The sequence below is a fragment of the Saccharicrinis sp. 156 genome (assembly GCF_050589685.1).
GTDB lineage: Bacteria > Bacteroidota > Bacteroidia > Bacteroidales > Marinilabiliaceae > Saccharicrinis.
On the sequence record NZ_JBNGOS010000047.1, the window covers coordinates 1 to 44,443 of the forward strand.

A 44,443-nucleotide genomic window follows, 5' to 3' on the forward strand; every position below is an offset into this window, starting at 1 on the left:
AGTGGGAGAGTAGGTCGCCGCCCATCTTTGACAAGAGGACAGTTTTCGAAAGAGGACTGTCCTTTTTGCGTTAATCGTGTTTTTTCCAGGAACACCAAGGCGATGTCAGGACCCCAGACCCCGAGGGATGAAGGGGGATCACGCACAAAGTTTGGGTCTGTTAAAAAATATTGTTTATTTAGCTGTTAAATAGAAACAGGAAAATAAATTGAAAGAAGGACTATCACAGGAGCTACTAGCTCTATTTCTCCCAGAAGGTATACTAGATTATTTCGAAATAGTATCGTACGAAAAGAGTTCAAGTGGCAAAAAGATCTGCGATTCAAAAGCTGGTCCGTTCACCGAATGAAAAAGATATCATCCCCGAGGAGTACAAAAATATATCCCAGTAAAGCCTGTCGTTTCAAAGAAGGCAGGTGCCTTAATGAGTATCAATTGACAAATAATTTGGGTGAAAAAATTATTTTGTAATTAACATTACAGAGCTTTTCTTTCCTTTTTCATAGCTATTTTCCGGAGGTGTGATATCAAAAAATGTAACATCACCCGCAATATTAGAACGCTGAGCACCTTTCAACCGGTACTTGCCGGTAATTCCAAAAGAAAGTATTTTCAGCTGTTGCGTGGGGTCTACCGCTTCTATTGTCCATCCATCATTGTATTTATTCAAACATAATAAACAAGGGGACTTTATAATTAGCTTTTGCTGATTTCCAATTTCGACTTCGCAGGGCTCAAAAGCGCTTATGGCAAGTGTTTTACCTTGATTAAAGCTTAGAGCGTGAACTTCGTTTTTATGAGCTATATTCGCACCCAATCGATTCTTAATAACTTCTTTAACCTCCTTTGCAGAAATCCCCACAACACAAACATACCCATATTTTCCATTATTTGGTTTCTCGCCATGATTCACTTCGAGATCAAAAATATCTTTAGAAATCAAACTATCGGTATGCCATGTCAGTATCCTTTTCCAGGTGCCGGATTGTACGTCCTGTCTGACATTTAATTGTTGATCACATAAGCTCACGTAAGCTATGCTATCGTGCCATACAGATGTGATTCTGCCTTTATTTTTAGAAACTACAACATCACCATTTTTATAGCATTGATTAATGGTAGTTACCACATCAAAGTTTCGGTTGGTACTAATGGCTGATCCTAAGGCATAAACCTTGTTGCCAATAAAAAAATAGGATTTATTCGCCTGTAGGCTATCTCGGCGGTATTTGAAAGCAGTGATGCCCACATCCTTACTTTTTAAACCTCCGGCAAAATAAGATCCGTTTTTATATCCCGACCAAGTTAAAACAGGGAGTTTGGCTGTATCCTGCACTGTAGTGGTTCCGGGTAGTTTTTTCCAATTCCACACGGGATAAATTTCATGGTATTCATCACCCCGGCGATAGATAAGGTTGGTCCCATCACCTAAATAATATCCCAGTTGATTTTCGCCATTGCCGGCTTCGGCTCCGATTATTCGTTGTGACGACATCCGGACCGCAGAAAAAAACGAACCTGTTCGATACAGACTGTAATCAGAATTTCGAAAATGAATGTACTCTCTGGGAGCAGCGTATGGATTGTCTTGGGTGTCAAATTTGTTAAATACTTTCTCCAGTTTTTTGTAAATTTCATACTTGGCCATTGGGCCACGATACTTTTTGCCGTTTACCATCTCGGGAAAAATCTGGCGTCCCGTTGCTAAAGTCTCGTATTTTCCTTTGTATACCACTTTTTGCTGGCCTTCGAACATTAGTTTTCGCATCAGGTCCACTTTTTCCGAAGAAAAAGCAATGTCCGTATTGTTGAAAATGAACATCCACTTAATCATATCTTCTGCAAAATGCAATCCATAGTTTCCAAACTGAGGTTGAGGGCCGTGTTGATGAAATGAATAGTCAGGCTGAATACCCTCTTGATAGGGCTTTGAAAGAACCAGAACGGACTTAATGGTATCGGCTGCGGCGGTTACCAAACTGTCGTTACCACGCACTAATTCACGCATTAAAACATTTCCACTAAGCCATATCTTATTTTGTCCCGTCATGCGGATTTTAGATTTATCCATTACTTCTAACGATTTGGTCATTGTGGAATCAGGAATGATAGATTCGCAAATGATGAGCGTTGGTCCAATGTTTTGGGGGACACCTATTTCCTGTTGCCACCAGTTGTGGCTATAAAAATGGTTGTAACTCCAATAGTTTAATCCGCCAACAATTGATTCAGCTATTTCATCCAATTTGTAATACTTACTGTTTGTATTTTCATATGCTGTGGCCAGCGTAATCAGTCGATTCAGATGTTCTCGTGGCTTCCAGTTGCTTCTGCGGTGCATATTATAATCAATATCGCTAAAAGAAAAATCATTATTCATACTTTCAAGTACGTTTTGTACCTCTATGTCGCTAACCGACTCAAGCAAATAAAAATCTCTTAAATTTTGTTTCAGTTTAACCCAATTGCCTGCATAAATAAGTTGACTGGAGAAAATTAATGCGATAATTAAAACATGCTTAAGAATTCTCATGAGGGATAATCGTTTCTGTTGTTTTAAGTTGTCTATGTTCAACATTTCTGTATTATTTAATTACTGGCGGAGTGATATGAATATACGTTGACGGTTTTGTTGATGAAAGTTTGGTGTTTGATTGCGATTTTCAACCGAACCGTTACCTAGTTCGAACGGACGGCAAACATTCATGTATTGGCGTTTATCCGCCATTACAATATACAAATTGATGGCAATAGTTTTAATCCTTCGTCTCTAATCTTAGTGATAATTCAGTAAGTTCATTAATTATTAGTGTTGGTTCAATTCCCCAGGGGTCAAAGATTGAGTCTTTAGTCCGTCGAATCCAAGCTGAATACATTCCAAATGAAACTGCTCCAATCACATCAAAAGGATTGCTTGATATTAACCATGAATTCGTTTTTGTGGAACTTGTTTCCTTATTGAAATGCGCATATACCAAAGGATTGGGCTTAAAGGACTGCACGTTTTCAACACTTACAATACCATCAAATAAGTCAACAATCCGGGCAGTTGTTAACAATTTTCGCACTGCCTTTTCACTTCCATTCGAAAATGCAAATAATCGATGTCCGGATTCTTTTAGATTTTTCAATGCAGCCTTTACATCAGGAAAGGCGGGTAAGATGGTATACTCATCCATTAAAGCTTCTTTCTGTTTTTTATTCAGATCAATCCCGTACATCTGGCAGCAGTATTCCAATGAATCCTTGGTGCATATTGAAAAGTCAGTGTATTTATCCATTAATCCGCGTCTAAAAGAATATTCTAACTGTTTATTTCTCCAGTCATCCATAAAGGGTTTTGCATGCGCTCCAATCATGCTTTTTAAAGAGTCATAAACTCCAGATGTATTTATTAATGTACCGTAAACATCGAATGCCAAGGTGTATTTCATGCTATATAATTTGTTGTTTAGATTATCCTCAAAAGGATTTTGACTTTGTCAAATGTAATTGAATCAAGAATCCCGATGTAAGCTTCGCCATAACGCTAATGTTTATGCCAGATGGTTGGATGGTTTATCTAACAAAAAACAATTTTCTATTTGTTTTATTAAGCGTTTAGTCCAAATATAGAAGAAATTAACCCAACGCCGACTAATAATAGTCTTAGATAATCAAATTTGACCCATTTATTAACCAGTTATTTCAATTAGATTGGATCAAATCATTCATTGGTACATAAACCATAATTGTGAATAAAAATGCAATTATATTTACAAGAGTGCATGTGAGAATCAGTAACCTTGTTGTTTTACTTTCTCTCCAAACCGATAGTAGTGCCCATTAGTTTACTATGAAAACGCTTACCATAAATGGAAGAAAATATGCCTTAGGAGTAGTTTATCAGTAAAAATCCCTATAGTTTGAGATGTTACCAATTTCACCGTATTTCTAATTTGGCACATTAGCCACTACGTCAAAACGATGCCGTGCTCAAAAGAAACAAAAAAGGATTATCCCTGCCCAAATTAATACTTTTGAAGTACCTTAAATAATGATGTATTTAACTGTTACCTAAGTTTTATTTGTTCATTAATGACACAGGTTTTTACAATCAAAGTATCAGGCATACACCATTTTAAATTGAGCTTACTAAGGATACACTTATCATGGATGGAGGAAAATATACTTTAGGTGTCGTATTCCAATAAGTAAGCGTTTAGAGATGTACCCGATATATAACAAAATATAATGGCACCTTTATATCATATATTTGCGCTTGGGATTGCATTTGTTGCTCCAAAAAAACCAATTTCACCGTATTAATTGTCTAGCAATTTCATCAGCACACTTTCAAGTTTAATTATATCGGCACTAAAGCTTCTGATACCTTGGGCAAGTTTCTCGGTGGCCATAGCATCCTCATTCAGCATCCACCTAAATCTTTTTTCATCTATATCTATCCTTTTAATCTCCTTTCGTCGAGCGGCAGAAGCAGACAGTTTTTTATCTATTTTTTTCGATGAATTTTCAAGTTCGCCAAGTAAAGCAGGTGAAATCGTTAAAAGGTCGCAACCTGCCAGTTCCAATATCTCTCCCGTATTTCGGAAGCTGGCACCCATTATTTCCGTGTCATATCCAAACTTTTTGTAATAGTTGTAGATTTCAGTAACGGAATGCACCCCGGGATCATCTATGGGATCGATATGGTCTACGCCCCGTTCTTTTTTGTGCCAATCACAAATACGACCAACGAAGGGCGATATAAGCTGAACCCCTGCTTCGGCGCAAGCTATGGCCTGAGCCAGGTTAAACAATAGGGTGAGATTGCCGTGTATTCCCTCTTTTTCCAACACTTTGGCAGCCTTTATGCCTTCCCACGTCGAGGCAATTTTAACAAGTATTTTACTGCGGTCGATACCTGCATTTTCATACAGGGTGATGATTTCCCGAGCTTTAGATATGATGCCGTTTGTGTCAAAGCTTAGCCTTGCATCCACTTCCGTGGAAACCCTGCCCGGAACTATTTTTAATATTTCCAGTCCAAAGTTCACCGCCACTTTATCTAGGGCAAACCCAAGTTGCATTTCAATAATATCCGTTTTTGTTTTGGCATATTCCAATGCATCAAGTATTAAAGGCTTGTATTGGGGAATAAGTGCAGCCCTTAAAATAAGCGAAGGGTTTGTTGTTGCGTCAATGGGTTTAAAAGATTTCATGGATTCAAAATCTCCCGTATCGGCAACAACTTTTGTAAACTGTTTTAATTGATCCAGCGTGTTCATAAAAAACCTTTAGTCTTACTATAAATTTAAGAATTATAAAGGCATATTTCCATGTTTTTTTGCAGGATTTGTTTCGCTTTTGTTCTGTGTCATATCTAAGGCTTGAATCACCTTTATTCTGGTTTCACGTGGCATAATTATTTCATCGAGATACCCTAATTCGGCTGCCCTGTATGGATTGGCGAAGTTGTCTCTGTAATCGTCGACTCTTTTAACACGTTCTTGCGGATCCTCGTTCCTAAAAATAATATTAACGGCTCCCTCGGGTCCCATAACGGCTATTTCGGCAGTGGGGTAGGCCAGGTTGATATCGGCCATTAAATGTTTGCTGGCCATCACATCGTATGCGCCACCATATGCTTTTCGTGTGATTACGGTTATTTTCGGCACAGAAGCCTCAGCATACGCATAAAGCAACTTGGCACCATGTTTGATAATACCCCCATATTCCTGGGTAGTTCCTGGCAAAAATCCGGGAACATCAACAAAGGTCACCAAAGGAATATTAAACGAATCGCAGAACCTGACAAACCGTGCTGCCTTAATGCTTGAATTGATATCCAATACGCCAGCCAAAAATGCGGGTTGATTGGCCACTATTCCAACCGAACGGCCGTTGAACCTGGCAAATCCTGTAATCATATTTTTGGCATATTGCGGCATCACCTCCAGAAAGTGCTTGTTGTCAACAACGGTACGAATTAAATCCAGCATATTGTAGGGCTTGTTCGGATCTGCGGGAACCAATTCCTGAAGGGACTCATCTTTACGGTCTATTTTATCACCTGTAGGGATGATGGGCGTTTCTTCCATGTTGTTAGACGGCAGAAAACTAAGTAGTTCCCGTATCATCATAAGCGTATGTTCGTCATTATCGCCTAAAAAATGAGCCACGCCGCTTTTAGAGTTGTGTGTAACCGCTCCTCCAAGTTCCTCCTTGCTGACCTCTTCGTGCGTAACGGTTTTAATTACTTCGGGCCCTGTAACAAACATATAGCTGCTGTCTTGCACCATGAATATAAAGTCGGTTAAAGCCGGGGAGTACACAGCCCCACCGGCACATGGTCCCATGATAGCTGAAATTTGCGGAATAACACCAGACGCTTTTACGTTCAAATAGAATATGTCGCCATAACCTGCCAGGCTTTGAACGCCCTCTTGAATGCGTGCACCGCCGGAATCGTTCAGTCCAATTACTGGGGCGCCCATTTTAAGTGCAAGCTTATGTACTTTTATTATTTTACTGGCATTGGTTATACTCAATGAGCCTCCAAAAACAGTGAAATCCTGTGCAAAAACATAAACCAAACGTCCATCGACTTTGCCATATCCCGTTACCACTCCATCGCCCGGTATAACTTGTTTCTGCATATCGAAATTATGGCAGGAATGGGTGATCATCTTATCCAACTCAACAAAGGTGTTGGGGTCAAGAAAAAGGTTAATCCTTTCCCTCGCCGACAGCTTGCCTGCACTATGTTGTTTGTCAATTCGTTTTTGTCCTCCACCAATCTCTGCTTCCTTATTTTTGTCCTCGTAAATTTTATACTTTTCGTTTAATGATTGCATATGATTAACTTAAAGGTTTTTTAATAGATTTGAATTAAGGGGGATATCATTTTGTGTGCGGATCAATTTCGACCAGGGGCACACCGCCGTCAATGGTATCCCCTTCGGAAACATGGATTTTTGATACGATGCCCGAAATGGGTGCTTTGTATTCGCTTTCCATTTTCATGGCAGAAACGATAAGGGCCGTTTGGCCTTCTTCAATAAGATCACCTTCTTCAACGAGAATTTTTACGATTCTTCCCGGCATAGGGGATTCAATGATCTGATCGTTACTTTTGAGACCATTGGACTGGCTTGTTTTATAACGGGTAACTGGATCGATAACATCCACAGAAAAATGGTCGGTTCGCGTATTTACTTTATATTGGTTTGGATTGTCTCCTTCAATCATTTCCAGGTTAACGGATTGACCTTTGTATAATACGGAATATACGGATGATTCGACTTGCATCACATCTAAATGATATTCTTTGCCATCTATTTTAACATGATAAGCACTGCCATTTTGTTGAAGTACTTCTATCTTTGCTTTTCTATCGTTTATTTTTAGTTCTAAAGGCATGATACATTTATTTTAATTTTAAATAGCTGAATGGAACTCCAGAAAAATACTATCATGTTAATTTGCGAATTAATTATCTGCTCCGGCCATGCCGGTTAAAATCTTAACATATTCCTTTTCTTTCCAAATTCCTTCCAGGGCGAACGTTTGTTAGTAACGTTATCCTGAACCTTTGTTTGTTGTTTCTTCATAAAATCCAGATAGGTTACAAACATGGCAATGTCCTGGCACTCCAGTTCGCAAGGCTCGTCAATCTCAAGATATTCTTCGTTTTTTTCGATAAAATGCGTATTGTATTTTCCGTTTTTAAAATCAGGTGTGTCCATGATTTTCTCCAGAAACGGGATAGAGGTCTTTACCCCGGTTATCTTATATTCATACAATGCTCTTTTCATTCTGTCTATGGCTTCTTTCCTGGTTTTTGCCCAAATAATCAATTTTGATATCATGGGGTCATAGTAGATTGGAATTTCGTAACCCTTGTACACATATCCGTCTGTTCTGACTCCCAGGCCATGAGGTTCACTTATGTGCTTGATCAAACCGGGATTGGGCATGAAATTATTTTGCGGATCTTCGGCATAAATCCGGCATTCGATGGAATGGCCGTGCATGATAAGATCATTTTGTTGATAGCTCAAAGTTTTGCCGTCGGCAATGTTTATTTGTTCCTTAACGATATCTATGCCGGTAACCCTTTCAGTAATCGGGTGCTCAACTTGCAGGCGGGTGTTCATCTCCAGAAAGTAGAAATTGTGCTTGTCATCTACCAAAAACTCGATGGTGCCGGCGCCTATATAATTAACCGATTGTGCAGCTTTAATGGCATATTGTCCCATAGTTTCCCTCAGTTCAGGGGTCATATGGGGCGATGGGGTTTCCTCTACTACTTTTTGATGGCGCCGTTGGACGGAGCACTCCCGTTCGAAAAGGTGAATCGTGTTGCCATGTTGATCAGCCAATATCTGGAATTCGATGTGATGCGGTGACTCGATGTATTTCTCGATATAAACAGTGTCGTCGCCAAAGGCCGATAAGGCTTCCGATTTTGCCATGTTGTAGGATGAATCCAGGTCGGCTTTATTTTTAACCAGCCTCATACCTTTTCCCCCACCCCCTGCAGAAGCTTTTATCATTAGCGGATATCCTATTTCGTTGGCAACGGAATGAAGTTCCTCCATTGAACCGAGCGATTTTTTTGTTCCCGGTACAACCGGAACACCGGAACTCTCCATCAACTTTCGGGCAGTAACCTTATCGCCCATGGCAGATATGGCGTCGGGGTTTGGGCCAATGAACAAAATGTCGTTTTCCACAATTTTTCTGGCAAATTCGGCATTCTCGGATAAAAAACCGTAGCCGGGATGAATAGCATCTACCTGAGCTTTTAATGCTACATGTATAATGGTATCCATTTTTAAGTAACTCTCGTTTGATGGAGAAGGACCAATACAGTAGGCCTCATCTGCATATCGTACATGCATGGATGTTCGGTCAGCTTCGGAGAAAACTGCCACAGATAAGATTCCCATTTCGCGACAGGAACGCATGATGCGCACCGCTATTTCGCCTCTGTTTGCAACAAGGATTTTTTTTATCATCAATTTTCACTTAACAACTGCATAAGATATGAACTTATTTCGAGAATTAAATACTTGTGTGTCTTTTATTTATTTGGGGATGATTAAAAAAAACAGCTTTAATGGGTTGTGTAGAAGTATTCTAAATAACTAACAGTAAAGCGAAAAAACATACTTTTTTATCCGAATTATTATAATTTTGACCATAGGAAAGAAAATAATAATAGATAAAAAATAGGATTATGTTGAAAAAACCGGTAGAAGATATTTTGGTAAGACAAATCGAAAGGGAGGCGTACTCGTCTAATTTATATTTGTCAATGGCCTCATGGGCTGAAACAAACGGATTTGGTGGAGTTTCGGAATGGATGTATGCCCAGGCCGAAGAAGAAAAGATTCACCTATTAAAATTTATGAAATACGTTAACGAAAGAGGTGGGAAAGCTGTAATTCCTGCAGTAGAACAACCACCTGCAGAATTTGCCAATGTGGAGGAGATTTTTGAGCAGACCTTAGGACATGAGCGGTTTGTGAGCGAAAGCATTAACGAAATTGTTGGCGTTTGTTTGGATGAAAAAGATTTTACGACACACAACTGGATACAATGGTTTGTAAACGAGCAAATTGAGGAGGAAGCTTCTGTTACGAATATCATCGATAAACTGAAGTTGTTAAACGGACAGAATCTTTATTTATTTGATCGCGACGTGGTGGGCATGAGAGGTGCTATACCTGGAAGTCAGCAGTAGTTCAGTCTACGTTCAGTATTTGGTAGCCCATAGTCCGGTCAAAAGTCAATAGTAACTATTTTTAATTACCGTAACTATTGTTTTATGATCATTGGTTTATGCTAATAAGGGCGTAAGGCGAAGAATAGATAGTTTCTTGGATGTATTGAAACGTAAGCTAACAAATAAAACAAAAGGCCGGAAGGGAGTTATTCTTTTCCGGCGTTTTTGTTCATTGTAATGTAAAAACCACTAATTTTGGGCGCATGAGAAAGATTATCAATCCGTTTGTAAATAGCAAACAGCACGATTATAAGTGTTTTGGTTGCTCTCCCCTAAATAATATTGGGTTACAATTAGAGTTTTGGGAAGATGGGGAAGAGGTGGTATGTAAGTGGATTCCCGGGAAACAGTTTGAGGGTTATAGGAATGTGGTGCATGGCGGAATTCAAGCTACCCTGCACGATGAAGTGGCCAGTTGGGCAGTGTATACGCAATGCAAGACTGCAGGTGTAACTTCCAACCTGAATGTACGATACAAGAATCCGCTTATGATAAAGGATGATGAAATTACCATACGAGCCCGAGTTGAAAGCGTGAACCGACGATTGGCTGTTTTTGAAACAACTATTGAGGATAGTCAGGGTAAGGTTTGTTCCATAGGGAAAGTAACCTATTTTCTTTTTCCTAAGGATATAGCCAAAGACAAATATCAATATCCCGGTGAGAATGCTTTTTACGAATAATCTATTATGAGTCTTAAAAAACGGCTAAAACAAAATATTCCCCAAGGTTTTATCCCTTCTCTGGTGTATTTGGGCAAGTGGATTTTGCTTTGTGGAATAGTGGGTTTGCTGGCAGGTTCTGCTTCGGCCATTTTTTTAATTGCATTGGAATGGGCTACCAACTTGCGTGAAAGTAATTTCTGGATTATTGCTTTTTTACCATTGGGAGGATTGGTAATTGGTCTGGTTTACCATTATTTCGGACAATCGGTGGTAAAAGGAAACAACCAGATATTGGAAGAGTTTCATAGTCCTAAAAAAATTATTCCGTTAAAGATGGCGCCCCTTGTATTATTGAGTACCGTGGTAACCCACCTTTTCGGAGGTTCAGCAGGGCGGGAGGGGACGGCCATACAAATGGGAGGTGCCATTGCCGACCAGTTTACAAAGATTTTTAAATTAAAGCCCGAGAATAGGAAAATATTATTGGTGACCGGAGTAAGTGCAGGTTTTGCATCTATTTTTGGAACACCATTGGCGGGAGCCGTATTTGCCCTTGAAGTATTTGTGGTGGGCAGGATGCGTTACGATGCCATTATCCCCAGTTTTTTAGCTGCCGTGTTTGCTAATGAGGCAGCCCATCTATGGCCTATTCATCATACATATTACGAAATTCCTTTTGTCCCTGATTTATGGGCGCCACAATTGTTGTGGGCTCTGTTGGCTGGCGTGAGTTTTGGTTTGGCCGGAATGCTTTTTTCCAATGCGACACATTATTGGGGAGCCTTCTTTAAAAAGATATTGAAGTACCCTCCTTTAAGACCAGTCGCAGGTGGCGTTGTTATTGCAGTTGCGGTATGGTTAATTGGCTCAACACGATGGATAGGTTTAGGTGTGCCTGTCATTTTGGAATCCTTTGAACAGCAGTTGCCATTTACCGATTTTCTACTCAAAATTTTGTTTACCTCATTTACTTTAGGAGCCGGATTTAAAGGTGGGGAAGTTACTCCGCTCTTTTTTACTGGCGCTACCTTAGGGAGCGCGCTTTCGTTGTTTATCCCTTTGCCGGTTGCTCTTTTGGCAGGAATGGGTTTTGTAGCGGTGTTTTCCGGTGCTACTAACACTCCTATTGCCTGTACTTTAATGGGAATTGAGTTGTTTGGTTCTGAGGCAGGTGTGTTTATTGGGATAGCATGTGCCACGGCTTATTTGTTTTCGGGACATACAGGCATTTATGGAGAGCAGGTTATTGGGAGTCCTAAAAACTTCTTGTTTGGTTCGCACAAAGGAAAGAAATTGAATCAATTGTAAAGTAAAAGCAGTAATTGTATGGGTATCAATTACTGCTTTGGGACAATATATTGCATTATATAGGAATTGAGCTTTGTATTTTGAGAACCAAATAATAAAGCAGGTTATTTTAATGCTAAAATTTGTTCTGCACATACAAAGGCATCAATGTTGGTCATCCAACTTTCTATAGCAAGCTCCGGTTCGTTTTCATCGATGATGAAAGCATATTCATTTGTCATCCAGTATTCTAGTGCCAACCCGGTTTCAATTTCAACCTCAAAAGCATCAACGTCCATCATCCATTCTTCAAGGGCTAACGCTGGTTCGCTTAATTCTGACCTATAAGCTTCCATATTTGTCATCCACAATTCAACTGTAAGTTCGGGTTCCATTGTTTCGGGAATATAAGTATTCACATCAGTCATCCAGGATTCTATAGCTAAGGCAGGTGCCTTATTATCGTTTTCTACAAAAGTTTCGAGATTTAACATCCAACCTTCAACTTCTAATGTTTCTTCAAAATCGTTTTCGTATAATGAGCTGATTAGGTATTCAAAATTGGAAGTGATCACAGGTTTAACTGGCATAGGTTCCATTCTTGATAATCCGGATGCCCATACAGTGGTTGACAAAACCATAAAAGAAAGTGCAAGAGCAAAAGTGTTTCTGATTCGGGTTTCTACATTTAAAGTTCTCATGGTGCTTATATTTTTAGTTTTTTTAAATCACGTTTTGAGTTATTTCAATAGGTGTGCCAATGTTTGTATATTACATTCAATCAGAGTTATAAAATAGATATTGTACATACTGGAATGACCTTAAGTTGTACGGCTTTGAAACAACAGGGTGTACGAAATTGAACACAAAAGAATTTGGTTCAAACAGAATCTTTATAAAATTAGGTTATCACACCGGCAGAGTCTAATATAGCTTGTTGCCTAGCAAGATATAGATTAAAGCCTATTAATTAAAGCGATTCTGTTTAATAATAGTAACTTATTCATTAAACTTTGTTCAAGTGTTTTATGATCTCAAAACATTAATCATGGACAAACGAAGGGTTCATTTCCACCATAAGTGTTTTAGCGAAGATTACATAGTGTTTTAAGGCTGTCCGATGTGGGTTTGATTAACAACCGTTTAGTTTGCCGGATTCTACATTAGAACTTCGTTATGAACATGGGAAGGGCAATAAAACGAGGCATTGCATCGTTCCGGTGAGATAAAGTGAAGTGACGAAGTGCCTTGTTTAGAGGTAGTTTCAGTGTTTAATGGATTTTATAATTCATACTTACGGATTTAAACCACATTATACAATTCGGAATACATATATATCGTGTGAATGCTGTGAATAAAATAATACAAAAATCATTATTCGGTTTCATCATATTGGCAATTGGAAAATAACTGGATATTGCATCAGAAATAGAAATATGTGGTGGAAATGGTGTTTAAAAGTAAATTCCCTGACAGTTTGATGAAGGGTGCTGATAGTTTGCTTATTATGGTTACATTTATAGGTGACGATTTGAGTGAGTGATCCGGCTCTGTTCCGCGTGACAAATACTGGGTCTGAAATTGGTAACAGAAAAAAATTATTAAGTAAAGTGTGGTTTATATAATGAAGTAAGAATTGACGTATAAAATCCGAAAACAAAGACTCAAGTAAACAGATGTAGAGAGCTGAAAGATAACTTTTTATGAACCTGTTAATTCCATTGAAGTAAACTTGCAAATTCTATCGGATATAAATAAAATTAAGGATAGAATAAGATAAATACATTTGAAAGTTAAAATTATAATGAGATGAAAAATATTTTGTTATTTATAGTTTTGATTATACCAGTTTGGCTGAATGCTCAAGGAACTGATACAACTCTCACCAAGAAAGTTCATTATTTAGAAATACAATTAGATTCTTTACAGAGAACTATTGTTGCAATGGACAAGGAAATGCAGGACATAAAACAAAGTATCTTTGATGGGAATTCAGGTATTGACCGGGTATTAGCTGTTATTGGAGTAAAAGATGTTGAATCCGCGAGCTTCGAAACACGTTCCCGTTACAAAAGAATAGATGACCTTTTAAAGGTAATAGAACAGCGCCCCGGACAGTTGATGTTTAATGGAAACATAACAGCAATCAACCAATTTTCCTTAGATAAAAAGGTGAAAGAATCATATGGAACAGGGTCATTTGATATTTTTGTAACCACATTTATCAGAAAAGGAGCCTTGTTATTTGTTGATTTGGAGGCTGTTGGTGGAAATGGGCCTGATGTTTTATATCCAACATTCTCTGGTTTAAATGGTGATGCAGGCTCTACTCAATCTCCGGATAGTATCGACCGACTAAATGTATTGGAAGTGTGGGGGGAATTTACCCTGTTTAAAGAAATCATCACGGTTACCATTGGCAAAATTGATATTACTAATTATTTTGACATTAATGCCTCTGCTAATGATGAAACGATGCAATTTATTACGGGCTCTTTTATCAACAATTCATCGTTTGCTGTACCGTCAAATTCACCAGGAATTCGTTTAAGAACAACCATTTTAAATCGATATCGTATTCAGTTTGGCTTATCAAGTCGGGACAATGCAGGAGATAAGCTTTTTCATGATTTATACAAGATTGCAAGTCTTGGGTGGACATTTGCACCGGGGACCGGATTTGAGTCCAATATACGCATGTATGGTTATCAGGTACCCGGCACCGACGAAGATTGTGGTTTTGGCGTAAGCTTTGACAAAGTGTTTTATGATAAGTATAATATTTTTGGGCGTTATGGATTAAATCAAGATTCTCTGGCAAATGATTGGGGTGTAAAATCATCATGGAGTGCTGGATTCAGGTTTGTGCAAACTTTAAAAAAGCAACCATTGGCGGTAGGTATTGCGTATGGAGAAAATTATCCAGCCGAAAAGACACTGCAAAATGAAAAGTTAACCGAGCTTTATATTAGACTGCAATTGAATAATTGGGTTAGCATATCGCCGCATTTTCAGTACGTATGGAACCGTCACGGAACAAATAATGAATTAAATGTTCTCGGGTTTCGAACAAATTTTAACTTCTAATATTACGAGTAGTAATAAAGTAGCAATATGGACAGACTGTCGTTGGCGGTACTTGTATTTTCCCTCACCCACAGCATAAGAAAATTGATAGTGAATAAATAGGAATCTGAATTAGAATATGCTAAATTTATTTGGCGAAATTACACGCAGGGATAGGTTTAATGCTTAAAATATGAAAAAAAGATCTTTTATTTTAGGTTTGCTTGCATTGGTGGTATGCAGTTTTATTTATATGATGAGTAGTTTGCCCTCAGAAACTTCTACTTTATTTTCCGGTTCCGGAAATTGTGTCTTATGCCATTCCGGTTCAGATGGGGTATTGATAAATTCTGTTGGGAGAGATGTTTCTCCAATATATCATTGGCAGTCGAGTATGATGGGCAATTCAGCTAAAGACCCTTATTGGCTGGCAAAAGTGAGTTCTGAGGTTGAAGAAAATCCGCATTTAAAAGAGATGATAGAGGACAAATGTGCTACTTGTCATGCACCTATGGGTAGAACGGAAGCCATTTATAATGGGCAAACGTATTATAGTCTTATTGAAGTTTTGTCAGACCCTTTAAGTCAGGATGGGGTGAGTTGTACGCTTTGTCATCAAATCGAACCTGATAATTTATCTTCCGAAGAAAGCTTTTCTGGTAATTTTATTGTTGAGCCTTTAAAAAATATTTTTGGCCCTTATGAAAACCCATTTACCGTATCGATGGTAAATATTGCAGGGTATACACCTGTGCATGGGGTACATATTGAGTCTTCGGCACTGTGTGCCACATGTCATACACTGTTTACTCCATACGTTGACCAAGATGGTAATGTGGCGGGCTATTTTCCAGAGCAAATGCCGTATTACGAATGGTTGAACAGTACTTATCCGGAACAAGGTTTGTCCTGTCAGAAATGCCATATGCCACGTGTAGATGAAGATTTTACAATTTCCTCCTTGCCTCCAAATTTGCAAAACAAACGCAATCCGGTTTTTGAACATCATTTTGTAGGCGGCAATACAGTAGTTAATTCAATGCTGAAAAATAACTATGCTGAGCTGGGAATAAACAGCGCAGTTCCGAATCTCGATACCACCGCTTATTATGCCCTGAAGAACTTGAAGGAAAACACCGTCGAACTTAATGCCAATGCTGCTTCTGTCGATAATATGGTGTCGGTAAATATAGAATTGAGGAATAAAACAGGGCATAAATTACCTACCGGATTTCCGAGCAGACGCATGTGGATTCATTTTATAGCAAAGGATAATCAAGGAGAGATTATTTTTGAATCGGGTAAATATGATAGTCAGGGTAATATTCTTACGCAAGCAGGTTTTGAAGAGCATCATGATACAATTTCCAACGAAGATAATGTTCAGGTTTACGAAGCAGTTTTAGGAAATGCCCAGGATGAAGTTACAACTGTTTTACTGGAGTCTTCACAGTATTTAAAAGACAACAGAATACCGCCTGTTGGATTCAATACAGATCAACCATACTACAACCTTATTGCCATTACGGGTAAGGCTAATGATGATGTCAATTTTAATAAAAGTGAAGATGGGGTTGAAGGTTCCGGTTATGATCGAATTACGTACCTGTTTCCTTTTTCCGGAAGTACGTTAAACTTTAGCATAGAAGTATGTTATCAAAGTATCAAGCCCAATTTTGTAAGTCATTTATCTGAGTCCACAACCGATGAGTCAAATCGTTTCAACCGAATGTTTAATGATGATAATTTGCCAAAAGTAGAAGTTATTTCGTTTTTAGAAGAACAGGTATTGTTTACCAGTATTAAAAATATTGAATCATTAGCGTGGGAGATTTATCCAAACCCTTCAAATGACGAGGTGTTTTTAAATGGAAAATTCGATTGGCCAGTAAGTTATTTCATATACGCATTAAACGGAAAACTTATTTCGAGCGGAAAAATTGATCATCCATTAATTTCTTTTCAAAATCTAATGAATGGTACATATATCTTAAAACTAGAATCAGGACAACTTAAAAAATCTTTCAAAATGGTTTGTTATTAACGGTGAAACGGACTTGAGATAAGATTCGATCAAAAGTTGTATTGGACCGTAGGTTCATTTGAATTAGAATCTTCTATGGGAGAAGCAGCTCGAGAAGCTAAATCAGAACGAAAAGTTAGAAGTGGTATTCAGTAATAAATTATTACTAAGAGCATATCGATTTGTACCTTGATTATAAACTACTTCATCCAAAGTCAAACAGCATGTTGACGAATACTTACACCGTAAATGAAGGTTTGACATAAATAGTATTTCTAACCGCCCAATTCAATCTGTTAAACCCGGATTATGCATTAGAGCTTCGTCGTGAACATTGAAAGTGCAATAAAACAAGGCTTTACTGAAACGAGGCATCACTTGTCCCGATTACTTTCGGGAGCATCGTTATGGTGAGTTGAAAGTGAAGCAGCGGAGTGTCTTGTTTTGAAACAATTTCAATGTGTAATAGATTTTCTAATGCATATTGCGGGTTAAAGTCTTCCGCATATAGTTGTGACAACTATTTTAAAGCATATGTCTGTTCAAAAATTACAAACGTGTTTACATCTGTCATCCATGGTTCTAACGCCAGTTCAGGTTCATCTTCCCCTGCTATAAAAGCTTGTACGTCGGTCATCCATTCTTCAAGTGATAAAGTTGGTTCGTTTAATTCTGGTAAAAATGATTCCATGTCGGTCATCCAGGCTTCCAGTGCAAGTTCAGGCTCTGTTGTCTCAGGAACAAATGCTTCCACATCAGTCATCCAGGCTTCTAATGCTAAGGCAGGTTCCTCGGTTTTCTCTTCCACATAAGTATCTGTATTTAACATCCATTCTTCAATATTTAAGGTTTCTTCAACATTGTTTTCGTTTAATGAATGGATTAAATATTCAAAGTTATAAGATACTACTGGTTCAATGGGCATAGGCTCCATTTTTTCATATTCTGCAGCGAATGCTGTAGTTGATAAAACTATTATGGAAAGAACAAGGGCAAATGTGTTTCTGATTCGGGTATTTAAATTTAAAGTTCTCATGACCTTTATTTTTTAAGTTAATGTTTTAATCACACTTTGGATAAATCAATAGGTGTGCCAGGGTTTGTAAAATCAATATAATGAAGGTGTTGTGTTGGGTGGGTGGAATTTTGGGTTAATGGATAATTGTATAGCTTTGACACAAAGTAATGTACGGAAACGAACAGTGGGGTAGCTCGTGGTTATTTGTTATTGGCTCTTTAAAAAATAATTATCTTTAAGCGTTTTTTAGCTTTTAAACCAGATAGTATGTATAGAATCTCTTTTTTGTTAATAGCACTTGCTGTAATTTGTTCGTGCAGCACACAGCCAGTAAATACAAAAGTTCTGATGTATATCGGAACCACAAATAACGATTCTTTAAAAGGAATTGAGTATTGTTTTTTCGATACGGTTTCGGGAGTGATTTCGCAACCTCAGTTGGCTGATAGTATATTGAACCCTAATTTTTTGGAAGTAGATTCAGAAAACGGATTTTTATATGCGGTAGGTCAAAGGGCAGATAAAACCTCAGTGGTAAGATCTTATAAAGTGGATCAAACTTCGGGACAGGTGGCACGGCATTCAGAGGCTGTACTAAATGGCAAAGGACCTTGCTACGTGGCATTAAGTAAAACTTCAAACGAGTTGATGCTGGCATTTTACGGTTCCGGGGAAGTAAGTGCTTATAAAATAAACAATGATGAATTGGTTTATTCCGAAAGACTGAGCCAGTTAAACCGGATTCAACATTACGGCAGTGGACCTTACGAAAACCGACAGAAAGGGCCCCATGCTCATTCGATTGATGTTGACCCAAACAGCGATTTTATTTATGCAGCCGATTTGGGAGCGGATAAATTGATGGTGTATAGAATGGAAGCCAATGGCTTGGCGACAGTGGATTCCGTGATAGGCAAAATCGGCGCGGGACCACGTCATTTCGACTTTTCACCTGATGGAAAAATGCTGGCTGTACTCAACGAGCTGAATTGTTCGGTGACCACTTTTGCCAAGGATTCAAAGGGAATTTATAAAAGGGAACTGCAAACTGTAACTTTATTGCCGGATACGTTTTCCGGTTTTGCCAAGGCAGCAGACATTCATTTTTCGCCCGATGGCAAGTTTTTATATGCTTCAAACAGAGGATTTGACTGTATCGGCATCTTTAAAGTAAACGATATGAATATTGAATTTGTGGAGTTTGTGACCGAAGGTATCCTATGGCCCAGGAATTTCGCTATCGATCCAAGTGGTAATTACCTGTTGGTAGCCAATCGCGATTTAAATCATATATCGGTATATAAAAGAAACCAAATGACAGGGAAGTTAACTATGTTGCCCGACGTTGCTAACGTTGAACGTCCTATCTGCATTAAATTCTATAAGTAATAAGCCAAAATATTTATCGGCTTTAAGTTTCTTATCTCATTTTGTAATGAAACAGTTTTTTAAGTTTATTGGAATTTTAATTTTAGCAATGGTTTTAGTTGTTTTAGGTGTGTTGGCATATTTGCACTTTGGCAGCAGTGCCCACCGTTCTCCATTGTCCATAATCCCCGATGACGCCGTACTCATTGCAGAAACCGGGAACATTTCGGGGTTAATGGTGGAAGTTACAAATTCCGATTATTGGAACACGATTATAAAAGGAGAATTGTTTCAGGAATTTAAGGAAGGATTGCAGTCGTTCAACACGGCCATTGAAGAAAATACATTGTTAACAAAGGTATTAAACCATCAGAAGGTGTCTGTTTCGATGCATCAGCTATCCGCTTATAAAAGTGACTTTATGGTAGTGATGGATGTGAAAAAATATGGTAACCTGATTCCGAGAATAGCCTCTGTGTTAAAAATGCCTGTGCAAATCAATGTAGTTGACAGTCTAAACCTGTATTCTATTGTGGTAGAAGATTTACAGGAAACAGTGCATGTGGCAGCCATTGATAATTTACTGATAGGGAGCCTTTCCTATCAGTTGGTTGAAAAGACCATTAAAGGAAGATTTGACAGTCCGCTGGATAATTCAATTAAAAAAAACCCGATTACACCTGTTTTTGAAAAAAGACAGCTAAACGTTTATGCAGACATAGGTAAAGTGATGGGCATGTTTGCCAAAGGAGCGGATAATTCATATTTAAGGGGTATCGATTTCTCCGTATTGGGTGGAGATGTGGCTCAATCGTCGCTTATACTGGATGGCTTTACGTGCTATGATGATTCAATCGCATCTTTATTTAACACATTGGCATCGGCAGGTACAGGCGCCCGGAAAGCGGATAAGGTTATCCCTTCGGGAGCTGTGTTTTACACTAATTTTAAAGTAAATGATTTTACATCGTTTTATGATGATTTTTTGTTGCAATATTCCGATCTGGATCCAAACGGGTATTCAAGCTATATGAGCGGGGTTAAGTTGACCGAGTCGTTTTTAGGCATTGATTTAAAAGAGGATGTGTTTGCGTGGATGGATGGTGAAATAGCCATGGCCAAGTTACGCCCGTCGAACAATGCCCGCGAACTGGATTTTGTGATCGCGCTCGGATCGGATGATGTGGAACAGGCACAAGAAAAACTCGATGATATTTCGAAACGTATAAAACATAGGACGGCGGTTCGATTTAAGCAGAAGGAATATAGAAATCATAACATTAACTACTTAAATGTGAGTGGTTTTTTCAGGATGATATTGGGTGATTTTTTTAGGAACAGAGAAAAACCATATTATACTATTGTTGACGATTATGTAGTTTTTAGTAATTCCTCAGATAGGTTGATGGAACTGATCGATAGTTATCTTGTGGGAAACACGCTTCATCGCAATAGTTCGTTTGCAAAGTTTAATGAGCAACTGGAGTTGTATAGTTGCTTAACAGGCTATGTAAATATGCATCGATTGTATGAGCATCTATACTACTATTCGAATAAAGAAGAACGGCAAGAACTTAAAAAATACAAGGAGCTGATGCAGAATATTGGTTTGGTGGGAATGCAGATGTTTCCCGAAAACAAGCAGATGCGAACCCAACTGATTGCAAAACAAGATACCAGCGAGAAGTTTAATTTGGCACTGGAGCAATTGAACCTGTCGGCAGAAGAACTTGTTTTGGAGGAGTTTGATAGTCTTCAGTTTAAAATTGGTTTAGGGGATGAGTTTGCGGATTATAATGGGCATTTGTCGTATTTTATTACCCACCCGGAACGTGTTCAGGATAGTATTTTGATGTATGAAGGACAACTGGATGAAGGCATATTGGACGGCATCTGGAAAACCTATTATATGTCGGGAAATATTAAATCGGCTGTTAATTACAACGATGGGTTAGTGGATGGAACAGCTATTTTTTATTACAACAATGATAAGCATATCATCCGGGCCGAAATACAGTTAGACGATGACATAATGGATGGAACGTACAAAGAATTTTATGCGGATGGCAACATCAAAGCGAGTTTGGAATTTAGAGATGGGCAGCGATGGGGCGATGCTGTTTATTATTATCAGAATGGAGCGGTAAAGATTAACGGCCATTTTAGAAAGAACAGCAGGACGGGTAGCTGGAAATTTTATTCAAGGACAGGTGAATTATTAAAAAAGGAGAATTGGTAATGAGGGAAGACAGTATATTATTAAATGGGTTGTTTTTGCTGTTTGGGTTGGTGTTATTTGTAGCGGCGCTTATCAATTGGAAATATTTTTTCGGTCTGCGCAAGGCACAAATGTTGGTAAATGCCATTGGACTGCCGGCAACCAGGATTATTTATGCCATCTTGGGCTTATTCTTTTCGTTGGTTGGCGCAGACTTGCTTATGGGATGGGGTATTTTTAATTTTTAGAGTGTTTTTCAGTTCTTGATGTAATCGGCTTTGTTTTTATAAGGCACGGTAAAAAAGAATGTAGAGCCAACTCCCGGTTCCGATTCAAGCCACATTTTGCCACCCAGCGTTTCAATAATTCCTTTGCAAATAGGAAGTCCCAGTCCGGTACCTTCTTTAACCTGGTGTTCACCTTCAATTTTAACAAAGCGCTGAAATACCTTGGACTGATCTTCTTTTGAAATGCCAATACCTTTATCTTTTACATAGCAAAGCACTGTGTCATTGTTAATCCAGTATCCTGCAGTAACTTCACCCTGCTTAGTGAATTTTAGCGAGTTGTTGATTAAATTAATGAACACTTGTTTTAAGCGAAGGGGGTCACTTTGTATATGCAGAGGTTTGGTTTGCCCGTAGTAAAATACAACAGGAATATGATTTTTGGAAAGATTATCAAGCTTATATGTATTCTGGATTTCAGTTAGTAGTTCGTTTAAGTTAAAAGGTAATATAGAGTGTTTTAGCTGGTTTGATTCAATCATGGAAAAATCAAGCACGTTTTCAATGATACCTAGCAAATAACTGCCGTTCTGACTAATGGTATTCAGGTATTCTTTTTGTTCCAGGTCATTTTTATATAAATCGTTTATTACTAATTCCGAAAACCCCATGATTGAATTGAGTGGTGTTCGGATTTCGTGACTCATATTCGCCAAAAACAGGGTTTTGAGCTTATCCGCTTCTTCAGCCTTGGATTTGGCTTCGCCTAGTTTTTCAATCTTATCTTCGAGCTGATGCTGTAAATCTATCTGATGGTTAATGGTTGATTCCAACCCTCTTACCAGTATGGCCAAGGGTATGGATGACATAGAACTCACCGCCATAACGTTAAAGGAATTGGTGAGCCAGGGTAAAACTTTATAATCGGCAATCGTAAGATAACCAAACAAGTTGAGGTGCAGGCCTAAAGCGATGGATGTGATAAATAGAAATATTATAATCAGACTGTTTATGGCCCCTCTCAATCCTAACAACAAAGCACTAATTACCGAAAACTCAATAATATAGGGGAAACCGGCCTCCACCTGTCCCAGTATAAGAGTAAGTCCTATACCCAGGATTAAAACAATTCCAATAGTACAATAAAAACGATATACAAGAGAAATGCGCTTTGAGAATACAATGTAAAGGACAGAGCCGTATGCAAATGTGTTCAATCCTGCAATAATATATACGTGTTCGGTAATGGATAGGTACATGCCGAGCGCGTAGGGAATAATACCAAAAAAGCCCATTATAAGCAGTATTATTTTGAATACTTGTTCGCGCCAGGAATCACTACCAACGGGATGTGATTTAATACCTTGATCAATGATCTTTTGTAGCCAATAGTTCATGTTGTAAATTAGGTTGATGCGGAAAGGTAATAATAATTGAACGAAATCTTTGGAATAATCGTCATATTTATTTAAAGTATTGGCATACCCTAATTTCACGCCTATTGATTATGGCAATAGAATTAATCCGTGGATGAAGGAAATGATCTTTGCCTCCAAACAGTAATTTTGCGTCCTATTACGCTGGATTACGTAAAAGGATTTCAGCTATAACCAGTATTGCATAAGTACATTCCGGACAAAGAAACTTTCTGAAGGCCAGATAGGGAATCTATTTAATTTTAACCGGACACCAAGGATAAGAAAGATAAACTATTTACTTATGCTTGCTTTCGGCATTAAAGCTATCCTCGACAAGCCATTTCTTATAAAAATCAGGATTTTTAAACAGTTTAACCATAAACTCTTCAATGGTGAGCTCCTCCATTTTTCGTCCCTTGCCTTTTAAAAATCCCACAAAACCTTCATTCATATACTTTCCTGCTTTTAACAGAAAATCGAACAACTCAGGGAAAATATCCTTGTTACCGGGATTATCATATTTTTTTTTGCAAGAAACTTTGCTGGCCGATAAATAGATACGGCAGGCCATGGGTCTTACCGGATAGATAGAACAAGCTCCATCGGATAAAAATGCACATGGATGAATGATGTTTTGCTTTTTCTCTTCAGGAAGATTTTTGGTTTTTTTAAGTTTTTTTTCGGCGTTATTGCGGAAGGTTTCTAGTTGTTTCCGGTCAGATGTTTGGATTATGTATTCGTATATAAGTAAGGCTTCCTGGGTAGTCATATATACGGGCTGGTGGCAGCACCAGTTACAGCCTTTTTCGCAAGCAATGGGCTTGTGCTGCTGGTGGGTTCGCATAGCAAACGATTGGGTGAGCTGGCTGATGGCATTGTACTGACTTTGCATACCCTTGAATAAAGGTGTTAAGTTATCAAAGTCCGTAACTTCCCTGGCGGCAATAGTGTATCCGTCTTTATAAAATGTGAGGTTTCTTTCTTTATCGTTGAATTGTGGCTCGTTATTTTTATCCGTCATCTCGCACCAAATGTGTTTGTGAATTTTGAGGCAAGGTACGTTTTTTTGAAGAAATGATAAGGTATAACATCAAAACACCATTAATTGCGTTATCAGGAAAACATTTTGTAGTTTTTTGCGTACAATTGTAGTTTTAAAACCTCTAACGCACCTAATAAATATGATGAGATACCATTCACTTTTATCGACAGAAGATGCAGATTGGGGGGAGCGACAGGTAATTCGGTTTAGATGGATATTGGTGAGTGCCATTCTTGTTTTGATCGGATACATCTTTCTTTCCGGAGAAGTGGAGCGAGGACTAATTTCTCTTAGTTTGGCGGTCGTCTATATTTTCTATAACTCCATACTTAATGCATTACTGCGAAGGTTTAAAGGGGCTACCTGGATACGGTATATCTCATCTACAATTGATGTAACCATACTTTCGTTGCACATTTTCAATTACAGTTATTTTTTTACGCCTATTGCGGTATCGACGGCACCTTCGCTTTTCGTTTATGCCATCCTGATTTTGCTATCGGTATTAAGGTACGATGGCTGGCTGGTGATTTATACCACTGCCTACGTGGTGATCTGTTCGAACATAATATATTTTGTTCGATACCCTAATATTGATCCGGCTCTTTTTTCACAGGTTGCCTCAGCCGGACCGGAGGGTGCAGTGTATAGAAGTGTCTACTTTATTTTGATGGGGTATTTTATGTTTAGTATCCCCAAGATGATTAACCGACTGGTGGAGAAACAAAATGTTGTAAATAAGGAAAGGCGGGAAATTGAGATTAAGTTGGTGCTGGAAACGCTGCGAAAAGAAATGGCCATGCAAAGTGTGATGAAAGAACAGCAACTGAACAATCAGCTAGATAGTCATAAACAGTTTATTCAACGTCAAAACAAAGAGTTGGAAAAGTTAAATGAAACCAAGGACAAGTTGTTTTCTATTATCGGTAAAGATTTAAGACCTCCATTTTGCATTCAAAGTTCATTGTCTGAGTTATTGAAGCACGACATTGATCATATTGATAAAGAAGTGATGTTGGAAAATATAAAAACTATCCATAGAGCAGCAAATAATGCACTCGATATGCATTCTAATTTGATGGATTGGTACTTGACCCAAAACAATGCTTTACATCCTCAACCGGTTGTTGTTAATATAAAAAAGATGATCGATAAAGTAATTGAAGGTCAATCTGAGATGTGGAATGCAAAGGGAATCACCATTAATCAATCGGTAAGTGAGGAAGTTTTGGCTTATACCGATGAACGGATGTTTGAAAAAGTACTCATAAACCTTATTAGCAATGCGGTTAAGTTTACACCAAATAACGGAGAAGTACTTATTAAGGCTAATATGTCTGAAAATGATTGTTTGGTTGAAGTTATAGATAACGGAATTGGCATGAATGAGCAACAGGTTGAGGAAATATTTTTATTAAATAAGACCATTTCTTCCCTGGGAACAAATAACGAAAATGGCACAGGACTGGGATTAGTACTATGCAAAGAAATGATAGATAAGAATAATGGCAGCATTAATGTAAATAGCCACCCTGGCGAGGGCACACATTTTGAGGTATCCTTGCCAGCAGGTTTTAGCCGTAATTAATTTTGGAGCTGTCTTTAAAATGATAACAGAAACGGGTTAATATTTATAGGCGCACCAATTTCTGCTTTCCTTGGTAGGTGACTTGTCGTGAATAAGGCTGTCCAGGAACTTGCCAAACATTTTTTCATCACGTTCCTTTAGCGCATCATTATATTCTTCTATGGCATTTTGGAGCTGCGAAAAAATTATTTTTGCGTCGGACTCTTTAAAACTGTTAATCGTCAAGTTCTTTAATGAGAGGTAAGAATATTCGTTCCCTGTAACCTTGTTAAGTTGAGTCAAAAGCCCATCTCGCTTGTTGATAATCAGTTGAAATTTTCGTGCCCACTTTTCCATTGTATTTCTTTTTTGATTTCAATTGATAATGTACAAAGAACCTAATTGAAAGGAAAGCGTATTGTGAAAAAAAATAACAAATTATTCCTATTTTTTTGGGCGGTTTGTGTAACATACATAAATTCAGACGTATGGGGCGAATAGATGAAGGATCAGGGAGGGCTTTTAGGTTCGGATATGTAATAATTACAAAAAAATCGGAACCCATTGGTTATGTAACTTTTATAAAGCGGTATTTAAAAGTATCTTTGCCGCAATATTTTATCGAGAAAGGATTATGAAATTTGAGGATTATTCCATTGCATCAGAAATAAAAACCAGCTTGGCAAAGCTAAATTACCGAAGACCGACCGATATTCAATTTAAATCAATACCTCCCATATTAAAAGGAGAAGATGTATTGGCGATTGCACAAACGGGGACAGGTAAAACGGCAGCATTCGCTATTCCTGTAATTAACCAGCTGCACATGCGTAAAATTAAAGGCCGCATGGATGGTATTAAGTGTTTGGTTATGGTGCCCACCCGTGAGTTGGCCATTCAGATTCATCAGGTTTTTGAAACCATTGGCAAGCATACAAGGGTGAAATCGTTTTGTGTTTTCGGTGGTGTAGAAGAAGGACCGCAGATTGCCAGACTGGAAAAGGGAATTGATGTGTTGATTGCTACCCCGGGTCGAATGTTCGATTTAGCAAGCCGAGGTTTTATCAAGCTCGACAGGATTGAGATTCTTATTCTGGATGAGGCTGACCATATGTTGGATTTAGGTTTTATCAAAGATATCCGCGATTTAATGACCTATCTGCCCAAGAAAAGGCAAACACTTTTCTTTTCGGCCACCATTAACGAGACCATTAAAAAGCTGGCATATTCCCTGGTTCGCAATGCTATACGTATTCAGGTCTCACCAAAAGATCCTGTCGCACGCAATATCGACCATTCGGTAACGTATGTTGAAATGGATGATAAACGCTTTTTTCTGGAACGTTTAATCAAGGAAAATGAAAACAGTAAAATATTGGTGTTTGTGCGCACTAAGGTGAGATGCGAGCGGGTGGAAAAAGCTATGGAAAGAGTAGGTATCGAGGCTAAATCGTTGCATGGAGGCAAAGAGCAAGACGAGCGTAAAAAAGTGTTGGACTTGTTTCGTAAAGGTGAGATCAAAGTGTTGATTGCAACAGATGTTAGTGCGCGGGGAATCGATATTCCGAGCGTGGAATTTGTGGTAAACTATGATTTACCCGAACTGTCCGAAAACTACGTTCACCGCGTTGGCCGAACAGGCAGGGGTAAGGAAAAAGGGCAAGCTATTACATTTTGTAGCGAGGAGGAAAAGGATATACTGGCTGAAATAGAAGGCTTTTTGGGTAAACCCATTAAACGCTTGGAAATTGATAAGGAAGATTATTCGCATACTATCGATTTCTCGGCAGAGAGCCATGCCGATTGGAAATCACTCATTAATGAACACGAGGAAAATTTGGCAAAATATAAACGTAAAAAAAAGAAGTAAGATTACTATAAATTATAGTATAAGCCCCGGTTAGAAATAGCCAGGGCTTTTTTATTTAGTTTTCCCTTTGGCCAAGCTTCTTATTAAACCCGGATTATGTATTGGAGGTTCGTCATGAGCATTGCAAGTACAATAAAACAAGGCATTGCTGAAACGAGGCATCACTTGTCCCGATTACTTTCGGGAGCATCGTTCTGGTGAGTTGAAGTGAGGCAACAAAGTGTCTTGTTTTAAAGTAATTTCAATGTGTAATAGAATTTCTAATGCATATTGCGGGTTAAAGATAACCACACTATCTATTAAGTTGTATTGTAATTTGATAACCTTTTGGGTCTGTCTCAATAGTCAAACAAAATCAAAGTCAACCTACAAATTGTAAGCGCCATGTATAAAATCCATTCCCTTAAACCCGTAAGTTATGGGTAAGTACGCTGACAAATGCAACGAAGGGACATACCGATTCAAGAATCTTAATTATTTCGCGAGGCGGTGGGTTGGGAATTTGTACGTCTATTGTTTTGCAATCGGTAAGTTCTACTGTTATAATAAAATATTTTCGGGACAGCCCCAGGTCTTGATTCCTTCTGACAACTATAATTACGCAGAGGATTTTCATCAAGGGCTAGCTCGCCATACCCAATCCCCAAGTAAGGATTTTTTGGTTACAACTATATGTCTCACTCCGTTCCGTCAATGACCGGCCTATACGTCCCGTAATCGATTAGAAAGGTTGCAAAGAGGAAATGTTTTAAAGGAATCCTATGTTGTTCTGCTTCCTGTTCTGGTTAATGGCCAGTTGTTTAGCTTCAATCTAAATTAATATTTTATCATGGTCGTGCAGGCCTTGTAGTTTCTGGTAATACCAGTTTTTGAAATGGCTGTCGCTAAAAAAAAACTTAAAATGGCTTGCGTAAAACATTAAAGCATGTAAATTTGCAAACAGAACAGACCAGAACGGATAAAAATAATGTCATGCAACTATTAGGATTTGATATAGGAAGTTCATCGGTGAAGGTATCGGTGCTTGATGTTGAAAGCGGAGCAACAGTTTCCTCTGCACAATACCCCGAAAGGGAAATGGAGATTACTGCGGTAAAGCCGGGATGGGCGGAGCAGGATCCTGAATTATGGTATCAAAACCTAAAAAAGGCAGGTCAGAAGGCATTGGCTCACGCCGATGTTAAAAAAGATGAGATTAAAGCCATTGGTATTTCATACCAGATGCATGGTTTGGTTGTAGTAGATAAAGCAGGCAAGGTATTGCGGCCATCCATTATTTGGTGCGATAGTCGTGCCTCGCAATATGGAAATAAAGCATTTGAAGATTTAGGAGAGGAGTGGTGTTTGCAAAACCTGTTGAATTCTCCAGGTAATTTTACTGCCTCAAAATTAAAGTGGGTAAAAGAAAACGAACCCGACGTATACAGCCGGATTGATAAAATCATGCTGCCGGGCGATTATATTGCTTTCCGTATGACGGGAGAAGCGTTAACCACCATATCCGGTCTTTCGGAAGGTATGTTTTGGGAGTTTCCTAAAGATGGCGTTTCTGACAAACTGATGGCGTATTATGGGTTGGAAAAATCTTTTGTACCTGAAGCCAAAACTTCATTCTGCGACCAGGGAACGATTCTTGATGCTGTTGCAGAGGAATTTGGATTACCCAAAGGAATTAAAGTAACCTACAGAGCAGGTGACCAGCCAAACAACGCCTTCTCGTTAAACGTCCTGAATCCGGGTGAGGTAGCGGCCACGGGAGGTACTTCGGGTGTTGTTTATGGTGTTACCGATAAAAATGTTTACGATAACGATTCCAGGGTAAATGCTTTTGCGCATGTAAACCATAAAATGCCAACGCCAAGTTTAGGTGTACTATTGTGTATCAACGGAACAGGTATCTTAAACTCCTGGATGAATAAGAATGTAGGTAAAGAAGTAAGCTATCCGGAAATGAATGACATGGCGGCTGGCGTACCTATCGGATCGGAAGGTTTAACTATACTACCCTTCGGAAACGGCGCCGAGCGTATTCTTAAAAATGTGGACTATGGTTCTCAAATCAATCACCTTAACTTTAATGTTCACAGTCCTGCGCATATGTACCGTGCAGCGCAAGAAGGTATCGCTTTCTCTTTCAAATATGGAATGGACATCATGGCGGATATGGGAATTAAGAGTGAATTAATTCGCGCAGGGCAAGCCAATATGTTTTTGAGTCCCATCTTCAAGAACACGGTTTCCAATATTTCCGGAGCGACTATTGAGTTGTACAATACGGATGGTTCGGCTGGGGCTGCCAGAGGGGCAGGTGTTGGTGCCGGAATCTATAAATCGTTTGAAGAAGCATTCGGAGGATTGAAAAAGGTAGATACCATAGAGCCAAATCAGGCTGATGTTGCAGCAACATCAGAAGCCTACGAAAGATGGAAAGAAGCACTGAATAAATTGTAAACAACAAAAGCATTATTGAAGCTCTTCTCTTTGGAGTTAGTGCTTGCCCATTGATTTTGGAGCTGATGCCCTTTACATATAAGAATTTAAACAAATAATATAATTATTAATCTCTAAAACAGAAGTAATGGACGTTTTAATTGGTAATAAGGAATACTTTAAAGGAATAGAAAAAATTAAGTTTGAAGGACCGGAATCGAAAAATCCTTTGGCTTTTAAATGGTATGATGAAAACCGTGTGGTGGCCGGGAAAACGATGAAAGAGCACTTGCGCTTTGCCATTGCTTACTGGCATACTTTCTGTGGTGACGGTGGTGACCCATTTGGTCCGGGAACACAAAAATTTGCCTGGGATGTGGCTTCAAGCGAAATGGATGCTGCCAAGCAAAAAATGGATGCTGCTTTCGAATTTATCACAAAATTAGGTGTTCCTCATTATTGTTTCCATGATACCGACCTTGTTGGAGGTGGCTCAGTTTTAGATATTGAGAAAAAATTAGCGCAAATTGTTGATGTAGCTAAAGAAAAGCAAGCTGCTTCGGGCGTTAAGTTGCTTTGGGGTACCGCTAATGTATTCTCTGACCCTCGTTATATGAACGGAGCTGCTACCAACCCTGATTTTAATGTGGTGGCTAACGCAGGTGTTCAAATAAAAAATGCTATCGATGCGACTATCGCTCTTGGCGGTACTGGTTATGTATTCTGGGGAGGACGTGAAGGTTATATGAGCCTGCACAATACCAATATGAAACAAGAGTTGGATAACCTTGGCCGTATGCTGGGAATGGCTCGTGATTATGCACGTAAGCAAGGATTTAAAGGTACTTTCTTTATTGAGCCTAAACCTATGGAGCCAACAAAGCACCAATACGACCAGGATGCACATACTGTTATTGGATTTTTGAAAAACTATGGTTTAGATAAAGATTTTAAATTAAACATCGAAGTGAACCATGCTACTTTAGCCGGGCACACCATGGAACACGAATTAAGGGTAGCTGCGGACAATGGAATGTTAGGTTCTATTGATGCCAACAAAGGTGATTACCAAAACGGATGGGACACGGATGAATTCCCAACAAACATCACCGAGTCAACATGTGCTATGCTTGAAGTATTGCAAGGTGGTGGTTTAATTGATGGTGGTATCAACTTCGATGCAAAAGTGCGTCGTAATTCAACTGACCTGGAAGATATCTTTATCGCTCACATTGGTGGTATGGATGTGTTTGCCAGAGCATTGGTTATCGCTGATAGAATCATGCAAGAATCGGATTACTTGAAAATGAGGGCAGATCGTTACGCTTCATTTAATTCAGGCAAAGGTGCTGAGTTTGCTGCGGGTGGTTTAACACTTGAAGATCTTGCCAAAATTGGTAAAGAAGTAGGTGAGCCGGCCATGTTAAGCGGAAAGCAAGAGCTTTACGAGCAAATGATGAATTGGTATATGTAGATTATATTTTTAAACCGGGGCGGACTGATCACCGCCCCGGTTTATTTCTATTCCTCACCTCAACTTTGTAAGTTATAAATCACAAAAAACTAATATTAATCTACATCATATGAATCAAAAAAATAATATAGGCTATATCATACTATTAACATTGGTAGCCACCTTAGGGGGCTTGTTATTTGGTTATGATACAGCGGTAATATCCGGGGCTGAAAAGTCCATTCAGGCTTTCTTGATTAAAGGTCTGAATTTAAGCTCGTTTGTGCATGGAGCAACTGTGTCAAGTGCTTTAATTGGTTGTATAATTGGTGGAGCCATTTCTGGTTTATTAGCGTCGCGTTTAGGACGTAAGAAATCGCTATTGGTTGCAGCCATTTTATTTTTCATCTCCGCCTTGGGGTCTGGAAAACCGGAGTTTCTATTTTTTGAACCAGGTAAAGCGACCATGGGTTTGCTTTATATGTTCAATTTCTACAGAATAATTGGAGGTATCGGTGTTGGTTTAGCTTCAGCGGTTAGTCCAATGTATATTAGTGAGATTGCTCCGGCTCATATTAGAGGAAGACTTATCTCGTTTAACCAATTTGCTATCATTTTTGGTATGTTGGTGGTGTATTTTGTCAACTGGAGAATTGCAAAAGGACAATCTATAGAATGGATTAATAATATTGGTTGGCGTTATATGTTTCTATCGGAATCAATTCCTGCCGCTTTATTCGGATTACTGGTATTGTTGGTGCCCGAGACACCCCGATATTTAGCAATGCAAGGACACGATAGTAAAGCTTTGTCTATTCTGGAAAGGATTAATGGAAAAGAAGCAGCTCAAAATATTCTGGAAGAAATTAAAGGAACAGTACAAAAGCATTCTGCAAAATTGTTCTCTTATGGTAAGATAGTTATTGTAATAGGTATACTCCTTTCTGTTTTTCAGCAATTTGTAGGGATTAATGTGGCCTTGTATTATGCCCCTCGTATTTTTGAAAGTATGGGCGCTGCTAAAGATGCTTCCATGTTACAAACGATTGTAATGGGATTAATAAATGTCATATTTACGGTGGTGGCTATTTTAACGGTGGATAAATGGGGACGCAAACCTTTGTTAGTTACGGGTTCTATTGGTATGGCGATTGGTATGATTGCGATTGGTATGTTAGCGTTTATGGAGGTAATTGGAATAAGTACATTGGTATTTATTATTATTTATACGGCTTCATTTATGATGAGTTGGGGTCCTATTTGCTGGGTGTTAATCGGTGAGATATTCCCCAATAAGATAAGAGGTAAGGCAATTGCAATTGCAGTTGCGGCGCAGTGGTCAGCCAACTACTTTATCTCATCAACTTATCCTGCTATGATGGAGTTTAGCGGAGGAGCCACTTACATGTTTTATGGTGTAATGAGTATTCTGTCTGCAATATTCGTCTGGAAAATGGTTCCTGAAACAAAAGGGAAGACCTTGGAAGAAATGGAAGGCTTGTGGGAGAAGTAGTGTTGTAGTCCAATCATGGGTTAAAGCCCTTTAGGGTTCTTGATTCGTGTTTTTCTCTATATACTAAGAATTTATAATAAGATAGTTGTTTTTTACCCCTAAAGGTAAGTTGGCCGGCACGTTCGGTGGACTTACCTTTTTTTTTTACTTTTGCCGACAAAATAATTTACCATGCAAAATAAAGTAGTCATTATCACAGGGGCCTCTTCTGGAATTGGGCTAGCCCTGGCTAAAGAGTTTTCTCGCCGCGGATCGAAACTGGTACTGGCGGCCAGGTCTGCCGATAAGCTAAAACAAGTGGGAGAGGAACTAAAATCAGCAGGTACCGAAGTCATCAGCGTGACTACCGATGTAAGCAAAGAAGAGGATTGTAAGAAGCTGGTGGAAAAGTCCGTGGAGGTTTTTGGGCGGATAGATGTATTGATCAATAATGCCGGATTGTCGATGCGGGCACTTTTTAAAGATGTGGATCTTTCTGTGCTCAAGCAATTAATGGATGTCAATTTTTGGGGAACGGTTTACTGCACCAAATATGCACTTCCGTATTTGCTGGAATCCAAAGGTTCGGTAACAGGTATCTCTTCTATTGCAGGTTTTATCGGCTTGCCTGCCCGTTCAGGCTATTCGGCGAGTAAATATGCTATGCATGGTTTTCTGGAAACCCTGCGGGTAGAGAACCTCAAAAATGGTTTGCATGTTTTAATTGCGGCTCCCGGCTTTACCGCTTCTAACATACGAAAAACAGCTTTAACGAATGATGGTTCCCAGCAGGGAGAAACCCCAAGGAAAGAAGACAAAATGATGACTGCGGAAGAAGTGGCCTTGCGCGTGGCCAATGCCATCAAAAAGCGTAAAGCTACCCTTATACTGACCTTTGTGGAGGGAAAGCTGACCGTATGGTTGAAAAAATGGATGCCCCGAACCCTGGAAAAACTAACCTATAACCATATGGCCAAAGAGCCTGATTCGCCGCTTTCATAGTCAATATTCTCATAGTTATTTGTCGTTAGCCAAACGGAATATGTTATTTAATAATCAGGATAAGTTGTTAATGTATTACCGAACAAAATACAACGCCGTGAATGCCTAAGCTATATTTTTTACGATACACAAGGGTTCCAGTGGACCAGAAACTGCCGGTCAATGCGTATGAATTAATCCAACGGGCTGTCGATCATGAATATAATAAAGCCGATAATGACCAAAATAACGATGGCGGCACCGGTAATCTTGTTCAGCCACCAAAGTCGGCGAAGGTTAATTTTTGAACGGAAAAGATTGATTAGGGAGGAAAGGATAAACCACCAAAGGGAAGCCCCACACAACACTCCCCCGATTAAAACGAAGTGACTGAAGGCATCAACACCGGGCTTTACCGCACCAAAACTGGCAAAGAAGGCCAGAAATAAAAAAATAGCCAATGGATTGGATATGGTGATGAAAAAAGTGGAGATGAAATCCTGGAATAAATTAGACTTTCCTTTTCGTTGTTTACGTAACTGTACTGCAGGGTTACTGTAAAAAATATTAATTCCGAGTAAAATCAATAATATGGCACCGAAAATTTGAATGTAAAGCAGTTGTTTTTCAATAAAGCTAATAATAAAGGAAAGGCTAAAACCTGCGGCAACAGCATATATGGTATCGCTGAAGGCAGCTCCCATACCGGATATAAAGCCAGACCAGCGCCCCTTGTTTAACGTGCGCTGAATGCACAACACTCCGATTGGTCCAAGAGGAATGGAGGCAGAAAATCCGATTATGATGCCATCGATTAAATACTGTACTAGCATGTATTAAAAATCAAGTTGAGTTCCTTTAATTACAACAAACCATTTTATAATTTAGTGAACTTTGTTTTACAAACCAAGCCGTACTGATTTATTATATTTCACAATATTAAATGATAGTGATACTTGTGCATTCATATTTAAAGAGATTTTTACTTACATTGCACATTGAATGTGATCTGCGTTTTACCAATCAATATTGAATGATTTTGGTATACTGTCAACTTCTGTCTATATTGTAAGGGTGAGCAAAAATAGAATAAAAATCTACAGATTAAAATTTTATTTGAGCCTTTGTTGTTGACATCGGACCATACCTATATTAGAAACATGTTTGAATATATGACGGCAGGTTTAATAACTTTTTCTTAACACTAATAGTAGGGCTACATCAGTCATAGAAAATTAAACTTATTGAGTATCAAAGGACAGGATTTTTAAAGCAAACATAAGTACAAAATATTAATTAATTGATCGTTAATATATTTCGGATATTTAACAACTTAACATTCAGATAACATTAAATTAATATTTAACAAACAAGTATAGTGTGATAACTACCTATGTTTGCGCCGCAAAATAAACTATAATTTAACTATAATGGAAAATGCTTATGTGATTCTGATAGTCGTATTGTTTGTTCTGGCTATTTCAGATTTGGTGGTTGGTGTCAGTAACGATGCTGTTAACTTTCTTAACTCGGCACTGGGGTCTAAGGCCGCACCATTTAAGGTAATCATGATTATCGCCGCCCTGGGTATTTTTATTGGAGCTACTTTTTCAAGCGGTATGATGGAGGTTGCACGAAAAGGGATTTTCAATCCGCAACACTTCTATTTCTCCGAAATCATGATCATCTTTTTGGCAGTAATGATAACGGATGTATTGCTTCTGGACCTGTTCAACACCTTTGGGATGCCAACCTCAACTACCGTTTCCATTGTTTTTGAACTGTTGGGAGGTGCCATTGCTGTTTCAGTTATCAAGTTTACGAAGAATCCAGACATTCCTATCAGTGAGTATATAAACACGGCCAAGGCGCTTGCCATTATTTCAGGTATACTGCTATCTGTGGTAGTGGCCTTTTCCGCAGGAGCCATTGTTCAATATCTGACCCGGCTTGTTTTTTCTTTTAATTACGACAAGCGACTTAAATATATGGGCGCTCTTTGGGGAGGAATTGCCATTACTTCCATTACCTATTTTATTTTGATTAAGGGGGTCAAAGGCGCTTCTTTTATGGATGATGCCTCAAAAGATTGGGTGAAGGCAAATACCATTCAAATTATCAGCATCTGTTTTGTGGGATGGACGATTTTATTGCAGTTAATGCGTATAATCTTTAAAACAGATATACTTAAATTAACCGTATTGGTCGGAACCTTTGCCTTGGCTATGGCATTTGCCGGGAACGATTTAGTTAACTTTGTGGGTGTGCCTTTGGCCGGTTTTGAATCCTTTAAAATATTCAAAGCTTCCGGCGTTGCGGCAGATAGCTTATTAATGGAATCGTTGGCCGGGAAAGTGAAAACGGACACTTACCTACTTGTGATCGCCGGATTAATCATGGTAGCCACACTATGGACATCGAGAAAAGCGCGCAGCGTTGTAAAAACATCGCTTGATTTGGCCCGGCAACATGAAGGAGAGGAAAGGTTTGGATCTTCATACCTTTCGCGTGTTATTGTCCATGGTGTTGTTAACATGTCAAATACTTTCAACAAGTTTATCCCCGTACATATTAAATCCGGTATCGACAAACAGTTCGATCCATCCAATTACGAAAAGAAAAGAAACGAATTAGGTGATGAAGCTCCGGCTTTTGATATGTTGAGAGCGTCAGTGAATCTGGTGGTGGCAAGTATTCTTATTTCTATGGCCACATCTTATAAGTTGCCTTTGTCCACAACCTATGTCACTTTTATGGTAGCTATGGGTAGCTCATTAACCGATGGTGCCTGGGGGCGCGAAAGCGCTGTTTATCGAGTAACAGGTGTGCTTTCGGTAATTGGAGGATGGTTTTTGACTGCTTTCTCCGCATTTACTGTCGCTTTCATTATGGCCAATATTATTTATTTTGGTGGAATATATGCCGTTTTCGCACTTATCATCCTATCCTTAATATTAATTTACAGAACTCAAATTATAAGCAAGAAAATTAGCGCAAGCAGGTTGGTAACTGAAGAAGTCGATCTTGAGGAAGTTGAAGAAAAAGCCCTGGCCAAAGTATTGTTCGACAAGTGCACACGCAATGTAACAGCTTCGTTAAGACAGATTTCAGATCTTTATTCTGCATCATTAACTTGTTTTCAAGCGGAAAACAGAAAAGAGTTAAAGCAAAAACAAAAAGAAATTAGCCAGGTTAATAAAACCATTAAAAAGTACAAAAACAATATCTACAAAACGGTTAAAAAATTACAGGAATCTGATATTGACTCAAGCTTACATTACGTGCAGGTAATCGATTACCTAAGAGAATCAGCTCATGCACTTACCTATATAGCACAGCCGTTTTACGAACATTTAGATAATAATCATTCACCATTTACTTCCGATCAATTTAAAGATGTTAGTGTATTAAAAGGTGAGGTAGAAGTTTTAATCAGTAAAGTGATTAATATGATTAACAAAGGATCTTACACTGATTTAGATCCGCTTTCTTCCGAGTTGTTGGCAACAATGGATAATCTGAAGGATTTACGTAAAAAACAGTTGCGCAGAATCAAAAAGGAAAAATCAAGTACACATACTAGCATGCTTTATTTGAACTTTTTACACGAGACGCAAAATATGATCCTGCATTTAGGAAATGTATTAAAAGCGCAACGTGACTTTGGAAAACATAACAATCTATAAAAACCTACTGGAGATGCTGCAACGGCAGTTTCTCCTTGTTTTTCAAATGGCCGGTTCGATGAACACAATCTAAACATGACTAAAACCCGCCATATGCATTAGAAATCCTCTTACGCAGATCAACTGCGTCAAAACAAGGCATTTCATTGAGTTGCTTCAACTCACCGGAGCGGAGCCTCCGAAAGTAATCGGGACAAGTTATGCCTCGTTTCGGCAACGCTTTGTTTTATCGTATTTTTAATGCCCATTATATACCTTTATAATAGGTATCCGGGTTAAACCACAGCAAAGTGAGATTTTCTATCCTGATTGCACTGGCGACGGAGGACGATTGCTGACATTAAAAGATTTATCAAGCTCCTGAAGACAGATCTCGGATAACAGTTCCCGGTCCGTCGTACCGACAACTGCTGGCTGTTGACTGCAGGTTATAATTCCTTTTGAATAAAAGTTAGAAACATTCTAAATTGCCCATGGATCGACCTACCCCCCTACATAATTTAGTACCTTTACTTTTCAAATATAAATACAGCCAATAATTAAACAAGCAATTATGAAAAGTTTAAAAGGAACAAAAACAGAGCAAAATTTACTGAAAGCTTTTGCCGGGGAATCACAGGCGCGAAACAGATATACATACTTCGCCAAACAAGCTAAAAAAGAAGGACTGGAGCAGATTTCGGCCATTTTTACGGAAACAGCCGAGCAAGAAAGGGAGCACGCTAAACGCTTTTTTAAATTCCTGGAAGGTGGGATGGTTGAAATCACCGCTACCTATCCTGCCGGTATCATTGGCACCACACTCGACAATCTGAAAGCTGCTGCTGAAGGCGAAAACGAGGAGTGGACGGAATTATATCCTGAGTTTGCTAAAATTGCGGAAGAAGAAGGGTTTAAAGAAGTGGCAGTGGCCTTTAAGATGATTGCTAAGGTAGAAGCTTTCCACGAGGAAAGATACCTTACTTTGTACAGCAACCTGGAAGCAGGCAAGGTATTTGAAAAGGATGGCAAAGTAGTTTGGAAGTGTCGTAATTGTGGTTTCCTTCATGAAGGAACAAAGGCCCCACAGAAATGTCCGGCTTGCTTGCACGACCGCGCTTATTTCCAGGTTAAAGAAAATAATTATTAGTATGCGGTTAAACCCGCAATATGCATTAGAAATTCTATTACACATTGAAATTACTTTAAAACAAGACACTTCGTTGCATCACTTCAACTCACCAGAACGATGCTCCCGAAAGTAATCGGGACAAGTTATGCGTCGTTTCGGTAATGCCTTGTTTTATGGTACTTGCAATGCTCATGACGAACCTCCAATACATAATCCGGGTTAAGCAGGTCATGGGGCAATGGTCATACGCGAATCGTATCAAACATTAAATTTAAATGATATTGCAATAAGTCTGAAAGCATGGTAGTTAATAGCTTTGTTTCAGACTTGCCGTATGAGAATAACATGATGAAATGGCAAGGGGCGAGGCCCCTTGTTTTGTGATGTAAGGTTTTCAGCCTATTATAAATGCCGGTATTCCCAACCTTTGATCCGCATTGTTTAGCCATGCCCACTATCCCATGACCAATAACACCTTACCTGAACCTCACTTTAGTACTTTCATTGATCCAGGCTCCCAGTTTATACGAATCCCCTTCCTGTAAACCATGAAAGAAACCGGTTTCCTGATCTGGAATATATTTTGAGTACAGGGCAATTTGCTTTTCTGCCTCAGCTGCACATTCCGGGTCAATTTGCCTTGCTTTTGAAAAATTGTCGATAGCTACCCAATAAACCGTGGCTTGCTCAAAATCATCTTTGCCATAGTTCTTGCTTCCGGCGGCATAAATATTTCCTAGCAACAAATATGGTTTTCCCCAGTCTCCATGTAAGGATATGGCTTCGCGGGCATATTGCCTTGCCTTCTGATAGTTCTTGTTGTGTGCAAATTCCAGCACGGCCAGTTCGTAATTATATGTTGACTGGGCTTCGTTATCGTCACATATAACAATGGCTTTATGGTAATATTCTGCAGCTTTTGTAAAGTCCCCTTTTTTAACAAACATCTTTGCCAAATGGTGCGCCGAGCTATGAGAGGGGCTGATGGCATAGTTTTTTTCAACGGCCTTAAAATAGAGTGTTGATTGGTTGCATTCCAGTTTATCCAACAGGTTCAATATTCTTGCAATATTATCCGGGTTTTCGCTGTCCGCATTAAACTGGTCGGTCAATAATGGTTCGACCACGCCACATCCCCCCGCTCCGCTTCTGATCAATACATCTTCACACCCTTTTCTTATTTTTAATATACGTGGTTTTACTTTCGGACTGGCCTTGGCCAATTGTACATCCAAAACGGTGGAAATGGCTAAAAAGTCGTTTAAGAACTGTTGTTCGTTAAGGTCGCCATGATCCAGCAGGCTATTTGAAGTCTTCAGCCAGGTAAACAGCACCGCATCTTCCGATTTGTCTCCTTGTAACTCGAACGATTTTGAAAACCAATCATAGGCATCTTTCATGGCTTGGGCCTGGCCTCTTCTGTACTTCATTAAATCCAGGGCTTTTCTTCCCAAAATCCATCCCTCGGGGTATTTGGGGTGGGATGAATAATACTGTATACGTTGGTTGTAAATCATCATAATGGTATCCACCACTTCCGATTTACGCAGCTTGGTTTTTGCCGTAGAGTAATAATGATGGTAAATTTTAATTCCGTCGGAATATAATTTCACGCTGGTTTGCGGACAATTTGTAAACATATAATTCCATGGTTCAACCGCGTAGTCGTACATTCTTTTTTTCAGGTTTAAAGAATAGAGGGAAAACTTTTTTAAGCATTCAATGCTATCTTCTTCGCTTTGATATCCGTTTTCGTTTTTAGCGAATACACTTATACCCAAAAGCAATACACCCAATAATGCCATATTTCTTTTCATTGTGATCCGGTTTATGTGAGTCTTAATTAATTTAGTTTTTATTGAAGTTTAGTGCGTATTGCTGATGGAAATCAATAATCTTGCCAGTATGTATTAATAGACATACAGTGAGATAGATAGGAGGGTTGGGGTGTTTATGTCGGTCTTTAAAACTGTTCGGTTGTTGTCAAAAACTGTTCGATTATGGACAGTAAATTATCCCAAAATTATCATTGGATTTCATCTAAAAGCCAATTGGATGAACAAAACCTAAACATGACTTCGTGCCGACTGAAATAGGCATTGACTTTTGAAAATCGTTATAATGAATCACTGTCGTTGTCAGAGACAGAAATAAATCTTGAATTATTTGGGCTATATTTGTGAAATTATATTTATCAGAACCATCATATGGAATCAATTATCAGTTTCTTCAAGAAAAAAGTAGAACAATTTCCGGACAATACCTTACTGTGGGAAAAGAACCATCAGACCTTTAAACCTACAAGTTATAAAGAAACATATGTCCTTGTTCGGCAGTTGGCATTGGGGTTAAGGGAATTAGGTGTTTCTTCCGGTGAACGGCTGGCTTTACTTTCCGAAGGCAGAAATTTATGGTTGATGAGTGAGTTGGCAGTATTGAGCAACAAGGCCATTACTGTTCCCCTTTCTGTAAAGTTGGAGCCCGATAATGATTTAATATTTCGTTTAAAGCACTCTGAGAGTACATATATACTGGTATCTCAAAATCAGCTGGAAAAAATAAGGATCGTAAAAAAAGATCTTCCGGAGCTTAAAAAAATAGTGGTTTTCACGCCGGATTTACCGCTGGAAGAGGACGAAATGGATATTCAAACTATCATTGAAACAGGAAAAAAAATACTATACAAAGATCCACAAGCCTACGAGATACTTACCCAAGATGTGAACCCGGATGACATTGCAACCATCACCTACACCTCCGGTACAACGGCCCAGCCCAAAGGCATCATGCTTTCGCAACGAAACTATACGGCTAATGTAGAGCAGGCATTTAGCTACATTAATATCCCGGCTGCATACCGAACTTTGGTGGTATTGCCCTGGGACCATGCTTTTGCGCATACCGCTGCCCTTTATTCGTTTATGGATACAGGTGCAAGTATAGCTTCCGTTCAGGTGGGGAAAACACAGTTGGAGACCCTGAAAAACTTCACCAACAACATTCGTGAGATACAGCCGCATGTATTGATGAGTGTTCCGGCAATGGCCAAAAACTTTAAAAAGAATATAGAAAAAAGCATTGAGCAGAAGGGAAAGGCAATATTTTCATTATTTAGGTTCGCATTGAAGCTATCTTATTGGTACAATGGTACCGGCAACAACAAAGGTGCAGGAATAAAATGGGTGGCCAAACCTTTGTTGAGCCTGTTTGATAAAATAATATTTAACAAGATCAAGATTGGTTTTGGAGGTAACCTGACTTTTTTTATTGGTGGGGGAGCCCTTCTTGATTTTGAACTCCAACAATTCTTTTATGCCATCGGAATCCCTATGTACCAGGGGTATGGATTAAGCGAAGCTTCGCCTATTATTTCGGCCAATACACCCAAATACCACAAACTGGGTTCTTCGGGGAAGATTGTCAATAATCTGGAGATTCAGGTTTGCGATGACAATGGAAAAGCGCTTGGAACCGGTCAACTCGGGGAAATCGTCATTCGAGGGGAAAACGTAATGAAAGGTTACTGGAAGAACCCGGACGCCACCCGAGATACCATAAAGCAGGGTTGGCTTTATACAGGTGACCTGGGATACCTGGATGAAGAGAACTATCTGTATGTTAAAGGGAGGTTTAAAAGCCTTTTGATTGGTTCCGACGGAGAAAAGTACAGCCCGGAGGGTATAGAAGAAGCCATCATTGATCACTGCGACCTCATTGATCAGGTGATGCTTTACAACAATCAAAATCCTTATACGACTGCCATCGTGGTGCCTAATATCGAAAAAATAAAAGCCTTGAGCAAGGAAAATAGTACTGAGGAAATACTAATTTTGATAGAAAGGGAACTAAATAAATTCAAAAAAGGAGGCAGGCATGAAACCTTATTTCCGCAGCGATGGCTTCCTTCCACTTTTGCCGTAGCTTCAGAGCCGTTTACAGAACAAAACAAACTGATAAATAGCACGATGAAGATGGTCAGGGATAAGGTAGGCACCTTTTTTCAAAAGGAAATTGATATGTGTTATTCACCGGAGGGCAAAATAATAACAAATACGGTAAATATCGAAAACCTAAAAAAGATGCTAAATGGATTTTAAGTTGATTCGGTAAGTGCCGGGAATATATACGATAACATACAGAGATATGGGCAACGGATGGCATCACTTAAAACCATTTTATCCGGGTTTAAACGCATGTTGGTAATTGAAATTTTGATCTTGCTCGACAAATTAAGGCCGCTCAACTAAAAATATCATAAAAAAATACAGATTAGTGCCTTTGGATTAAGATTAAATTTTATTTTTGCACTTATTAGATGTATTATAGGTAGTGGTAAGATGATGGTTGAAGTGCATTTTATCACTATTTTAATTATAGGTAAATTACGTTATATCCTAAGCTATAAAGATATTTGCAGACAATTTAAAGCATCAAATAAGTATAAAATATTGAAAAGATTTTCTTTTTTTAAACTTTTTGTCATTTTTATACGTAATAAACCTGTCGATAAACTAATCTAAATGCAACAACACCTTAAAAAGGCTCTGATGGGCTGCATAATATTAATGTTTTCTGTTTCTGTATTCTCACAGTACAGGACCAAGAGGAGGCAGTTTCTCGAAGGTTTTAAGATACAGCCTAAAGCCGGGGTCAATATGTTTTTCGGCGATTTGGTTTCTGAAGACAGGACAAATTATGTGTTTGGTGTAGCTGCAGAAAAGGAATTACTGCCTTATTTAAACGCCAGGGCCGACCTGAATTATGGTTCCATGAAGGGGACGCAAATTGAGGATGAATATTCAGAACCTTATGCTACATTTGATAACTCTTTTATTCAGTTTAGCCTGGGAGCTACCTTTAGACCTTTAGATTTATCTTTGGGGTTGTTTAAGCAGCGTTTATTTAAACCATATATAATTGCAGAAGGAGGTATTTTACAATTTAGTGCTACAGAATATTGGGGAGGTGCAGGACCATCGATTACAGAACCAGGATCGGTTTGGAGAGAAGTAAGTGGGGCTACTCCTGTTATTTCTTTTGGAGGTGGAGTAAATTACTATTGGAATAGCCATTTTAGCGTTACTGCAGAAATCATTGCTAATAAGGTATTTTCCGATCAATTGGACGGCCATGATGAATGGTATATTGGTTATGGTACTCCTCAGCAGCAAACTGTTGTTACAGGTGCCAGTGACTTCTTTTATGTAGCGACTATTGGTATCACCTACTTGTTTGACGACAGTCAATGGAGGAACTCGCCCAAATACAACAGAAAGGCTTACTTAAAAACGCGTAGCCTTTATAAGAGGTCCAGAACAAAGTATAGACGACCTAGCAAGCGAAAAACAAGACTTTACAAAAAATAAAAAAAAGCTCCTTAAGGGAGCTTTTTTTATGGCTAATGCTTTCCGGCAAGCCTCCGCACGTTGTCGATATAGGAGGATTCGTTTTGGAGAATTGGCTTTATATTATCTTTTCAAGTGTTGTTTGTTCATTTTGCCTTGATGCGGAAGATAACATGCTAAGTCAATCCCCCGCAGGATGTTGCATTGCTGCAATTCATCCGGGTTCCCCTTTCCTTGTAACATGCTACGTTCACCCCTGGCCCCTAAAGGGGAAAGTCTTTGCACTGTTTGGATAGGAGGGTGCCATGTGCCGATTTTCCGCCAACCGTTAAATCATCTTCTTTGTATCGGGACAGGCTACTTCGTTCCAACAGGTAGGTAATGGGTTTAGGAATAATTTCCCC

At 38.9% G+C, this 44,443-nt stretch carries 31 protein-coding genes; 18 read left to right on the plus strand and 13 right to left on the minus strand.

What is annotated here, in order from left to right:
• Nucleotides 1–460 precede the first annotated feature (460 nt).
• From ACRD64_RS21880 to accC, 6 genes are all read right to left on the minus strand, one after another.
• Nucleotides 461–2,578, minus strand: coding sequence for a polysaccharide lyase family 8 super-sandwich domain-containing protein (locus ACRD64_RS21880; RefSeq protein WP_430936098.1), 2,118 nt, complete (start codon nucleotides 2,576–2,578; stop codon nucleotides 461–463).
• A 178-nt stretch (nucleotides 2,579–2,756) separates the two neighbouring features.
• Nucleotides 2,757–3,434, minus strand: coding sequence for a haloacid dehalogenase type II (locus tag ACRD64_RS21885; RefSeq protein WP_430936100.1), 678 nt, complete (start codon nucleotides 3,432–3,434; stop codon nucleotides 2,757–2,759).
• A gap of 870 nt (nucleotides 3,435–4,304) precedes the next feature.
• Entirely contained in the window at nucleotides 4,305–5,267 is a 963-nt protein-coding gene (gene tal / locus ACRD64_RS21890; RefSeq protein WP_430936102.1) for a transaldolase, read from the minus strand.
• 33 nt (nucleotides 5,268–5,300) lie between these two features.
• Nucleotides 5,301–6,836: an acyl-CoA carboxylase subunit beta gene (locus tag ACRD64_RS21895; RefSeq protein WP_430936104.1), complete on the minus strand. Its 1,536-nt coding sequence runs from the start codon at nucleotides 6,834–6,836 to the stop codon at nucleotides 5,301–5,303.
• Nucleotides 6,837–6,882: 46 nt separating this feature from the next.
• Nucleotides 6,883–7,401 (minus strand): biotin/lipoyl-containing protein, encoded by a 519-nt coding sequence (locus tag ACRD64_RS21900; RefSeq protein WP_430936106.1) that lies wholly within the window; start codon nucleotides 7,399–7,401, stop codon nucleotides 6,883–6,885.
• Between the two features lie 95 nt (nucleotides 7,402–7,496).
• Entirely contained in the window at nucleotides 7,497–9,002 is a 1,506-nt protein-coding gene (gene accC / locus ACRD64_RS21905; RefSeq protein WP_430936108.1) for an acetyl-CoA carboxylase biotin carboxylase subunit, read from the minus strand.
• A gap of 221 nt (nucleotides 9,003–9,223) precedes the next feature.
• Here accC and ACRD64_RS21910 point away from each other — a divergent pair, with 221 nt between their 5' ends.
• The 3 genes from ACRD64_RS21910 to ACRD64_RS21920 all read left to right on the plus strand — a co-directional run bounded on the left by ACRD64_RS21910 (nucleotide 9,224) and on the right by ACRD64_RS21920 (nucleotide 11,745).
• A complete protein-coding gene (locus ACRD64_RS21910; protein ID WP_430936110.1) occupies nucleotides 9,224–9,730 on the plus strand; it encodes a ferritin in 507 nt (168 codons plus the stop codon).
• Nucleotides 9,731–9,975: 245 nt separating this feature from the next.
• Nucleotides 9,976–10,455: a PaaI family thioesterase gene (locus ACRD64_RS21915; RefSeq protein WP_430936112.1), complete on the plus strand. Its 480-nt coding sequence runs from the start codon at nucleotides 9,976–9,978 to the stop codon at nucleotides 10,453–10,455.
• 6 nt (nucleotides 10,456–10,461) lie between these two features.
• The gene (locus ACRD64_RS21920; RefSeq protein ID WP_430936114.1) at nucleotides 10,462–11,745 is read left to right on the plus strand and encodes a voltage-gated chloride channel family protein; all 1,284 of its coding nucleotides are present in this window, start codon (nucleotides 10,462–10,464) and stop codon (nucleotides 11,743–11,745) included.
• A gap of 104 nt (nucleotides 11,746–11,849) precedes the next feature.
• On the opposite strand, the gene ACRD64_RS21925 is transcribed toward ACRD64_RS21920, so the two are convergent.
• Nucleotides 11,850–12,425, minus strand: coding sequence for a hypothetical protein (locus ACRD64_RS21925; RefSeq protein ID WP_430936116.1), 576 nt, complete (start codon nucleotides 12,423–12,425; stop codon nucleotides 11,850–11,852).
• 1,108 nt (nucleotides 12,426–13,533) lie between these two features.
• Here ACRD64_RS21925 and ACRD64_RS21930 point away from each other — a divergent pair.
• Nucleotides 13,534–14,811 (plus strand): carbohydrate porin, encoded by a 1,278-nt coding sequence (locus ACRD64_RS21930; RefSeq protein WP_430936118.1) that lies wholly within the window; start codon nucleotides 13,534–13,536, stop codon nucleotides 14,809–14,811.
• A gap of 172 nt (nucleotides 14,812–14,983) precedes the next feature.
• Nucleotides 14,984–16,834, plus strand: a complete 1,851-nt coding sequence (locus ACRD64_RS21935) for a T9SS type A sorting domain-containing protein (protein ID WP_430936120.1) — start codon at nucleotides 14,984–14,986, stop codon at nucleotides 16,832–16,834.
• A 499-nt stretch (nucleotides 16,835–17,333) separates the two neighbouring features.
• Here ACRD64_RS21935 and ACRD64_RS21940 read toward each other — a convergent pair whose 3' ends face one another.
• Entirely contained in the window at nucleotides 17,334–17,849 is a 516-nt protein-coding gene (locus ACRD64_RS21940) for a hypothetical protein (RefSeq protein ID WP_430936122.1), read from the minus strand.
• A 249-nt stretch (nucleotides 17,850–18,098) separates the two neighbouring features.
• Here ACRD64_RS21940 and ACRD64_RS21945 point away from each other — a divergent pair, with 249 nt between their 5' ends.
• Genes ACRD64_RS21945 through ACRD64_RS21955 form a run of 3 tightly spaced genes read left to right on the plus strand, consistent with a single transcriptional unit; the run spans nucleotide 18,099 to nucleotide 21,665 of the window.
• Nucleotides 18,099–19,220, plus strand: a complete 1,122-nt coding sequence (locus tag ACRD64_RS21945; RefSeq protein ID WP_430936124.1) for a lactonase family protein — start codon at nucleotides 18,099–18,101, stop codon at nucleotides 19,218–19,220.
• A gap of 46 nt (nucleotides 19,221–19,266) precedes the next feature.
• Nucleotides 19,267–21,438, plus strand: a complete 2,172-nt coding sequence (locus ACRD64_RS21950) for a DUF3352 domain-containing protein (RefSeq protein WP_430936126.1) — start codon at nucleotides 19,267–19,269, stop codon at nucleotides 21,436–21,438.
• Nucleotides 21,438–21,665, plus strand: coding sequence for an Imm17 family immunity protein (locus ACRD64_RS21955; protein WP_430936128.1), 228 nt, complete (start codon nucleotides 21,438–21,440; stop codon nucleotides 21,663–21,665). The genes ACRD64_RS21950 and ACRD64_RS21955 overlap by 1 nt, the downstream gene beginning before the upstream one ends.
• 8 nt (nucleotides 21,666–21,673) lie before the next feature.
• Here the strand turns inward: ACRD64_RS21955 and ACRD64_RS21960 are convergent, their stop codons facing one another.
• Both ACRD64_RS21960 and ACRD64_RS21965 read right to left on the minus strand, forming a co-directional pair.
• Entirely contained in the window at nucleotides 21,674–23,140 is a 1,467-nt protein-coding gene (locus ACRD64_RS21960) for a sensor histidine kinase (protein WP_430936130.1), read from the minus strand.
• Nucleotides 23,141–23,357: 217 nt separating this feature from the next.
• Nucleotides 23,358–24,083 carry a YkgJ family cysteine cluster protein gene (locus ACRD64_RS21965; protein WP_430936132.1) on the minus strand — a complete coding sequence of 242 codons (726 nt, stop codon included), beginning with the start codon at nucleotides 24,081–24,083 and terminating at the stop codon, nucleotides 23,358–23,360.
• Between the two features lie 160 nt (nucleotides 24,084–24,243).
• Here ACRD64_RS21965 and ACRD64_RS21970 point away from each other — a divergent pair, with 160 nt between their 5' ends.
• The gene (locus tag ACRD64_RS21970; RefSeq protein ID WP_430936134.1) at nucleotides 24,244–25,692 is read left to right on the plus strand and encodes a sensor histidine kinase; all 1,449 of its coding nucleotides are present in this window, start codon (nucleotides 24,244–24,246) and stop codon (nucleotides 25,690–25,692) included.
• 36 nt (nucleotides 25,693–25,728) lie between these two features.
• On the opposite strand, the gene ACRD64_RS21975 is transcribed toward ACRD64_RS21970, so the two are convergent.
• On the minus strand, nucleotides 25,729–26,028 hold the full coding sequence (locus tag ACRD64_RS21975) for a hypothetical protein (protein ID WP_430936136.1): 300 nt from the start codon (nucleotides 26,026–26,028) through the stop codon (nucleotides 25,729–25,731).
• Nucleotides 26,029–26,305: 277 nt separating this feature from the next.
• Between ACRD64_RS21975 and ACRD64_RS21980 the strand changes: the two genes are divergently transcribed.
• The 5 genes from ACRD64_RS21980 to ACRD64_RS22000 all read left to right on the plus strand — a co-directional run bounded on the left by ACRD64_RS21980 (nucleotide 26,306) and on the right by ACRD64_RS22000 (nucleotide 33,918).
• The gene (locus tag ACRD64_RS21980) at nucleotides 26,306–27,541 is read left to right on the plus strand and encodes a DEAD/DEAH box helicase (protein ID WP_430936138.1); all 1,236 of its coding nucleotides are present in this window, start codon (nucleotides 26,306–26,308) and stop codon (nucleotides 27,539–27,541) included.
• 972 nt (nucleotides 27,542–28,513) lie between these two features.
• On the plus strand, nucleotides 28,514–29,992 hold the full coding sequence (locus ACRD64_RS21985) for a xylulokinase (protein ID WP_430936140.1): 1,479 nt from the start codon (nucleotides 28,514–28,516) through the stop codon (nucleotides 29,990–29,992).
• 127 nt (nucleotides 29,993–30,119) lie between these two features.
• Nucleotides 30,120–31,445 carry a xylose isomerase gene (xylA, locus tag ACRD64_RS21990; protein ID WP_430936142.1) on the plus strand — a complete coding sequence of 442 codons (1,326 nt, stop codon included), beginning with the start codon at nucleotides 30,120–30,122 and terminating at the stop codon, nucleotides 31,443–31,445.
• Between the two features lie 94 nt (nucleotides 31,446–31,539).
• Nucleotides 31,540–32,937, plus strand: a complete 1,398-nt coding sequence (xylE, locus tag ACRD64_RS21995; RefSeq protein WP_430936158.1) for a D-xylose transporter XylE — start codon at nucleotides 31,540–31,542, stop codon at nucleotides 32,935–32,937.
• Nucleotides 32,938–33,108: 171 nt separating this feature from the next.
• Entirely contained in the window at nucleotides 33,109–33,918 is an 810-nt protein-coding gene (locus tag ACRD64_RS22000; protein ID WP_430936144.1) for an SDR family oxidoreductase, read from the plus strand.
• 173 nt (nucleotides 33,919–34,091) lie between these two features.
• On the opposite strand, the gene ACRD64_RS22005 is transcribed toward ACRD64_RS22000, so the two are convergent.
• On the minus strand, nucleotides 34,092–34,730 hold the full coding sequence (locus tag ACRD64_RS22005) for a LysE family translocator (protein WP_430936146.1): 639 nt from the start codon (nucleotides 34,728–34,730) through the stop codon (nucleotides 34,092–34,094).
• Between the two features lie 597 nt (nucleotides 34,731–35,327).
• Here ACRD64_RS22005 and ACRD64_RS22010 point away from each other — a divergent pair.
• Entirely contained in the window at nucleotides 35,328–37,583 is a 2,256-nt protein-coding gene (locus ACRD64_RS22010; RefSeq protein ID WP_430936148.1) for an inorganic phosphate transporter, read from the plus strand.
• Between the two features lie 553 nt (nucleotides 37,584–38,136).
• On the plus strand, nucleotides 38,137–38,712 hold the full coding sequence (gene rbr, locus ACRD64_RS22015) for a rubrerythrin (RefSeq protein WP_430936150.1): 576 nt from the start codon (nucleotides 38,137–38,139) through the stop codon (nucleotides 38,710–38,712).
• Nucleotides 38,713–39,170: 458 nt separating this feature from the next.
• Here the strand turns inward: rbr and ACRD64_RS22020 are convergent, their stop codons facing one another.
• A complete protein-coding gene (locus ACRD64_RS22020) occupies nucleotides 39,171–40,511 on the minus strand; it encodes a tetratricopeptide repeat protein (protein ID WP_430936152.1) in 1,341 nt (446 codons plus the stop codon).
• A gap of 390 nt (nucleotides 40,512–40,901) precedes the next feature.
• Here ACRD64_RS22020 and ACRD64_RS22025 point away from each other — a divergent pair, with 390 nt between their 5' ends.
• Nucleotides 40,902–42,791, plus strand: coding sequence for an AMP-dependent synthetase/ligase (locus tag ACRD64_RS22025; protein WP_430936154.1), 1,890 nt, complete (start codon nucleotides 40,902–40,904; stop codon nucleotides 42,789–42,791).
• A gap of 450 nt (nucleotides 42,792–43,241) precedes the next feature.
• Nucleotides 43,242–44,060, plus strand: coding sequence for an outer membrane beta-barrel protein (locus tag ACRD64_RS22030; protein ID WP_430936156.1), 819 nt, complete (start codon nucleotides 43,242–43,244; stop codon nucleotides 44,058–44,060).
• The last annotated feature ends 383 nt before the right edge of the window (nucleotides 44,061–44,443 follow it).

Coding starts and splice junctions, on each gene's coding strand:
- ACRD64_RS21880 (WP_430936098.1), bottom strand. CDS start 2,578: ATGTTGAACATAGACAACTTAAAACAACAGAAACGATTATCCCTCATG.
- ACRD64_RS21885 (WP_430936100.1), bottom strand. CDS start 3,434: ATGAAATACACCTTGGCATTCGATGTTTACGGTACATTAATAAATACA.
- tal (WP_430936102.1), bottom strand. CDS start 5,267: ATGAACACGCTGGATCAATTAAAACAGTTTACAAAAGTTGTTGCCGAT.
- ACRD64_RS21895 (WP_430936104.1), bottom strand. CDS start 6,836: ATGCAATCATTAAACGAAAAGTATAAAATTTACGAGGACAAAAATAAG.
- ACRD64_RS21900 (WP_430936106.1), bottom strand. CDS start 7,401: ATGCCTTTAGAACTAAAAATAAACGATAGAAAAGCAAAGATAGAAGTA.
- accC (WP_430936108.1), bottom strand. CDS start 9,002: ATGATAAAAAAAATCCTTGTTGCAAACAGAGGCGAAATAGCGGTGCGC.
- ACRD64_RS21910 (WP_430936110.1), top strand. CDS start 9,224: ATGTTGAAAAAACCGGTAGAAGATATTTTGGTAAGACAAATCGAAAGG.
- ACRD64_RS21915 (WP_430936112.1), top strand. CDS start 9,976: ATGAGAAAGATTATCAATCCGTTTGTAAATAGCAAACAGCACGATTAT.
- ACRD64_RS21920 (WP_430936114.1), top strand. CDS start 10,462: ATGAGTCTTAAAAAACGGCTAAAACAAAATATTCCCCAAGGTTTTATC.
- ACRD64_RS21925 (WP_430936116.1), bottom strand. CDS start 12,425: ATGAGAACTTTAAATGTAGAAACCCGAATCAGAAACACTTTTGCTCTT.
- ACRD64_RS21930 (WP_430936118.1), top strand. CDS start 13,534: ATGAAAAATATTTTGTTATTTATAGTTTTGATTATACCAGTTTGGCTG.
- ACRD64_RS21935 (WP_430936120.1), top strand. CDS start 14,984: ATGAAAAAAAGATCTTTTATTTTAGGTTTGCTTGCATTGGTGGTATGC.
- ACRD64_RS21940 (WP_430936122.1), bottom strand. CDS start 17,849: ATGAGAACTTTAAATTTAAATACCCGAATCAGAAACACATTTGCCCTT.
- ACRD64_RS21945 (WP_430936124.1), top strand. CDS start 18,099: ATGTATAGAATCTCTTTTTTGTTAATAGCACTTGCTGTAATTTGTTCG.
- ACRD64_RS21950 (WP_430936126.1), top strand. CDS start 19,267: ATGAAACAGTTTTTTAAGTTTATTGGAATTTTAATTTTAGCAATGGTT.
- ACRD64_RS21955 (WP_430936128.1), top strand. CDS start 21,438: ATGAGGGAAGACAGTATATTATTAAATGGGTTGTTTTTGCTGTTTGGG.
- ACRD64_RS21965 (WP_430936132.1), bottom strand. CDS start 24,083: ATGACGGATAAAAATAACGAGCCACAATTCAACGATAAAGAAAGAAAC.
- ACRD64_RS21970 (WP_430936134.1), top strand. CDS start 24,244: ATGATGAGATACCATTCACTTTTATCGACAGAAGATGCAGATTGGGGG.
- ACRD64_RS21975 (WP_430936136.1), bottom strand. CDS start 26,028: ATGGAAAAGTGGGCACGAAAATTTCAACTGATTATCAACAAGCGAGAT.
- ACRD64_RS21980 (WP_430936138.1), top strand. CDS start 26,306: ATGAAATTTGAGGATTATTCCATTGCATCAGAAATAAAAACCAGCTTG.
- ACRD64_RS21985 (WP_430936140.1), top strand. CDS start 28,514: ATGCAACTATTAGGATTTGATATAGGAAGTTCATCGGTGAAGGTATCG.
- xylA (WP_430936142.1), top strand. CDS start 30,120: ATGGACGTTTTAATTGGTAATAAGGAATACTTTAAAGGAATAGAAAAA.
- ACRD64_RS22000 (WP_430936144.1), top strand. CDS start 33,109: ATGCAAAATAAAGTAGTCATTATCACAGGGGCCTCTTCTGGAATTGGG.
- ACRD64_RS22005 (WP_430936146.1), bottom strand. CDS start 34,730: ATGCTAGTACAGTATTTAATCGATGGCATCATAATCGGATTTTCTGCC.
- ACRD64_RS22010 (WP_430936148.1), top strand. CDS start 35,328: ATGGAAAATGCTTATGTGATTCTGATAGTCGTATTGTTTGTTCTGGCT.
- rbr (WP_430936150.1), top strand. CDS start 38,137: ATGAAAAGTTTAAAAGGAACAAAAACAGAGCAAAATTTACTGAAAGCT.
- ACRD64_RS22020 (WP_430936152.1), bottom strand. CDS start 40,511: ATGAAAAGAAATATGGCATTATTGGGTGTATTGCTTTTGGGTATAAGT.
- ACRD64_RS22025 (WP_430936154.1), top strand. CDS start 40,902: ATGGAATCAATTATCAGTTTCTTCAAGAAAAAAGTAGAACAATTTCCG.
- ACRD64_RS22030 (WP_430936156.1), top strand. CDS start 43,242: ATGGGCTGCATAATATTAATGTTTTCTGTTTCTGTATTCTCACAGTAC.